The sequence below is a fragment of the Pseudomonas sp. GD03842 genome (assembly GCF_029841165.1).
Lineage (GTDB): Bacteria > Pseudomonadota > Gammaproteobacteria > Pseudomonadales > Pseudomonadaceae > Aquipseudomonas.
The window spans coordinates 395,020-452,690 of the sequence record NZ_JAOCEA010000003.1; the positions used below are offsets into that span (position 1 = coordinate 395,020).

General features: G+C 56.9%; 53 protein-coding genes and 4 pseudogenes (2 of these 57 only partly in view). 21 read left to right on the forward strand and 36 right to left on the reverse strand.

The annotated features are described in order from the left end of the window. From N5D61_RS06750 to N5D61_RS06765, 4 genes are all read right to left on the reverse strand, one after another. Positions 1-550, reverse strand: the 5' portion of a protein-coding gene (locus N5D61_RS06750) for a DMT family transporter (protein WP_279891554.1). It extends 455 nt beyond the left edge of the window; the window shows 550 of its 1,005 coding nt (coding positions 1-550); it begins with the start codon at positions 548-550; its stop codon lies off the left edge, out of view. A 12-nt stretch (positions 551-562) separates the two neighbouring features. Further along, positions 563-1,408, reverse strand: coding sequence for an oxidoreductase (locus N5D61_RS06755; RefSeq protein ID WP_279891556.1), 846 nt, complete (start codon positions 1,406-1,408; stop codon positions 563-565). Positions 1,409-1,912: 504 nt separating this feature from the next. Next, complete coding sequence (locus N5D61_RS06760; RefSeq protein WP_108236291.1) at positions 1,913-2,839, reverse strand: LysR family transcriptional regulator; 927 nt, start codon at positions 2,837-2,839, stop codon at positions 1,913-1,915. A 760-nt stretch (positions 2,840-3,599) separates the two neighbouring features. Continuing rightward, positions 3,600-3,800 (reverse strand): SDR family oxidoreductase, encoded by a 201-nt coding sequence (locus N5D61_RS06765; RefSeq protein ID WP_279891558.1) that lies wholly within the window; start codon positions 3,798-3,800, stop codon positions 3,600-3,602. A gap of 66 nt (positions 3,801-3,866) precedes the next feature. On the opposite strand from N5D61_RS06765, the pseudogene N5D61_RS06770 reads away from it, so the two are divergent. Then, a pseudogene (locus tag N5D61_RS06770) lies at positions 3,867-4,414 on the forward strand (aldo/keto reductase); the annotation flags it as partial. A 10-nt stretch (positions 4,415-4,424) separates the two neighbouring features. Here the strand turns inward: N5D61_RS06770 and N5D61_RS06775 are convergent. The 3 genes from N5D61_RS06775 to N5D61_RS06785 all read right to left on the reverse strand — a co-directional run bounded on the left by N5D61_RS06775 (position 4,425) and on the right by N5D61_RS06785 (position 6,606). Continuing rightward, the gene (locus N5D61_RS06775) at positions 4,425-5,378 is read right to left on the reverse strand and encodes a LysR family transcriptional regulator (RefSeq protein WP_279891560.1); all 954 of its coding nucleotides are present in this window, start codon (positions 5,376-5,378) and stop codon (positions 4,425-4,427) included. Positions 5,379-5,574: 196 nt separating this feature from the next. Beyond that, positions 5,575-5,991 (reverse strand): hypothetical protein, encoded by a 417-nt coding sequence (locus N5D61_RS06780; RefSeq protein WP_218565110.1) that lies wholly within the window; start codon positions 5,989-5,991, stop codon positions 5,575-5,577. 240 nt (positions 5,992-6,231) lie between these two features. After that, positions 6,232-6,606, reverse strand: a complete 375-nt coding sequence (locus tag N5D61_RS06785; protein ID WP_108236294.1) for a hypothetical protein — start codon at positions 6,604-6,606, stop codon at positions 6,232-6,234. Positions 6,607-6,959: 353 nt separating this feature from the next. Here N5D61_RS06785 and N5D61_RS06790 point away from each other — a divergent pair, with 353 nt between their 5' ends. Further along, complete coding sequence (locus tag N5D61_RS06790; RefSeq protein ID WP_279891562.1) at positions 6,960-7,406, forward strand: GNAT family N-acetyltransferase; 447 nt, start codon at positions 6,960-6,962, stop codon at positions 7,404-7,406. A gap of 575 nt (positions 7,407-7,981) precedes the next feature. On the opposite strand, the gene N5D61_RS06795 is transcribed toward N5D61_RS06790, so the two are convergent. The 3 genes from N5D61_RS06795 to N5D61_RS06805 form a co-directional block, all read right to left on the reverse strand. Continuing rightward, the gene (locus N5D61_RS06795; protein WP_108236297.1) at positions 7,982-11,146 is read right to left on the reverse strand and encodes a multidrug efflux RND transporter permease subunit; all 3,165 of its coding nucleotides are present in this window, start codon (positions 11,144-11,146) and stop codon (positions 7,982-7,984) included. A gap of 11 nt (positions 11,147-11,157) precedes the next feature. After that, positions 11,158-12,345: an efflux RND transporter periplasmic adaptor subunit gene (locus N5D61_RS06800; RefSeq protein WP_177410997.1), complete on the reverse strand. Its 1,188-nt coding sequence runs from the start codon at positions 12,343-12,345 to the stop codon at positions 11,158-11,160. Positions 12,346-12,547: 202 nt separating this feature from the next. Further along, positions 12,548-13,801, reverse strand: a complete 1,254-nt coding sequence (locus N5D61_RS06805) for an aromatic acid/H+ symport family MFS transporter (protein WP_279891563.1) — start codon at positions 13,799-13,801, stop codon at positions 12,548-12,550. A gap of 193 nt (positions 13,802-13,994) precedes the next feature. On the opposite strand from N5D61_RS06805, the gene N5D61_RS06810 reads away from it, so the two are divergent. Then, complete coding sequence (locus tag N5D61_RS06810; protein WP_279891564.1) at positions 13,995-14,912, forward strand: LysR family transcriptional regulator; 918 nt, start codon at positions 13,995-13,997, stop codon at positions 14,910-14,912. Here the strand turns inward: N5D61_RS06810 and N5D61_RS06815 are convergent. After that, positions 14,905-15,759, reverse strand: coding sequence for a hypothetical protein (locus N5D61_RS06815; protein WP_146749657.1), 855 nt, complete (start codon positions 15,757-15,759; stop codon positions 14,905-14,907). The genes N5D61_RS06810 and N5D61_RS06815 overlap by 8 nt on opposite strands. Positions 15,760-16,247: 488 nt before the next feature. Between N5D61_RS06815 and N5D61_RS06820 the strand changes: the two genes are divergently transcribed. After that, positions 16,248-17,165: an alpha/beta hydrolase gene (locus N5D61_RS06820; RefSeq protein ID WP_108236300.1), complete on the forward strand. Its 918-nt coding sequence runs from the start codon at positions 16,248-16,250 to the stop codon at positions 17,163-17,165. Between the two features lie 235 nt (positions 17,166-17,400). Beyond that, positions 17,401-17,997 (forward strand): NAD(P)H-dependent oxidoreductase, encoded by a 597-nt coding sequence (locus N5D61_RS06825; RefSeq protein ID WP_108236301.1) that lies wholly within the window; start codon positions 17,401-17,403, stop codon positions 17,995-17,997. Between the two features lie 77 nt (positions 17,998-18,074). Here the strand turns inward: N5D61_RS06825 and N5D61_RS06830 are convergent, their stop codons facing one another. Next, entirely contained in the window at positions 18,075-18,635 is a 561-nt protein-coding gene (locus tag N5D61_RS06830) for a hypothetical protein (RefSeq protein ID WP_279891565.1), read from the reverse strand. A 694-nt stretch (positions 18,636-19,329) separates the two neighbouring features. On the opposite strand from N5D61_RS06830, the gene N5D61_RS06835 reads away from it, so the two are divergent. The 10 genes from N5D61_RS06835 to N5D61_RS06880 all read left to right on the forward strand — a co-directional run bounded on the left by N5D61_RS06835 (position 19,330) and on the right by N5D61_RS06880 (position 29,656). After that, positions 19,330-20,856, forward strand: coding sequence for a sigma 54-interacting transcriptional regulator (locus N5D61_RS06835; RefSeq protein ID WP_279891566.1), 1,527 nt, complete (start codon positions 19,330-19,332; stop codon positions 20,854-20,856). A gap of 251 nt (positions 20,857-21,107) precedes the next feature. Continuing rightward, positions 21,108-21,656, forward strand: a complete 549-nt coding sequence (locus tag N5D61_RS06840; RefSeq protein WP_177410996.1) for an OsmC family protein — start codon at positions 21,108-21,110, stop codon at positions 21,654-21,656. A 57-nt stretch (positions 21,657-21,713) separates the two neighbouring features. Continuing rightward, positions 21,714-22,859, forward strand: a complete 1,146-nt coding sequence (locus N5D61_RS06845; RefSeq protein ID WP_108236305.1) for an acyl-CoA dehydrogenase family protein — start codon at positions 21,714-21,716, stop codon at positions 22,857-22,859. Then, entirely contained in the window at positions 22,856-24,187 is a 1,332-nt protein-coding gene (locus tag N5D61_RS06850; protein WP_108236306.1) for an FAD-dependent oxidoreductase, read from the forward strand. Before N5D61_RS06845 ends, N5D61_RS06850 begins: the two co-directional genes overlap by 4 nt. 27 nt (positions 24,188-24,214) lie before the next feature. Continuing rightward, positions 24,215-25,612: a CmpA/NrtA family ABC transporter substrate-binding protein gene (locus N5D61_RS06855; protein ID WP_279891567.1), complete on the forward strand. Its 1,398-nt coding sequence runs from the start codon at positions 24,215-24,217 to the stop codon at positions 25,610-25,612. A gap of 12 nt (positions 25,613-25,624) precedes the next feature. Then, a complete protein-coding gene (gene ntrB, locus N5D61_RS06860; RefSeq protein WP_108236436.1) occupies positions 25,625-26,476 on the forward strand; it encodes a nitrate ABC transporter permease in 852 nt (283 codons plus the stop codon). Then, complete coding sequence (locus tag N5D61_RS06865) at positions 26,466-27,389, forward strand: ABC transporter ATP-binding protein (RefSeq protein ID WP_108236308.1); 924 nt, start codon at positions 26,466-26,468, stop codon at positions 27,387-27,389. The genes ntrB and N5D61_RS06865 overlap by 11 nt, the downstream gene beginning before the upstream one ends. A gap of 44 nt (positions 27,390-27,433) precedes the next feature. Next, a complete protein-coding gene (gene cynS, locus N5D61_RS06870; protein ID WP_108236309.1) occupies positions 27,434-27,883 on the forward strand; it encodes a cyanase in 450 nt (149 codons plus the stop codon). 61 nt (positions 27,884-27,944) lie between these two features. After that, positions 27,945-28,829 (forward strand): MBL fold metallo-hydrolase, encoded by an 885-nt coding sequence (locus N5D61_RS06875; protein ID WP_279891568.1) that lies wholly within the window; start codon positions 27,945-27,947, stop codon positions 28,827-28,829. Positions 28,830-28,837: 8 nt separating this feature from the next. Then, on the forward strand, positions 28,838-29,656 hold the full coding sequence (locus tag N5D61_RS06880) for a sulfite exporter TauE/SafE family protein (RefSeq protein ID WP_279891569.1): 819 nt from the start codon (positions 28,838-28,840) through the stop codon (positions 29,654-29,656). Here N5D61_RS06880 and N5D61_RS06885 read toward each other — a convergent pair. Beyond that, positions 29,653-30,006 (reverse strand): annotated as a pseudogene (locus tag N5D61_RS06885) (2-oxo acid dehydrogenase subunit E2); the annotation flags it as partial. The gene N5D61_RS06880 and the pseudogene N5D61_RS06885 overlap by 4 nt on opposite strands. Before the next feature lie 279 nt (positions 30,007-30,285). On the opposite strand from N5D61_RS06885, the gene N5D61_RS06890 reads away from it, so the two are divergent. From N5D61_RS06890 to N5D61_RS06900, 3 genes are all read left to right on the forward strand, one after another. Next, positions 30,286-30,801: a TetR/AcrR family transcriptional regulator gene (locus N5D61_RS06890; RefSeq protein ID WP_279891570.1), complete on the forward strand. Its 516-nt coding sequence runs from the start codon at positions 30,286-30,288 to the stop codon at positions 30,799-30,801. Between the two features lie 219 nt (positions 30,802-31,020). Beyond that, positions 31,021-31,881 (forward strand): N-acyl homoserine lactonase family protein, encoded by an 861-nt coding sequence (locus N5D61_RS06895; RefSeq protein WP_279891571.1) that lies wholly within the window; start codon positions 31,021-31,023, stop codon positions 31,879-31,881. 126 nt (positions 31,882-32,007) lie between these two features. Continuing rightward, positions 32,008-33,228 (forward strand): MFS transporter, encoded by a 1,221-nt coding sequence (locus tag N5D61_RS06900; RefSeq protein WP_279891572.1) that lies wholly within the window; start codon positions 32,008-32,010, stop codon positions 33,226-33,228. On the opposite strand, the pseudogene N5D61_RS06905 reads toward N5D61_RS06900, so the two are convergent. The 23 genes and pseudogenes from N5D61_RS06905 to rpmH all read right to left on the reverse strand — a co-directional run. After that, positions 33,218-33,442: pseudogene (locus N5D61_RS06905) on the reverse strand (hypothetical protein); the annotation flags it as partial. The gene N5D61_RS06900 and the pseudogene N5D61_RS06905 sit on opposite strands and share 11 nt — an antisense overlap. 118 nt (positions 33,443-33,560) lie before the next feature. Further along, positions 33,561-33,698: pseudogene (locus tag N5D61_RS06910) on the reverse strand (IS3 family transposase); the annotation flags it as partial. Between the two features lie 83 nt (positions 33,699-33,781). Next, on the reverse strand, positions 33,782-35,617 hold the full coding sequence (gene glmS / locus N5D61_RS06915) for a glutamine--fructose-6-phosphate transaminase (isomerizing) (protein WP_108236316.1): 1,836 nt from the start codon (positions 35,615-35,617) through the stop codon (positions 33,782-33,784). A gap of 9 nt (positions 35,618-35,626) precedes the next feature. Then, positions 35,627-36,397, reverse strand: a complete 771-nt coding sequence (locus tag N5D61_RS06920) for a DeoR family transcriptional regulator (RefSeq protein ID WP_177411001.1) — start codon at positions 36,395-36,397, stop codon at positions 35,627-35,629. A 147-nt stretch (positions 36,398-36,544) separates the two neighbouring features. After that, entirely contained in the window at positions 36,545-37,909 is a 1,365-nt protein-coding gene (glmU, locus tag N5D61_RS06925; protein ID WP_279891573.1) for a bifunctional UDP-N-acetylglucosamine diphosphorylase/glucosamine-1-phosphate N-acetyltransferase GlmU, read from the reverse strand. 114 nt (positions 37,910-38,023) lie between these two features. Next, on the reverse strand, positions 38,024-38,449 hold the full coding sequence (locus tag N5D61_RS06930; RefSeq protein ID WP_108236319.1) for a F0F1 ATP synthase subunit epsilon: 426 nt from the start codon (positions 38,447-38,449) through the stop codon (positions 38,024-38,026). A gap of 44 nt (positions 38,450-38,493) precedes the next feature. Then, positions 38,494-39,870, reverse strand: a complete 1,377-nt coding sequence (gene atpD, locus N5D61_RS06935; protein ID WP_108236320.1) for a F0F1 ATP synthase subunit beta — start codon at positions 39,868-39,870, stop codon at positions 38,494-38,496. A gap of 28 nt (positions 39,871-39,898) precedes the next feature. Then, positions 39,899-40,759, reverse strand: coding sequence for a F0F1 ATP synthase subunit gamma (atpG, locus tag N5D61_RS06940; RefSeq protein WP_108236321.1), 861 nt, complete (start codon positions 40,757-40,759; stop codon positions 39,899-39,901). A gap of 50 nt (positions 40,760-40,809) precedes the next feature. After that, the gene (gene atpA, locus N5D61_RS06945; protein WP_279891574.1) at positions 40,810-42,354 is read right to left on the reverse strand and encodes a F0F1 ATP synthase subunit alpha; all 1,545 of its coding nucleotides are present in this window, start codon (positions 42,352-42,354) and stop codon (positions 40,810-40,812) included. 21 nt (positions 42,355-42,375) lie between these two features. After that, the gene (locus tag N5D61_RS06950) at positions 42,376-42,912 is read right to left on the reverse strand and encodes a F0F1 ATP synthase subunit delta (RefSeq protein WP_279891576.1); all 537 of its coding nucleotides are present in this window, start codon (positions 42,910-42,912) and stop codon (positions 42,376-42,378) included. Positions 42,913-42,924: 12 nt separating this feature from the next. Next, positions 42,925-43,395 (reverse strand): F0F1 ATP synthase subunit B, encoded by a 471-nt coding sequence (locus N5D61_RS06955; protein ID WP_108236324.1) that lies wholly within the window; start codon positions 43,393-43,395, stop codon positions 42,925-42,927. A 57-nt stretch (positions 43,396-43,452) separates the two neighbouring features. Further along, on the reverse strand, positions 43,453-43,710 hold the full coding sequence (atpE, locus tag N5D61_RS06960) for a F0F1 ATP synthase subunit C (protein WP_002555987.1): 258 nt from the start codon (positions 43,708-43,710) through the stop codon (positions 43,453-43,455). A gap of 135 nt (positions 43,711-43,845) precedes the next feature. Further along, positions 43,846-44,715 carry a F0F1 ATP synthase subunit A gene (gene atpB, locus N5D61_RS06965; RefSeq protein WP_108236325.1) on the reverse strand — a complete coding sequence of 290 codons (870 nt, stop codon included), beginning with the start codon at positions 44,713-44,715 and terminating at the stop codon, positions 43,846-43,848. Positions 44,716-44,731: 16 nt separating this feature from the next. After that, a complete protein-coding gene (locus N5D61_RS06970) occupies positions 44,732-45,139 on the reverse strand; it encodes a F0F1 ATP synthase subunit I (RefSeq protein ID WP_279891579.1) in 408 nt (135 codons plus the stop codon). Positions 45,140-45,285: 146 nt separating this feature from the next. Beyond that, a complete protein-coding gene (locus N5D61_RS06975; protein WP_108236327.1) occupies positions 45,286-46,158 on the reverse strand; it encodes a ParB/RepB/Spo0J family partition protein in 873 nt (290 codons plus the stop codon). Positions 46,159-46,167: 9 nt separating this feature from the next. Continuing rightward, positions 46,168-46,962 carry a ParA family protein gene (locus N5D61_RS06980; RefSeq protein ID WP_108236328.1) on the reverse strand — a complete coding sequence of 265 codons (795 nt, stop codon included), beginning with the start codon at positions 46,960-46,962 and terminating at the stop codon, positions 46,168-46,170. 18 nt (positions 46,963-46,980) lie between these two features. Continuing rightward, entirely contained in the window at positions 46,981-47,625 is a 645-nt protein-coding gene (gene rsmG, locus N5D61_RS06985) for a 16S rRNA (guanine(527)-N(7))-methyltransferase RsmG (RefSeq protein ID WP_279891581.1), read from the reverse strand. Continuing rightward, the gene (gene mnmG, locus N5D61_RS06990) at positions 47,622-49,520 is read right to left on the reverse strand and encodes a tRNA uridine-5-carboxymethylaminomethyl(34) synthesis enzyme MnmG (RefSeq protein WP_279891583.1); all 1,899 of its coding nucleotides are present in this window, start codon (positions 49,518-49,520) and stop codon (positions 47,622-47,624) included. The genes rsmG and mnmG overlap by 4 nt, the downstream gene beginning before the upstream one ends. A gap of 519 nt (positions 49,521-50,039) precedes the next feature. Next, positions 50,040-51,410: a tRNA uridine-5-carboxymethylaminomethyl(34) synthesis GTPase MnmE gene (gene mnmE, locus N5D61_RS06995; protein ID WP_279891584.1), complete on the reverse strand. Its 1,371-nt coding sequence runs from the start codon at positions 51,408-51,410 to the stop codon at positions 50,040-50,042. An 80-nt stretch (positions 51,411-51,490) separates the two neighbouring features. After that, entirely contained in the window at positions 51,491-53,167 is a 1,677-nt protein-coding gene (gene yidC, locus N5D61_RS07000; protein ID WP_279891586.1) for a membrane protein insertase YidC, read from the reverse strand. Between the two features lie 2 nt (positions 53,168-53,169). Then, the gene (yidD, locus tag N5D61_RS07005; protein WP_108236333.1) at positions 53,170-53,415 is read right to left on the reverse strand and encodes a membrane protein insertion efficiency factor YidD; all 246 of its coding nucleotides are present in this window, start codon (positions 53,413-53,415) and stop codon (positions 53,170-53,172) included. Further along, positions 53,408-53,809, reverse strand: a complete 402-nt coding sequence (rnpA, locus tag N5D61_RS07010) for a ribonuclease P protein component (RefSeq protein ID WP_108236437.1) — start codon at positions 53,807-53,809, stop codon at positions 53,408-53,410. Before rnpA ends, yidD begins: the two co-directional genes overlap by 8 nt. 16 nt (positions 53,810-53,825) lie before the next feature. Next, the gene (gene rpmH, locus N5D61_RS07015) at positions 53,826-53,960 is read right to left on the reverse strand and encodes a 50S ribosomal protein L34 (RefSeq protein ID WP_003290924.1); all 135 of its coding nucleotides are present in this window, start codon (positions 53,958-53,960) and stop codon (positions 53,826-53,828) included. A gap of 587 nt (positions 53,961-54,547) precedes the next feature. Here rpmH and dnaA point away from each other — a divergent pair. The 3 genes in view from dnaA to recF are tightly spaced (at most 35 nt apart) and all read left to right on the forward strand, a layout consistent with a single transcriptional unit that may run on beyond the window. Next, on the forward strand, positions 54,548-56,089 hold the full coding sequence (gene dnaA, locus N5D61_RS07020; RefSeq protein WP_108236334.1) for a chromosomal replication initiator protein DnaA: 1,542 nt from the start codon (positions 54,548-54,550) through the stop codon (positions 56,087-56,089). Positions 56,090-56,124: 35 nt separating this feature from the next. Next, positions 56,125-57,228, forward strand: coding sequence for a DNA polymerase III subunit beta (gene dnaN / locus N5D61_RS07025; protein ID WP_108236335.1), 1,104 nt, complete (start codon positions 56,125-56,127; stop codon positions 57,226-57,228). 14 nt (positions 57,229-57,242) lie between these two features. Further along, a protein-coding gene (gene recF / locus N5D61_RS07030) for a DNA replication/repair protein RecF (RefSeq protein ID WP_279891589.1) crosses the window boundary here: on the forward strand, positions 57,243-57,671 show its start. Its footprint extends 675 nt past the window's final position; 429 of the gene's 1,104 nt are visible here — the first part of the coding sequence; it begins with the start codon at positions 57,243-57,245; its stop codon lies off the right edge, out of view.

The following is a 57,671-nucleotide window of genomic DNA, read 5'->3' on the forward strand; positions in this document are numbered from 1 at the left end:
CGAACATGGCGCCTGCTGTGGCGAACATCAGGTCACCGATCCATGCGAGCGAACCCCCGGAAAAAATTGCTGGTCCAGCGATCGTTGCCAACCCTGCGACCAGCACCACCAGCCCCACCAATCGCGACGCTCGCAGACGCTCGCCTAGAAAACAGGCTGACAGCGCGATACTAGCCAGCGTCAGCACGCCGAGCTGGATCACCGCGCCATGGGCGAGAGGGGCGTACAGGTAACCGCTGGCACCGATGAGGACGAATAAAGGCCCCGCTAATAGCGTCAGCACCAGGCTGCGGCACCATCCGATACCGCAGAGCGTCAATGGGGATCGTCGCAGCAACACTGGCAACAGCAGCAGGCCGGCAGTCCCATAGCGCAGGAACGCCATGTCGCTGCCACGAAGCCCTTCGCCGATACCGTGACGTGAAACGGTCAGGAAACCGCCCCAGATGACAGCGGCAACTACGCCGAAGAGTAAACCGACACGACTATGCCGCGTCAGCTTGGCTGGGTTGGGGGGTGGTCCAACCGGGTCCAAAACGGCGTCGGACATACTAACGGCCCATTACTCGAAGTCGGTGGACAAGGTGACAGGCTTCCACGCCTCAATTTCCGCGCGCAGGACAGCCAGTTTCTCCTCCACTAGGCGCAACGCGTCTGAGCCGAGCAACAGATGCGCCGGGGGGTTGGGTGACTCGACCAACGTCAGGATGGCCGCAGCCGCCTTCGCGGGGTCCCCAAGCTGGTTGCCGCTGTCTCTAATTCGCCTCGCACGCAGTGGATCCATCACCTCGTCGTATTCAGCAATGGAGCGCGGAGCACGAACCATCGAGCGTCCCGCCCAGTCCGTGCGAAACGCTCCCGGCTCTACGGCGGTTACATGGATGCCGAGGTGTTTCACTTCCTTGCCCAGCGACTCGGACAAACCCTCCAAGGCAAACTTGCTGCTGTGGTAGTAGCCCAGCCCTGGGAAGGTGACGATCCCGCCCATAGAAGTGATGTTGATGATGTGACCGCGGCGGCGACCTCGCATGTACGGAAGCACCGCCCTGGCGACGGCGACAGCACCGAATACGTTGACATCGAACTGCCTGATCAGGTCATCCAGAGTGGACTCTTCGATCAGGCCCTCATGACCGTAGCCGGCATTGTTCACGAGAACGTCGATCGCCCCTATTTCCCGCTCAATACGATCCACCGTTGACTGCACCGCTTTGTGATCGGTGACGTCGAGCAATACCCCCCGGGATTTTCCGGGCGACAACGCCTCAAAAGCGGCGCGCTCGTCCTCTTTGCGTAAGGTACCGACGACGCGATGCCCGGCGGCTAGCGCTGCCTCGGCGGTAGTGCGACCGAAGCCGGATGATACGCCAGTAATGAAGAACAGTAGGGAAGGTTCGGAAGTGTTCATAGCAGGCTCCTTTCCAACGATGGCCTCTACCTTATTTCCCTGCCGACGTTGCGATAAGCCGATAATTGGGCGAAACCCTGTGAAGATAAACTTGGTAATCGCCATCGGTAAGCTTCGCTTCAGGCGCAGTGCGCCGCTGCGGTCTTGCTGGACCATGCCCGCGAGTCGAACACATGTCCCTGCGCGGTCCGCTGTTCAAACCACTCTGCCGCTCGGCACACGAACTTGGTTTGCGTGGTCATCGAACGAAGGAAAACACGCTATGGCACTGTGCAGTACCTTGAGCCCATGGGGCGGGTCGCCACTCGGCCAGTGTTTTGATTTGCACCAATTGGAGAATTTCATGGCTCAAGATCCAGGCGAACTTTCAGCTTCCTGTCCCAAGCACAAAAATGCCTGAACCGGCACGCCTTCAATCGCCAGAGCAATGCTCAGGTCGGCTGGCTCGATCTCCTGGCGCCGAGGGCACTGGATGGTCGCTAACGCCTCGCAGGCCAGCGCATGCTAGAGAACCAGGTCGCCGGTCCGAGCGGGCATGTCGCGCTCCGCGCGTAGGAAGTCGATCAATGCACGCAGTTTGGCCGGCACGCGGCGCCGATTGGGGTAATACAGATGCAGCGAGGGAATCTGCGGGCTCCAGTCGGTCAGCAATCGCACCAGGCGGCCGTCTTCGAGGAACGGCTCGATGTAGCCGTTAATCATATTCGCGATCCCCAGTCCATCGAGTGCCGAGCGCACGAGGATTTCGGAGTCGTTGACGGTAAGACGGCCGTTCACCATAAGATCGATCTTCTCGTCGCCACGGACGAACTCCCAGCGTTCGAGCATTCCAGTGGTAGTGTGACGAAAGTTGATACAGTCGTGCTCGCGCAGATCATAGGGATGCTCAGGCACGCCGTGCCGCTCAAGGTAACCCGGCGAACATATGATATGTGTGCTCATTACCGGCCCGACGCGCACAGCCACCATGTCCTTTTCGACCAGTTCGCCGAAGCGGATGCCTGCGTCATATCCTTGAGAGACGATATCGACCAACAGATTCTCGACCCGCACCTCGACACTTATTTCTGGGTGCTTATCCATGAAGCGGCGCAGCATCGGCTGCAACACGATCAGATGTCCGGCGCGCGACACGTTTATGCGCAGTTGTCCGGATGGATACACTGATTCGCGACCAACTTCAGCGGAGGCGGCAATCAGTTGTTCAACCGCAGGCTGTACCAGCTCCAGATAACGCTCACCATCCTCGGTCAGGCTGGTACTACGGGTAGTGCGGTTGAAGAGCGCCCGTCCAAGCCGCTTCTCCAGCGTACGAACCGCCTGGCTGACCGCCGAAGTCGAGATACCCAGCTTCACACCAGCTGATGTAAAGCCCTTCGTCTCGGCGACCGTGATAAAGGCAATCAGCCCGTCCAGTGGGTCTTGGCGCATATTTTCTCTCCATAGAGGGAGGCTGCGCACGAATTGTTCAGCCCAGGTTCATAAGTGATCACGATGGGCCGCTTCCGGATTGTCAGGAACGGCGTGACTGTGCTTCCTCTGTTGGTGAAATATGAAGGCACAGCTGCTGATGCCAGCCATTTTGCCGGTGAGCGTTATGGATAATCAATCCGCCTTCCGCGATGACCAGAGTGTAGGCCAGGGACATGCCACCCCCTATGCCCAAGGCGCCGTAGCCATGGCATAGCGGCATTGAACAGCAGCCGGCGCCGTAATCGTCTCGCTGCCTGTACCGTTCAAGCAAACGCAGTCGGCGCGCACGTTTATCGCTGACATTAAATTCCGGCACAGGTAATGACCCTACGACGTGTGGTACGACGCACTATGCCCCGCGCGACAGCGACCGCACGCAGAGGCTGTTTCTCCCCCTCCGCCCCACTGGCTGATCGGCGCGCTGTACCACACTCCGGCACCATGGCCGCCGAGTGATCCGCAGAATGTCCACTTCTGGAATTCGCAGGTGGCTACGTCGAAATCGTCGCCCGCCGGCAGGTGGCCGAATTTCAGATCCAGCGTCTTGCCGAGAAAGGTTTGGCGATAGAACAGCTTGGTCAGGTGCAAGGTCTGGTCGGCACTTTAGATGTCCATGGTCGATGCGGACACGAAACCGGCTCTGAGGTCGGACACTTGGTCGAGGTATCGCGACCACTGCGCTCGGTGACCAACACCTGGAACTCGGCATCGGGAATGCCTACCAGTTTCTGTAGATCGAAGCGATGGTCTCGGCGATTTCCTGCGCCGAGCCGAGTCGATGCAAGGGTATTTGCGGCAGGTAGCGCTGCATCGCCTCCTCCCAACTTTCACTGGGTTGCAGGAACTTGGCGAACATCGGCGTTACCAGCGACCCAGGGGCCACCGCATTCACCGTTACACCGCATTCGGCAAGTTCCACTGACGACTCCAGTCGGCATCGGTTAGTCGATCGAACGGATGTTTCTCCTGCGGCAGACCGGCATTCGGAATCAGCTTCTTCGATACCGCCAATAGCTATTCAGACGGTACCTCGGAGGAAATCGTCGGTCGCGCTTTGCGTGACTTCGCCCGACGCAGCGAAGCTGTAATCGCCACCAAGGTCTTCAATCGGATGGGCCAAGGGCCCAACCGAGCCGGGCTGTCACGCCAGGCTATTTTCAACGAGATCGACAACAGCTTGCGTCGACTGGACACCGACTATGTTGACCTCTACCAAATACACCAGTGGGACGAGCGAACGCCCATCGAGGAAACGCTCGAGGCGCTGCACGACGTGGTAAAGGCTGGGAAGCTCGTTACATCGGCGCGTCGTCCATGTCGGCCTGGCAATTCAACAAGGCCCTGTACAACTCCAAGCTGCACGGTTGGACCCAGTTCGTCAGCATGCAGAGTCACCTCAATCTGCTGTACCGCGAGGAAGAGCGGGAAATGCTGCCGCTGTGCGCGGACCAAGGCATCGCGGTGATGCCATGGAGCCCACTGGCCCGTGGTCGGCTGGCACGCCCCTGGAACGAAAACACTGAGCTGACTCGCTATCCAGCGATCAATGCGCTTGATTGGTCGTCTGTCTCAGCGGTACAGAGTATTTCCTTGAAGCTTCAGACGAATTGAAGCAGCTCATGAGGTAATCGATGAACAACCGAGTACGCACGGGGATATTGTGGCGGCTTCTGTAGCACAGATAATGGGCCCGGCCCTCAGCCACAGTGTCTGTCAGTAGCGGAACCAGTTGACCGCTTTCCAACAGATCATCGATTTGATAATTCGCCAGTTGAGCGATGCCAATCCCAGCGACGGCCGACATGGTAATCAGCCCAACATCGTCAAAGACCACGTGTTCCGGGATGGGAAGTCGAACGAGCTCACCGTCCACGGCTAATTCCCACGAGTATGTCTTGCCAGAATAAGCGCGGCGGAACCCAATGATTTTGTGGTTACGCAAATCTTGAATTGTCTCAGGTGTGCCCGCTCGTTCCAGATAGCTTGGTGCTGCACAAATGATCATTCGCATGGGGGCAAGCGTTCGGGCGATGATTCCCGAGTCCACCAAGCGGCCATTACGAATCGAAAGATCATATTGCCCATCCGCAAAATCAACCAAGCGATCAGTGAGTTCGAATTCTATTTTGATATCCGGGTATCTTTTACAAAACGTCGGGAGCAGCGGCGCTACGCATTTACGACCGAAGCCAACCGTGGAGCTGATTCGAACAGTGCCCGCCTCGGTGCACGCAAACGCCTTTAGCTCATGCGCTGACTTTACGACGTGATCCACACTGCTGAAACAGTTTTCAAAAAAATGACGTCCCTCACGCGTCAAATTAACCTGGTGAGTCGTTCGCTCCAGCAACCGAACGTCCAACTGCGCTTCCAATCGACTAATGCTTTTGCTGACCGCCGGAACGGATATACGAAGCTCTCGTGCTGCCGCACTGAAGCTCTGCGTCGACGCCACCTTCATAAACGCAATGACGCCTGCGAAGTTCTTGCCTACCAACTTTTTATCCTTTCCTGGAAAGCTGTGGGTTGGACCCGTAAATAACGATCCGTGTGGAGAAACCCTACCGCGAACAACCGAAGCGTCGGGCGATTGATCTTGGGTCTCAAAACGAACTGCGCGTCAGCTCAGCGACACCAGATAAAATGATGGTCCGCTCACACAACGGAGAGCAATGGAAACAGGCATAGAGGATTTATTTATTATGCTGGGCCAAGTTTCGGCGGTGGCTGCCGAGGGCGTATAGTGTCGCGATCACGCCGATCACAGCAGGTAAAGTGACAGCTGGAAACTCGGTGATTAGGTATGAGGGCGAACAGATCCCAGTCATGACCTCAAGATAATGAAAAATAGCATGACAGGTGAGCCACAGCGTCGCAGAGGTCCAGAGGAACAGGCGGTAAGCGGGGTTCAAAGCGCCGTAAACAAAACCGCCACCAATGAAGATATAGAGAATCCCGATATCTCGGATGAAGTGCTGATTGAACAGCCCGGTCCTACCTACGCCAGGCACCACCGAGAACCAAATCTCGGGTGAGGACAGCATGAAAATGCCGTTTGCGGCCATCGCCGCGCCTAAAATTGTCGTCAGAATGATGATGACTCGAGCCACAAGAGTTCCTCCTCGATACAAGCACTTTTTATAGACGGGTCGGTGTATTACGTAAATGACCAATTCCCGAGATTTCGGGTGCTCCAATTATCTTGGGGTCGGGTGGACGTTTAGTGGAGTACAGCGAGCGTAGCCTTCCCCCCGTTCGTTGATCGTGGCCGGGGCCGTGATAACGGCTAGTATCGTTTTGCTGTTAACAGTAAGCGGTCGGATGAATAAAAATTCGCCTCCCGGCGATGGTCACTCAGCCGCTATCGATTCAGGTGACTTTTCAAGCCTCAGATGGTCAGGGCCCGACTGATGAGTACGTGAGTGGACGAGGCTAGAAGGCCTGCCCAGCGCGGTTGCAACGAACGCATCGTCCGCTGCAGTGTACTCCCCGGAAAGTTTATACCCTCCTGGCTGGCGTTCCACCTCAGTGATCACACCTGAAGGAAGTTTGACGAACACTACAGGCCGCTCTGGTTGCGTAGGCCGACACTTTGCGTAGTTGTACTGTTGCGTTAAAGCCTCCATCGCAGCTTTCGTGCAATCATCGAGTGTCAGGCTACCCTGAACCGGCAGTTCTTTGTTGACGTTCACAACCGTGGCAAGTAGCAGTGTGTACAGTGACATGAATATTCCTTAGGCCCTGGCCGATGCCGCTCGAATTAACTCCGTAAGCGAAGTCGTTTGAACGAACAGACGAAGAGCACCCATGACGTTTTAATTAAAAGCTCCCAACGCGCGGATGGACTTTACACGCAGGGACGGGCGCCGTGAGGGTTTCAATGGTTAAAACTGATTTATCTGCAGCAGGGTGGATCGAAGGCAACACTATTAGTTAAATGAAATAGGCTGGTGCCGATACTATCTGACGTGAGAAGAGCGTTCACGTTGAAGTGTAGATCCCCTTGCCTGCTGAAGCCCGCTGACCTGTGAACCTGCAGCGCACTTGCAATACCGCCGCCACTGCTTAGGAGTCATTGATGGACGAAGTTTTCTCGAACGTCACGCTGCAGCTTATGGAATCTGATTCGGATATCAAGCGTTGCTTTGAAGTCATGAGACAACTTCGGCCTCAGCTGAAGTCTGCCGATGACTTGCTTGTTTGCGCCCGACGCCAACGGCCAGAGGGCTATAGGATACTTGCGGTGCTGCAAGCCGGCTCCCCTGTGGGGCTAGCCGGTTATCGAATGATGACAAATATGATACACGGCCATTTCCTGTACGTAGACGACCTGATCACTACCGAGTCCATCAGGGGAACTGGTATAGGTGCTCTGCTGATAAGGGACTTGAAAGCTATCGCGGGCCGCGCTGGTTGCAACCGTTTAGTACTAGATACGGCCTTGGGCAATGCTTTAGGTCAGCGTTTTTATTTTCGACAAGGACTGTTGGCTGGGGGCATGCAATTTGCCGTGGATCTGTCATGACGCCGACGCTCTCGGCATGGCCGCTTTCGTCTGAGGGCTTGGCTACAACCCAATCAGCCGTCACATTCGGCAGCGAGGAAGCCCTCACTAAGCCGGTGCAGGTGCAAATGTCTACCACTACAAATCTAGCGGTCATAGATGACGACCGTATGGTACGCGACTCGTTAGCGAGTCTGCTCAGGTCCTATGGCTACTCTTGCCACTGCTTCGAAAGCGCAGAAATCTTTTTGAAATCCGTTCAATTTCCTCGTATCCAATGCGTCTTGACCGACATCCAGATGCCGGGCCTTAGCGGTTGGCAACTCGCCGAAATTTTAAACGCTAGCTGCGCGTCCACTCCAATCATTCTCATGACGGCGTCTCTGGCTTTTGGACATGGGGTACAGGCCAGACCATCGAACGTCTTGGGTGTATTAGCTAAACCCTTCGACAGCGTTGAACTCATTGATTTGCTCGAGCAGGCCCTGAGCTTGGTTTGCCAGAGATACAGATCCTGAGGTGACGAAAAAAGCTGCGTACGAGGGGCTGCGCCGACCGATCTGAGCGTTCGGTACAGGCGCGCCCTCCGACCTTGCTCAAGCGCTGAGATCTACCGCCTTCTCCACGCGCACTGCCGCGTGTCGCAGCGCTAGTTTTCTCAACGCCACATAAAACACCGGTGTCAGGAAAAGACCGAAAAGCGTGACGCCTAGCATGCCGCCGAAAACGGTTACCCCTGTGGCCAGCCTCACCTCGCTTCCTGCGCCGTGTCCTATCAGTAACGGGACTGAGCCGGCAATGAAAGCTACCGAGGTCATGATGATTGGACGTAATCTCAGATGACATGCCTCCAGCGCTGCCGCCACGACTGACTTGCCCTTCATTTCCAACTCCCGAGCAAATTCCACGATCAAAATGGCGTTTTTACAAGCCAGCCCCATCAGCACCACTAGCCCCACTTGAACGAAGACATTGTTGTCGCCGCCGGTGGCCCAGACCCCCAGTAAAGCGGAACACATACAGACTGGCACAATGAGGATGACTGAAAAGGGCAGGGTCCAGCTCTCATAAAGCGACGCCAAGACCAGAAATACCAGCATGACGGCCAGGGGAAATACGATCAGCGCAGCGTTATTCTGGCTCACTTGTTGGTAACTTAAGTCCGTCCACTCCAGCTCAATGCCGTGAGGCAGGACCTTCCCTGCTATCTCGGTGAGTTTTTCAATCACCTGGGCTGATGAAAGGATAGCGGGGTCGGAGTCTCCGATAACGTCGGCAGCTGGGAAACCGTTGTAGCGCACCACCGGGTCAGGCCCGAATGTAGGCACCACACTGATCATCGACCCTATGGGCACCATGTCCCCGCGGTCGTTTCGGGTGCGCAGATTTCCAATGTCTTGCGCAGTTTGGCGGTGCGCTGTTTCAGCCTGCGCGAGCACCCGATACACCCTGCCAAACTGATTGAAGTCATTGACATACGCCGATCCTAAATATGTCTGGAGTGTTTCAAATAGACTGGTCAGAGAAACGCCTTGCGCTTTTGCCTTGACTCGATCAACACGTACCTCAAGCTGTGGAATGTTCGCCTGATAAGAGCTTACTGGGTACGTCATGCCCGGCGTCTTGGCCACTTCGGCGATAAAAGCGTTCAGCGCACTCTGCAGGGCGCCATAACCAAGCCCGCCACGATCTTTCAAATAAAGCGAATATCCCGACCCGTTTCCTAACCCCTGTATCGGCGGAGGCAGGAGCGCATAGGCGAATCCATCCTTGATCGCCGCAAATCTCGTATTCAGTTCGGCATTAATTTCAGCGGCACTGCGAGTGCGCTCGGAGAATGGTTTGAGGATGATGTAGGAAGCGGTCACATTTGGGGTATTCACGGACTGCAGAGCGTTGAACCCTGCGTAGGCTGGGACGATGTCTACGCCCTCGACGTGATGAGCAATCTCTCCCAATTGCCGTGTGACGGCATCCGTCCGGGATAATGACGCTCCTTCTGGCAGCTTAGCGCCCGCAAACAAGTAGAGCTTGTCTTGGGTGGGGATGAATCCGCCGGGGATTGAGTTGAACAGGCAGACCGTAGCGCCGAGCAGGAGTATGTACACAACGAATACTGCCCCACTACGACCGAGCAACCTTGAGACCGTGCCTTCGTAGCGCTTCGAGCTGCGGAGGAAAAATCGATTGAACGGTCGGAAGATCCACCCTAGACCGGAATCCATACGGCGTGATAGCCAGTCCTTCGGCCCATGGTGATCGCGCAGCAATTTGGCCGCTAGCGCAGGCGACAGTGTCAGGGAGTTGATTGCTGAAATGATCGTCGAGACGGCAATGGTGACGGCAAACTGTTTATAGAACTGACCGGTGACCCCGCTCAGGAAGGCCATTGGTACAAACACGGCGCACAACACCAAGGCGATGGCGATAATGGGACCGGAGACCTCCCGCATTGCAGCGTGCGCAGCCGCTCGAGGAGGCATGCCTTGCTCAATGTACCGCTCGACGTTTTCCACCACGACGATGGCGTCATCCACGACGATGCCGATTGCCAGCACCAAACCGAACAGCGTCAGCGTGTTGATTGAGTATCCGAGCAAATATAGGAAGGCGAATGTCCCTATCACCGACACAGGCACTGCTAAAAGCGGAATGATCGAAGCACGCCAGTTCTGCAAAAAAAGAATGACGACCAAGACCACCAATATTACTGCTTCGAAAAGCGTGTGCTTCACGGAGCTGATTGAATCACGCACGAACACCGTTGGGTCCCACACCGCTCGGTACGTCATATCCTGAGGGAAGTCCGCGGCGAGCTGATCTAACTTTTTATAGACTTGCTCGGCAACACCCAAAGCGTTTGCGCCGGGTGACAAAAAGATGCCGGCGGTGGCCGAGTTTTTGTTGTCCTGGAAAGTGCGCATCGTGTAATCGCCTGCGCCTAGCTCGACGCGTGCGACATCACCCAACCGTACGACTTGGCCATTGTTACCGCTTTTCAAGATGATCTCGGAGAATTCCTTTTCGGAGCGAAGCCGGCCTTGAACGTTGATCGATATCAAGAAATCGGTTGCTTTTGGAGAGGGCTCGGCGCCCAGCTGCCCAGCGGAGACCTGTACGTTTTGTTCTCGTACCGCGTTCAACGCATCCGTTGCGGTGAGACCGCGTGAGGCTAGCTTGTCGGGATCCAGCCAGATTCGCATCGCGTAATCGCCCGAGCCGTAAAGGCCCACGTCTCCAATGCCCTTCAACCTCGATAGCTCATCCTTGACATGCAAAGTGAGGTAGTTGCGAAGATAAAGCGCGTCGTAAGTGTTTTTGGGCGAGAGAAGCGACACATACATCAAGGGTGTAGGGGATTGCTTTTGCGTGGTCACACCGAACTGCCGGACCTGCTCCGGTAGCCTGGATAGGGCTTGGCTCACTCGGTTTTGAACGCGCACAGCCGCAGTGTCCGGATCGATGTCTGGGAGAAAAGTGACCACCACCTGCAACGTGCCATCCGAACCGGCCACAGATTTCATGTACATGATGCCTTCGACGCCATTGATCGCCTCCTCAAGGGGAGTGGCAACGGATTCGGCGATTTCCTTGGGGTTCGCACCGGGATAACTGGCACGGACGACAACGCTGGGCGGTACGACTTCAGGATATTCACTTACGGGCATTAGCGGAATCGCTATCAGCCCGACGACCGTAATAATGATTGACAAAACGATGGCGAAGATGGGGCGTTCAATGAAGAATTTTGAAAAGTCCACAGCTTAAGCCCTCAGTTCTGCGAAGTTTTCATGGCAACTTCCGACGGCCTCACCGGTGCGCCGGAGAAATAGATTCGCTGCTGTCCATTCACAATGACTTTGTCCCCTGGCTCGAGTCCCGACTCGACCACACGAAGCCCTCCATTAATTCGGCCAACTGTAATGTCCCGACGCTCCGCTTTGTCCCCTTCGACCAATACATAGACGAATTTGCGATCCTGATCGGTGAGCACGGCCTTGTCGTCAATGAGTATCGTGCCGTTCTCTTCGTTATTAGAGAGCGATACGCGAGCGAACAGCCCTGGCGTGAAGAGGTGAGTTGAATTGGAAAGGCGAGCACGCAACCGGATGGTCCCCGTCGACGCGTCCATCTGGTTATCTGTGAAATCCACTTCGCCGGTGTGTGGAAAACCCCGGTCGTTGGCGAGGCCAACCCGGACGGTCAGCGTGGCGTGGCCGTCTTTCGAAGCGCGCGCTTGCTCACGGTAACGAAGATAGCTGTGCTCATCGGGGTCGAAGTAAACGTACATGGGGTCTTGGGATACCACGGAAGTCAAAACGGTTTGATCGGCCACAGCCAGGTTCCCCAGCGTCAACTGGGCGCGGCTGGCCCGGCCATTGATGGGGGAGCGTACTTGAGTGAATTCCAGATCAAGTTTTGCGAGGGCGACCGCGGCAACCGCGTCTCTCACATCGGCTTGGCTCTGCAGGTAATTTGCACGGCGGGTGTCGGCATTTTCCTTTGACATAGCGTTGTTTTGCACCAGCGTTTGGGCGCGACGGTCTTGCAACTGTGTCATCGAAAGTGATGCCTTCGCCCGCTCTAACCTCGCCTGTGCGCTGTCCAGCGCAGCTTGATATCTGCGGGGGTCAATCGCTATCAGCAAGTCACCTTTGCGAACCTCGTCGCCCTCCTTGAACGCAACGCGCTCCACATATCCCGTTACTCGGGGACGAATCTGGACCGTGTCGATAGCGCTTATCCGGCCATTGAACTCGTCCCATTGCTTGACAGGCTTGCGTTCAACGGTGACGACATCAACGTCAGCGACCGGAGCGTCTGCGCTTGAGGCTTTGGGTTCTTTGCAACCGGCCAGCATCAATACTGAGACGAACGCTGCGGCTGTCAGCCCGTGGCGATAATTGAGATTGGGCCAGCCGGGGGCGTGAGCATTTTGTTTCGATTTGAGGTCGAGCATGTGGCTGCGGTTCTCGCGGGTCGTGGGCCCTTGGTCAGTTGGAACAAGGGCAGGAGGCGGGCACAGCGGTCGATTTACAGGGCAGAAGACTTGGACGGCTTCGGCGTGCATCAGGAAACGGAATAAATCTGACACGCGGCATCGGAGGCCATGTTGCCGTCGCGAGCGGTCTCGAGTAACGACCCAATTCGGGCTAAAAAACTTAGTCCATTGGTTGCCCGGTACGAGTGGCGGCCAGCAGTGCTGTGCTCAAACCGCATAATAGGGTAAGTGCGGCCGCGGCTATGAAGACGCTTTCCCAGCCAGAACTTGAGGAAACTGCCAGCCCCCCAAGGTAAGGGCTGGCAATAGCGCCACTGCGGCCTATTCCGAGCGCCCAGCCAATGCCGGATGCGCGTAAGGTTTCCGGGTAGAGTCTGGCGCACAAGGCATTGATGCATAGCTGTGAACCGATGACGCCAGCGCCTGCGAGCACCACGACGGCTGAAAGGTAGACGGAAGCTTGATTCATCCAGGCGATCAGCATTGACATACAACCGCCAATTACAAAGCTCATCGGCAGGGAGCGAATCCAACCACGGTCAACTAGGTGGCCGAGCAACAAGCCCCCGAGCACTCCCCCGAATTGAAACAGAGACATCATGTGAATCGCGTCCGGAAGCGTCCTGCCCGCGGCTTTGAAGAGAGTAGGAAGCCAGCTGGACAGCAGATAGGTGGAAGCCATGCTGCAGAAAAAAGTCATCCACAGCAGCGTCGAGACACGTCGCAATCGAGGTTGGAACAAAGCGCGGACTTGCCGCGTCAGTTGAGGTCGTCCCAGTAACAGTCGAGAGTCGACTCTGTGAGAGTCAGCCACCGTTGAAGACTCCGGAAGCCAGCGCAGGAGCGCTAACAATGTGACGAGCGGGAGCACGCCCCCAATGATGAACACGGCTTGCCAGTCAAACCGTTCGATGAGTTGGCTGCCCGCCACACCACCGAGCATGCCGCCGAGAGGAACAAAGCAGTACATTGCCGTCACGGCTCGCCCCGTGAAACGAGCCGGCAATGCCTCAGCGGTCAGCGCTGTGACGTTGGGCAGGCACCCCCCGATGGCGAAACCTGTGACGAAGCGCAGCACCATCATGATTTCGACACGGGTGGCGAGAGCGGTTGCTATGGAGGCCAGGCCCACTACGGTAAATGCGAACAAGATGACCTTACGACGGCCCAGCCGATCTCCAGCCTGACCGAGCAGAATCGTTCCAAGCATGATGCCGGCGAATGAGGCTGATAATACTGGGGCGAACTCACCCGCCTTCATATGCCAAATATCGAGCAACTGGGGGGTGACTACGGCCATTGCCTGAATGTCGAAGCCGTCCATCAATGCTATGAACGCACATAGCAGCACCGTGCGAATCTGAGCAAATTGCAGGCGTTCGGGGGATGGGGCAGATAAAACTCGCGGGTTCATTCTTCCTTCCGGTGTACAGTAAAGGCAACGCTCGTCCAGACAACGTTTATCTCTGGATTCGCGGCTTGCCGGTAAATGGCGTTCAACACTAAAGTTCGTTCGCAGTAGGCACCAATGAGTTGCCGACATATAGGTTATGCCTCAACGTTTCGGGTCGGCGCGCGCCGGCCTCCTCACCTGCGGAAGAGCATCTTTGGATCTGGTTTCAGCCATCAAAACCTTTGTGAAAGTCGCGCAATGCGGATCGTTTTCCGCAGCGGCCCAGGCACTCAATCGAACCCAACCTGCAGTGTCCCGCCAAGTCAGTGCATTGGAGTCGCATTTGGACATGCGCTTGTTGAACCGATCGACCAGCCAGGTAGCGCTCACCGAGGAAGGATTGATGTTGCTCCCTTTGGCGACCGAACTGCTGAGTTGTGCCGAATCCTTGCTCGAAGCTACCAGGCATCGCAATCAGGAAGCTGTTGGCCATGTTCGATTGGCCGCTCCTGCGCCTTTCGGCCTTCACTTGAGCACCCACTTGGGTCGTCTTTTGTCCCAACATCCGGGTCTGTCGGTTGAGTTGCTGATTCAGGAACAGTCGCCGGATCTGATTGGTGACGGGATAGATATAGAAGTACGGGCAGGTGTCGTATCGGACAGCGACCTGATCGCGAGGTGCGTCGGTTCGACATCTGGCTTGCTGGTGGCTGCCCCTGCGTATCTGGCCCGGATGGGCGCGCCTACAAGCCTTGAAGAATTGGGAAGGCATGAATGCATAACGCATCGTCGGGGCGGCTATGACAGCACATGGTGGTTCATGACAAAGCAGGGACCCCTTGCAGTCCCCATTCACGCCAGGCTGCAAGCCAATAATGCTGAAGCTGTGCATCGCGCTGTGCTGAATGGGTTCGGCATTGCGATGCTGTCCCATCTAACGGCAGGGCCCGATATCGGCTCGGGCAGGCTTGTGCAATTGCTGCCGGAGTACCCAGCGAGGCGCTTCCCAATCCATGTTGTCTACCATGCTCGCCAACATGTGCCTAAACGCATCAGAACCGTGGTGGACTTTGTCATTGGCCTTCTTGGCGACGATCCCGCCATGGCCGTCGACGATTGGTTGCTCAGTTAAGGTGTAAACCTGACATCCCACACATGATCACTACGCAGATCCCGCCGCTCAGCGCGCCTCCGGTCCACCACAAGCGATTGGCGGTATGAGTGGGCGTGCCGTGTGCGATCAGTACCACCCGAAGCCCGCTTAACAGGTGGGTTAGGGTAAAGAACACACCCATAGCGTAGTGCGGCAGAAGTCTGATGTTCCAGGAATCATGGATCAGCCCAGCCGGCTCTCCTGTGGCGAAAGACCAGTCCGTGGGAATTCCCAGCCATATGCGGGCGAAGACAAACACTGAGTTCATATGGCCGAGGATGAAAAGGGCCATGAACGCACCAGAGGCGACCTGAAAGGTGCGGTACCGGTCGGCGGCCGCTTCGCTCCAGCACCAGATCAGCCGTATGCCACTCAGGACTTGGAAGAGCATCACCGCCACAAGCAGAGGCTCTCCTAGCGTACTCCGATACACTGCCCGACCGAATTCCATGATCTCGCTATGAAGCTGCACGCTGAAAATGCCTGCCGCGTGATTCCCGATGTGAAACAACGCATATAGCGAAGCCAATGATCCACATACACCATGGGCAAACCTCAGTTTTGAAGACGCCGTGACGTGGCGACGTTGCCCCTCATTGCCATTCATGGCGCAGATTACCGAGCCAATCAGTAGCCAAGCGGGTGACCAGCTCCAGACATCCGGGATTTGACTGCCCGCCATATAGGTCAGTACACCAAAAAACACATAGCTTGCTGGCGTAGCTATGGCAATGAGGGCGAACCTGCGCGCCACTGCACTCTGCAACTCTGGCGCACCGGCGATCCACAGATTTATCAAAGGAATAAAGAACGCGAGCATCAGCATCAATGTGGCGCAGACGACACGAAGAGCTGTCAGCCCATGCGTAGGACCCGAGGCGTCTGGAAGCGTAACGAACCAGTGGAAGCCCGTGAGAAGCCAAGGGTAGATTGCGGCGGAGACTGCCGATATCCAGATTGCCCTACTCCCCTTTGCGACCGGGTAGCGTAAAGCTGAGTGTATTGAAAACACTGTACGAACCTCTTGTAGATACAGCTTATAGGTAAGTGCGTTGAAAAAAACGCAATAATCCAAATCTTCACAATGGGCGTCATGTCCCAATCATCAGAAAAGCCGGTAGACCAATTCTCATCAGCACTGTTTTGAGTCAAGTCATTCAAGAGACTGTTAGCCGTTGGTTAAATTTATTTTGCGAAAATGTACGTGTCGGTATCCGGTTTTGAATGTGCTTGCAAAGATATAGTGTTTTCGCAAACTACTCTCAGTCACCCGATGCAATTGCATCGAGTGAAAAGAATAAGGAAAAAATTGATATGCCCGCTGTATGTTCGTCAAAAACGATTGCACTTCTCAAATCATTGCTGGGCTTCTCGATCCTTGTCAGCGCGACAATTCAGCTTCCCGCATACGCTGCCGCAAACCCGTGGGAGAAGCTCCCAGAGACGCCGCTTGATTCAGCGGTCTATCATCGGGCCGAGATCAATGGCATTCAGTTGGCTTATGCAGACTCTGGAAAAGGCCCTACCGTTATCTTGCTGCACGGCGGCCCCGCTAATTCGAGCTATCTGAGCTCACAGGTCAAAGCCTTGAAGAGCCGCTTCCGTGTCGTCTCCATCGACACGCGGGGCCACGGGCGAAGCGGTGTCGATCAAGCGCCTTTAGGCTACGACCTGTTTGCAGACGATGCTGTGGCATTGATGAATCTATTGCATATCGATAAGGCTCACATCATTGGATGGAGCGATGGTGGAATCACCGGACTGGATATGGCGATGCGGTATCCGGACCGGGTAGGCAAGGTTGTCGCATTCGGTGCGAACGTGGATACGAAGGGTACGTATAGCGATGCCGACAAGAAGCCTGCGTTCGCGCAGTTTCTGCAACGTGCTTCCGGTGAATATGAACAGCTGTCCCCTACCCCGAAGGGCTTTGAGCACCTGAATGCGGAGCTCGGGCGCATGTACGCCACGCAGCCCGATTGGACGCCTGCGCAACTCAAAACTATTCAGGCTCCGGTCTTAGTAGTGGATGGCGAACATGACGAAGTCATAAAGCCTGAGCATACCCGCTATATCGCAGCGTCTATCCCCACCGCCTCGGTCGTGTTCATTCCGAACACCAGCCACTTCGCCTTCATACAGGCGCCGGAAGACTTCAACAAAATTGTGCTCGATTTCCTTGACGCTCCGACCAGGTTGGCGGGCGTTCGTAAGGAAAAATCCCGCAATTGAACTCTGCACGAACACCGCGCATTGTCCAAACGATGGGGTAAACAATGCCTTTATCAGCTGCACGTTGCGATCGAGTCGACCAGTCGATGCTGAGCATAAGTCATATACCCGTTTTTCACTGGAATAGCTCACAAGCTAGGAATAACGTCTAACCATCGCGACGATTCGACGCGGTAAAGCTGGATGGCCTTACCGCGTCGAGGTGACTTCACTCAAACTTCAACGGACTCCATAAATGCCTAACTACCCAAAAATTCTCGCGTTCGCAGGAAGTGCAAGAGAGGGCTCCCTGAACCAAAAACTATTGAGCTTCTCTATTGGGAAAGTACGCCAACACGGCGCCGATGTAACGGTCGTCGATTTGAGAGCGCTCGAACTGCCAATCTTCGATGAGGATTTGGAGGCGCATCGTGTACCCCAAGGTGCGATAGAACTGCGCGAGTTGCTTCGCTCCCATCAAGGCGTATTGATTGCAACGCCAGAATATAACGGGTCAGTGCCGCCGCTGCTCAAGAATGCAATCGACTGGAGCTCGCGCCAGGTCGATGGAGCACTGGGGTCGGAACCTTGGACAGGAAAAATCGGAGCAGTCATGAGTGCTTCTCAGGGGCCATTCGGAGGTGTGCGAGGGATCAGCCACCTGCGCGACATCTTGACAAAGCTGGGCGTGATGCTGACGCCTAATGAAGTGACACTTCCCTTTGCGCAGAGAGCTTTCGCTGGCGAGCTCCCTCACGATGAGTTCACGCGCCAGTTGATCAGCACTCAAGCCCATCAGTTGGTTTCTGTTCTGAACAAACTTCTACAGGGCAGCCCTGCCGAGAAGAGATAGCCTTCCATAGAGGAAGGGTCGCTAGCCCGCTCGGTCAGTATTGATCGTCGGGCGTTGCTGCTATCCAGCGATACAGCTTATATCTTAATGCTGAAGCCGCCCGTTTGGTGGGCTGCAGCAACTTGTCCACTGATAGATGAAGCTGAGCGGCTCAAGGATCTTTGGTTCTTAGCGAAATCGTCCAAGTTCAACAGGGCATGGACCGTTTTTATGTAGTCTGGAACCACATGAAAACCATATTGATTGTTACCGACACTCGCTTTATTAAGGTTATCTATTCGTGCAGCGAAATAATCGAGAGCATTGAATTTTCCGTCGGGTACCGTTTGATTACCCACAGAGTTCAAATTCGTGCCTGCCGAAATCATCAGGTTCGCGGTGGTTTTATCGATCAACCCTAATGCGTATAGGTTTTTACTCACTAGCCCTAGCTCGTTTGGTGTGATGGCAGTTACATCAAACGATGCGAAACTTGGGCCTAACCCTGCTTTTTTCAAAGCTTCGGTATCAAGTACTCCTTCTTTTTTTCCAATTTGCTGAAGAACTTGATTAGTCAGATATGAACTAGAACCTTTTGCCGAAACAGGAGTTGCGCGTATTGAAACGCTCGACAGAGATGTACCAACGATAGAGGCCATATGAAATCCATTTATTCATTTCTAATCTTACATAACAGTATGTCAGAAAGGTTCCATCGCACATACGGCCAATCAAGCCGAGTGGCGTTAAAACAGATTTAGCCACTGAGTTCGACGTTGCCTGCGCACGTCGATTTGAATTGTTCCTGGCTTCCTAAACACCCTCCAAGTTTAGAAAATAGCGTTTCTCATACTCGACTGGCGATAGCATTGCAGTTTCCTCACTTTTTAGCCTTAAAGAAACGTTGCCAACCTGATCTATTTGATTGACTGCCTCGGCGCGGACGAATCATCAGGGACGATGTAACAAGAATACTCAAAGGTTCTCCCGCCGAATCAACGGTCTGACACTGAAGTCACACTAAAGAATTATGGAGTGTCTCCGAGCGGTCATTGACGTGGATGGGTAGCCTTGATCGAGCATGAGACTTGCGGCCTCGCGTTTGAATTCAGCGGAAAAGGAAGGACGTTGCTTGGTCATCCGGCACCTCTATCTGACGAGCATTCTCGCCTGAATGGGTGTCCGCTCCCATCAGACCACTACGCTGGGTTGCGGAAGAGTTCTTGCATGGCTGTCAGTGAAGCGTTGTGTAGCTCTTCACTCATCGCGGCACGGAACTGGAGAAAGCGATTGGGAAACGTAACGACTGATCAGGATATCGAAGCGTCACCGGCGTTCTGGCGATCTCAAGAGATGCTTTTGCTCCAACAGGTCACCGGCTTGATGGGCAAAGACCTCACTTCAGATACGGTGCTCAACGAGATGCTGCATCTGCTGTCCGAACTGTTGGGCTTGAATCGTGGGCGTATCGTGCTGTTCGATGAGGCGTCAGAGCACGCCCGCATCCGCTACGCCTACGGGCTGACTCGAGAGGAAATCAAACGCGGCGTGTACGCGCCTGATGAGGGCATTACAGGCCGGGTGCTGGCCCGTGGGCAATTGATCATTGTTCAGGACATCGACAAGGAGCCATCCTTTCTGGGGCGCGTGGTCGAACGGGCCAAGCTGCCACCGGGCCCCGTGTCGTATATCGCCTTGCCGATCATGATCGGGCAGAAAGTCATCGGGGTGCTCGCTACGCACCGAATCCGCATGCGGGTGCGGCCGTTGACTGACGACATCAGCATCCTGCGGATTCTGGCGACCATGGTCGGCCAGATCCTGCACCTGCGCGCCTACATCAGAGAGAAGACCGAGGCGCTGGAAATTCGCAATCAGCAGCTGGTGCGAGCGCTGGAAACCCGCACCAATCGCTATGGCATCGTCGGCAGCTCGCCGCAATTGCTCCAGGCCATTTCGGAGTTGGAAAGGGTCTCCAATTCCACCGCCAGTGTGCTGCTACTGGGCGAGTCAGGCACCGGCAAGGAGCTGTTTGCACGGGCACTGCACCTGGCCAGTCCCAGGCAAGACAAACCGTTCATCAAGATCAACTGCGCCGCGATTCCCGACACGCTGTTTGAGTCTGAATTGTTCGGCTATGAACGTGGCGCATTCACGGGCGCTAACACAGCCCGCGAAGGTTGGTTCGAGCAGGCCGATGGCGGAACGATCTTCCTTGATGAAATCGGTGAGCTGCCACTGTCAATGCAGACCAAGCTGCTGCGCACGTTGCAGGAGGGCACCATTACCCGGCTGGGTGGCAAGCGCGAGATCAAGGTGGATGTCAGGCTGGTGGCGGCTACCAACCGTGATCTGGCCGGGGAGGTCAGCCAAGGCGTGTTCCGCCAGGATCTGTATTACCGACTCAACGTAATTCCGATTCACCTGCCGACCCTGGCCAGTCGCCGTGAGGACATTCCCGCACTGGCGTTGCAGTTTCTCAACCGGATCAATCAGGCCAATCAGCGTAACGTCAGCTTTGATGCGAGTGCGATTGAGCGTCTGCAAGGGCACAGTTGGCCTGGCAACATCCGGGAAATGTCCAACTTGATCGAGCGGCTGGTGCTGCTGGCCGAAAAGCCGGTATTGAGTGCGCGGGACATCGAGCATTTTCTTCCGGCACGCGGGGCGAAAAACTCACCCGTTGCTGCTGTGCGGAGTGCCTCCGCGACCGAGTTCAATCACGAGCTTGTGCGTCCCTACGTGGCGGTCAGCTCTCATTCCGCGGATGAGCTGGTACACGCTGTCGAGCGCTGCGGGGGCAACAAGTCGCGTGCTGCGCAGATGCTAGGAATGACGGCTAGGCAATTCAACTACCGCTGGAAAAAGCTGCAAACCTAGCAGGCGGGTGAGGCTTACAAATTGTCGACATTGTTTACATTGTCGACAATTTGAAGGTCGTTCAGGCGAGGCGCTTGTAAGGGGTGAAACTTGGTAAAAGTCCAGCCTTCGATTTCAACCTATTGATTTCTATAGCGAATAAAAATTTCCTATCCGGCTCATAGAATCTGGCACAGCCGTTGCGATAGCCCATTGGCGAACGGGCGCTGCACATGCAGCCAGCCCATTGCTCAGCCCAATGGAGAACAAACATGTCCGCTACAACTGCTCAAGTCGCCACTACTTACCTGAAGCCAATCGACCAGGCCGGCCTGGAGGCGTTCGCCGAGAAGGGCCGCAACAACCCACATACCCGTGGGACGAACAAGGTCCATACCGTAGGTCAAGGCGTGTTCCGTACCCTGAGCTACGTGGGCGATCACACGCCGGTGGTGGTTGACGAGCCGCTGCACCTGTTCGGTGAAAACACCGCGCCGGCGCCCGGCGAAGTCATTCTGTCAGGCCTGGGCGGCTGCATCGCCGTGGGCGTCACCGCCGTGGCCACCTGGATGAACGTCAAGCTCAGCAAGCTGGAAGTCTTTCTCGAAGGCGATATCGGTAACCCATCTGCCTGGGGCGCGGGTGGTGCCGAGAAACAGCCGCTGGAAATGGGCTTTCAGGACATCCGCGTCAAGGTGCTGGTGGAAGGCGATGCCTCCCGTGAAACCCTGGACGAAATCGTTCGTCTGGCCAACTACGCCTCACCAATGGCCAACACCCTGCGCAACCCGATCCCGTTCAGCATCAGCCTGGCCGATTGAACCGGCAGCGCTGAACCCAGCGCGCCGCTTACGCAAACACTGACGGGAGGGATTGCCATGAATAACATCGCACGTGCACTCGAACCGGCGGAACGCACCGCAGACTGGGGTGATGACTCCCAGGTGCTCGCAGAGGTCCGCCGCATTGCCATGGGGCCTTTGGCCGAATCGGTTCAGCGGATCGATGAAGGGCATTATCCGCTGGACATCATGGCTTCCCTCGCGCAGGCCGGTGCCTTTGCCGCGCACCTGACGCCGCAGGGCCAGCGTTTCGATGTGGCAGTGGGCAGCATGCATGAAGCCAGTCGCAGTTGTGGTTCCACCGGCTTTTTGATGTGGTGCCACGACGTCTGCGGCCTATACATGGACCAGTCCGACAACACCGCATTGCTGTCGCGATTGGCGCTGCACACCCAAGGCCAGACGTTCGGCGGTACGGCCTTGTCCAACCCGATGAAGGCGCTGGCCGGTATCGAAACACTGATCCTGCGCGCGCGCACGGTGCCCGGTGGCTATCGGGTCAATGGCGCGTTGCCATGGGTCAGCCACATCAACCGGGGTCAGTATTGCGGCGCTATCGCCGGCGTGGAACGTAACGACGGCTCCATCTCCCACGAAATCATGTTCATGCTCGATCTCGATGAACGTGTCGAACTTAAGACTTGCCCGGAATTTTCCGGCATGGAAGGCACCAGTACCTGGGGTGTGCGTCTGGTCGATTATTTTGTCCCACAGGATGCCCTGATCGCCGATCCGGCACGGCCATTTGTTCAGCGCATTCGCGGTGCCTTCATTCTGTTGCAGTCGGGGATGGCCAGCGGTGTTGCCCAGGGCAGTATCGATTCGATCCGTGAGGTCGAGCCGACGCTGGGCCATGTCAACCAGTTCCTGCACAACGGCGCCGACGAGTTGCAATTTGAACTCGATGATCTCAATTCGCGGGTGCTCAGGCTGTGCCGTACCCCGTATGAAACCAGCAAGGATTTCCTGCTGGATGTCCTCGACGCCCGGGTTCAGGGTGCCGAGCTTGCCCTCAAGGCGTCGCAGTCGGCCTTGCTGCATCAAGGCGCGCGGGGCTATCGCATGAGTGCTGCGCCACAGCGGCGCATCCGTGAGGCGCACTTCGTCGCCATCGTGACCCCGGCGATCAAGCACCTGCGCTGGGAAATGGCCCGCCTGATGAAAGAGGAGATGCCGGCATGAGCGCCCTGACCAAACCCTGGCTGCAATTCATCTGCCGCGCCTGCGGCGTAATCTACGACGAAGCACTGGGCGACCCGGACAGCGGTCTGCCGCCGGGGACGCGCTTCGAAGACATTCCGGACGACTGGGAATGCCCTTTGTGTGGCGTGACCAAAAGCGACTTTGAGCTGTTCGTCAAACGTGAAGTGGCAGCGGTCAGCCAGATACCAATGTTTCAGCAGGGCACCGGTATTGTCGTGGTCGGTGCCGGTCTGGCCGGCTGGGCGGCTGTCGAGGCCATTCGCGAACTGGACCGTAGCGTGCCGATCACTCTGGTCAGCGCCTGTAACGGCAACCGCTATCACAAGCCCGAATTGTCGTTGGCGGTGAGCCGCGGTCAGACCGCGCAATCGCTGATTCGCGAAACCGCGCAGGATGCTGCGCAGCGTTTGGGGGTACGGCTGTACTGCGAAACCTCCGTGGTAGGGCTGACGCCAGCACTGCATCAACTGCGAACTACCCGCGGCACCCTGAACTATACCAAGCTGGTGCTGGCACAAGGCGCACGCCCGGCGCTGCCCGCGGCCTTGCCGCCGACCTTGTGCTGGCGCGTCAACAACCTGAACGAATGGTCCGGCTTGCAGGAGCGTCTGAGCGAAAGCGCGCAGCGCATTGCAATCATTGGCGCGGGCATGGTGGGTTGCGAGCTGGCCGAAGACTTCGCCCGGGCAGGGCACAGCGTCACGCTGATCGATCGTAATCCGTTGCCGTTGGCAGGGCTGCTGCCCGATCTGGCGGCCGAATTGCTGCTAAGCAATCAATCCCGACAGGGTATCGAGTTCATCGGCTCGGTACAGGTCGCGCAGATCAGCGGTTTGGCAGATGGCAGCAAAACCGTTAGCACCGAATGCGATCGCCATTTCGAGTTCGACCAAGTGGTGGCCGCCACCGGCCTGATGACTGAGAGCCGTTTGGCGCGCAACGCTGGCCTGGCGTTCGATCGGGGCATTCAAGTTGATCCCCAGACGTTGGTCACCAGTGACGCCGATATCTACGCACTAGGTGATTGCATCAGCCTGGCCGGCATGCCATGCCGTTTCGTAGAACCAATTGCCTTGCAGGCTCAGGTCGTCGCCCACGGCTTGCTGGGCCGTGAACACGCGGGTTACGCCCACGTGCAACCGGTGATCCGCCTGAAAACCCGATCGTTGCCCATCGTGCTCCGCGGCCTGCCATCAATGGCCGGCACCTGGCGGATCGTCGAACAGGGCGAAGGGCACCTGCGCATGGAACAGGATCTGGACGGCCACATGGCGTCCAGCTTGCAAGTTGGCCAGGCAGCCGCCTGAACATCATTTACCAGAAGGACTGCGGGCATGAGCGACGAGAACTTTTACCGACCGTACAGCGATGACGCGCCTTTGTCAGGTTGCAGCTGCGGCCAGCATGCCAGCCAGTCAGTCCACGACAGCGAGGCGGAGCGCGCACGAATGGCTCGAGGGCAAAATCCCGAAAGCCTGTCCCGTGATTTTGTCGAGGCAGCGGCGATCCGTGCTCTGTTTCCCCATGACGCCACTCGCCGGCGCTTCCTCAAGGCGGTGGGGGTAGGCGCAGCCATGGCGGCGATCAACAGCCTGTTACCGATTCAAGCCATGCAAGCGATGGCCGAAGACAAGAACGGTGCGTTGGAGAAGAAAAACCTCAAGATTGGCTTCATTCCCATCAACTGCGCTACGCCGCTGATCATGGCCGACCCGCTGGGCCTGTATAAAGCTCAGGGGCTGAACGTGACCTTGCAGAAGACCGCCGGCTGGGCGCTGGTGCGCGACAACATGCTCAACGGTGAGCTGGACGCCTCGCACTTTCTTGCGCCCATGCCGCTGACCATCTCGCTAGGCCTGGGCTCCAACGCTCAACCCATGCGTGTCGCCAGCATTCAGAACACCAACGGCCAAGCCATCACTCTGGCGCTCAAGCACAAGGACAATCGCGACCCTCGCAACTGGAAGGGCTTCAAGTTCGCCATTCCATTCGAGTTCTCGATGCACAACTTCCTGCTGCGCTACTACTTGGCCGAGCACGGTCTGGACCCCGACCGCGATGTGCAACTGCGGGTCACGCCGCCCGCCGAGATGATCGCCAACCTGCGCGCCGGTAACATCGACGGTTTTCTTGGCCCAGACCCGTTCAACCAGCGTGCGGTGTATGACGAAATCGGTTTTATCCATGTCCTCTCCAAGGACATCTGGGACGGCCATCCCTGCTGTTCGTTCGGCACTTCTCAGAAATTCATCGAAGAGAATCCCAACACATTCGCGGCGCTGTACCGGGCGATTCTCAACGCCGCTGCGTTGGCCCGTGATCCGGCCAACCGGAAGATGATTGCGCAGACCATCTCCACACCGAACTACCTCAACCAACCAGAAATCGTCATTCGCCAAGGGCTGACCGGCCGTTTCGCCGATGGCCTGGGTGTGGTGCAGGACCACCCAGAACGCTCGGACTTCGATCCGATGCCTTGGTATTCCATGGCGACCTGGATGCTCACTCAGCTCAAGCGCTGGGGCTACATCAAGGGTGATGTGGATTTCAACGGCATCGCCGAACAGGTGTTTTTGATGACCGATGCCCGCAAACAAATGCGTGAATTGGCGATGAGTGAAGCCAGCGTCGAACCGCTGTCTGGCTACAAGGCGTTTTCGGTCATGGGCCGGCCATTCGATCCGACCCAACCCAAGGCCTATCTGGATGGCTTTGCCATCAAGCGCACGTAAGAGGAGCAGGGGATGAACACACTGAGATTCAGGGCGGCGCTACTGTCGCTGGCCATGCTCGCGGCGTTGCTGCTGGTATGGCAGCTGGCGACTTTGCCGACAGCAAAAACCGCGAAGGCGGCGATGGATGAAGAGTACGCCATGCTGATGGGCAAAAGCCTCAGCAGCGAGCAACGCAAGGCCAATGGTTTTCCGACGCCCGCCGAGTTCTCGGCCCTGGCGCTCAAACAACTGAGCGACCCGTTCTATGACCGTGGCCCCAATGAGAAAGGCATCGGCATTCAACTGGCGCATTCGCTGGGGCGGGTCGCCATCGGTTACCTGATCGCCTTGCTGGTGGCGATTCCGCTGGGCTTTGCCATCGGCATGTCGCCGCTGCTGTACCGCGCCCTCGATCCGTTCATTCAGGTGCTCAAGCCGATCTCGCCGCTGGCCTGGATGCCGATCGCGCTCTACACGATCAAGGATTCGTCGGTGTCGGCCATTTTCGTGATCTTCATCTGTTCGGTATGGCCGATGCTGATCAACACCGCTTTCGGCGTTGCCGCGGTGCGCAAGGACTGGCTCAACGTCGCCCGCACTCTGGAGGTCAGCCCGTTGCGCAAGGCGTTCATGGTGGTGTTGCCGGCCGCGGCGCCGACGATCATCACCGGCATGCGCATTTCCATGGGCATCGCCTGGCTGGTCATCGTCGCCGCCGAGATGCTGATTGGCGGCACCGGCATCGGCTACTTCGTCTGGAACGAATGGAACAACCTGTCGCTGTCCAACGTGATCTTCGCCGTGCTCATGATCGGCGTGATGGGCATGTTGCTGGATCTGCTCTTCGCCACCCTGCAAAAAAAGGTGACTTATGCTGAATGAAAACGCCAGCCGCACGCCCGCGTTCATCAAGGTCGAAGGGCTGACCAAGCGCTACGGTGCCGCTTCTGCGCCGGTTTTCGAAGAGATCAGTTTTTCCATCCAGCGCGGCGAGTTCGTGTGCGTGATCGGCCACTCCGGTTGCGGCAAAAGCACCATCCTCAACATTCTCGCCGGGCTGGACGAGGCCAGCAGCGGGACGGTGGTGATGGGCGGCCGTGAGGTGTCCGGCCCGAGCCTGGATCGCGGTGTGGTGTTTCAGAACCACGCGCTGCTGCCGTGGATGACGGTGGATCAAAACATTGCCTTCGCCGTGCGCTCGCGCCACCCGGAGTGGTCGAAGGCGCAGGTGGCGGAACACGGTACGCGCTTTCTAGAGATGGTCGGCCTGAAAGGGGCCGGGCAGAAGAAGCCCAGCCAATTGTCTGGCGGCATGAAGCAGCGTGTCGGCATTGCCCGCGCGTTTTCGGTGGAGCCGCAGATGCTGTTGCTCGACGAGCCGTTCGGCGCACTGGATGCCCTGACCCGTGGGGTGATTCAGGACGAGCTGCTGAGCATTTGCGCCGCCACCCAGCAGACTGTGTACATGATCACCCACGATGTCGACGAGGCGATTTTGCTGGCCGACAAGATCATGTTGATGAGCAACGGCCCCCATGCGCGCATCGCCGAAATCGTCATCAACACGCTGCCTCGCGACCGCTCGCGGGAAACCATTCACCATGACCCGCAGTTCTACCGTATCCGCAACCACTTGGTGGACTTTCTGGTGCGCCGCTCCAAAACCATTCAGGAGCAGAACGCGCAAGCCGCCACGCCCGCCGAGCCGCTGATCGTCTATCCCGGCCTCACCGATGACGGTCCACCTTCGGGGCCCGATGGCCCGTCCAGTTCCAAGCTGCGCATCGTCGCCTGAACCCTGTTTGACAATCCCCTGCATGACTGATGAGAGAGGTTTCCATGATTTCCAATCGCGACCAAGTGACCCAGATGATTCTCGCCGCCAAAGTCAGCAAAGGCTTGAAATGGCGTGACGTGGCGGAGCGTATCGGCCTGTCCAAGGAGTGGACCACCGCCGGCTGCCTGGGCCAGATGACCTTCGACAAATCTCAAGCCGAGACCCTGGGCAAGCTGTTCGAGCTATCGGATGAGGCCGTGGCCTGGCTGCAAGTGACACCGTACAAGGGCTCGCTGCCGACGTCGGTGCCAACTGACCCCCTGATCTATCGCTGGTACGAACTGGTGAACGTCTACGGCACCACCATCAAGGAGCTGATCCATGAAGAATTCGGCGACGGCATCATGAGCGCGATCGATTTCTCCATGGACATTCAGCGCCAGCCGGACCCCAAGGGCGACCGGGTCAATGTCGTGCTGTCCGGCAAGTTCCTGCCCTACAAAAGCTACTGATCCCGACGCGCACCGGCCGCACGTGTGTGCGGCCGTTCCACCATGGCAACAGGAGGGCGGCATGCTCATCGACGACAATATTCTGGTCGAGGCTTTTCTGGATGATGCCAGCTCTACTTTCAGTTACCTGGTGGTAGACCGCTTGACCCTGAGCGGCGCGATCATTGATAGCGTGCTGAACTTCGATTCCAAATCAGGCCGTACCCATACGCAGTCGGCTAACGCTCTGGTTTCGCGCGTGCAGCAACTGGGTGTGCGGGTGAGGTGGATTCTGGAAACCCATGTGCATGCCGACCACCTGTCCGCCGCCCCTTATCTGAAGGACAGGCTAGGGGGCCAAATCGCGATAGGCAGCCATATCACCGATGTTCAGCGGGCATTTGGCGCGCTGTTCAATGAGGGCGATCAGTTCAAGCGTGACGGCAGCCAGTTCGATGCCTTGTTCGAGGATGGCGACCATTTTCTCATCGGCAGCCTCAACGCGCAGGCGTTGCACACGCCCGGCCACACGCCGGCCTGCATGACCTATGTGATCAGCGCGGGCGACCACACGCTGGCGTTCGTCGGCGATACCCTGTTCATGCCGGATTACGGCACCGCCCGCTGCGATTTCCCCGGCGGTGACGCCAGAACGCTGTATCGCTCCATCAAAAAAATCCTGGCGTTACCCACCGACACGCTGATTTACATGTGCCACGACTACCGCCCGAACGGCCGACCGATCGAATACCTGACGACAGTCGACGCCCAACGCAAGCACAACATCCATGTGCATGACGGCCTTGGTGAAGATGACTTCGTGGCCATGCGTGAAGCCCGCGATGCCACCCTCGCCATGCCCGCGCTGATCCTGCCGTCGGTGCAGGTGAACATGCGCAGCGGACACTTGCCGGAAGCCGAGGCCAATGGCGTGCGGTATCTGAAAATTCCGATTAATGCCCTGTGAGTTCAATCATGTTCGACCATGCGATGCTGAGCGTGCTGTTGGGCGGTGGTATCGGTGCGATCCTCGCCCTGACCGGCGCCGGAGGAGGGATTCTCGCCGTGCCGGTTCTAGTGTTCGGTCTGGGCTTGTCACTGCCCCAGGCGGCACCGGTTGGATTGCTGGCCGTAGGACTCTCGGCAGGCGTGGGCGCGGTACTCGGTCTGCGGCAAGGGATCGTTCGCTATCGTGCCGCAGGCCTGGTCTCGATGATTGGAATCGTCGTGGCTCCGCTAGGGCTCTACATCGCTCATCGCGTGCCTAATCTACCGCTGGCGCTGATGTTTTCGATGGTCCTGATTTATGCGTGCCTGCGGATGCTGCACAACGCCAATCGGGACCTGCGGCATGGAGCACCACCACCTCGCCTGGACTCCATGCCCTGCATGCTCAATCCAGTCTGCGGGCGCTTGCGCTGGACACTGCCCTGCGCACGCGCGCTGGCACTGACCGGAATGCTTTCAGGAGTGTTGTCCGGACTCCTTGGGGTGGGCGGTGGCTTTGTCGTCGTTCCGGCGCTGGCCCGTTGCACCAACCTGGAGATGAAGAGCATCACTGCGACCTCGTTGGCTGCCATTGCCATTGTGTCGATGGGAAGCGTGACCACTGCAGCTGTGACGGGATCGCTGTATTGGCCAGCGGCGCTGCCCTTCGCAGTGGGGGCTGTGCTCGGGTTGCTGGCTGGCCGTTTGTTCGCGGGGCAGTTGGCCGGACCTCGCTTGCAGCAGGCATTTTCGGTGACGGGGATCGCTGCGGCCATCATGCTCGCTGGGCATGCTCTGCTGCCTTAGTACTGACGACAGCTTTTTGGAGGCTTTAGCTTTCCTTCACGCGCCAGCGCGGATAGCGTCGACATCTCGCTGGCTATTTCCAATACACCTTTTTGGTCAACGTCTTGTACCACCGGTACCACCAACCCGTTAGGCGTGTCCGCTGCGAACCCGATAGAAATGATTCTTAAGCAGAATTTGCTGACCTTCGGTCAGTGATGCATTGAAGTACGGGAAGCGTTTAATGCCACCGTACAGGCCTTGGCAATAAACGCCAGCAGCGTGATCTTGATGCCTCTGCTTGCGGGATCGTGGTTGAGCATCTGGCGCAGCTCTTCCAGCTTCGTCACGCCCACGTCATCGTGATTGGCGACATAGGGAACGCATACTCAGTTGCGATGTAATTGGCACCTGAGATTTTATGAGGACCGGATGTAAAAGCGAAGATCCTGACCGTTGCATCCGAGGTATCGCTTTGTCGAGCGACGGCGAGACGCTGTATCTCTGCCCGATCTCCAGTCGTCAACTTCACTCGATACCAACTGGCTGACGGGCTACAGAACCTATAAGATAGAAAACCGAACGGTTCTTTAAGCTTTGCAGTGGAGATATTTGCCATGGGGAGACCCCGAAAATTCAATCGAGAATCTGTGCTCGAAAAAGCGCTCCCGGTGTTTTGGAAGCACGGATTTGCTGGAACGTCTCTCCAGCATCTGGAGCAGGCCACGGGGGTCAACAAATCAGGTCTGTACTCAGAGTTTCAAGACAAGGAAGACCTGTTTTTCAATGCTCTGGCTTACTACTACCAGCACAGAGGGGCACTTGAAATACTGAGCGCGCAGCCGTTGGGGTGGACCAATATCGAGCGTTTTCTGCGGCTTGGAGAACGGCAGGAGAATGGCTGCACAGGGTGCTTCTCAGTGAACGCATTACGTGAAATCTCGACCCTGTCCGACGGCATACGCCAACTCTTGAACGACAGCCATCGTCGTTTGATGCCTGAGGTCGTGGCAAACGTACATGCCGAGAACACCAAATTGCCAGCCGAGGTGGTCGCTGACCTGGTCATGGTGTTCTTTTCAGGCGTATGTGTGGAAAGCAGCTTGCGAGTCAAGGATTCTGACGATCCTGTCGGCCACTTCATGCAGGCGTTAAAGCTGCTTTAATTTTTTCAAACCGATCGTTTTTTTATCTTGCCGATGACCTCCTGCTGATCTATATTGAACCAGTCGGTTCTAAATCAATTCGGAACCTTAAGTAGACCGGGTCTGCTCACGGGCTCCCGGTTTTTCAATACTCCGGTCCATTTCTGCCCCCGCTGAGTGCTCGATGCTCGGCGTTAGGGAAGCCTTGCCTCGATAAAGGCAATCTGTAGGAGAATTACCATGGCGTTGAAAATTCATCCCATCAATCTCGGCAACATGCAGCTCGACTCCAGTGGCTTGGTTCTGTTTCGCAATCCAGGCGAAACAGTGACGATTCCTGTACTTGGGTTTCTCATAACCGGCGGTGAAGAACCCATTCTGGTCGACACCGGGTCGCGAAGCATCGAGCAGTACGCCGCTTTCGGCTTGCCGTACGAAGTGACTCAAGAGATGACACTCGAGTATCACCTTGCGCAACACGGCATGCGCATGAAGGACATTCGTCACATCCTGCATACCCATGCCCATATTGATCACGTCGGAATGACGGATCTGTTCCCTATGGCAACTACGGTCGGTATCTCCCGCCGAGAGCTGGAGTTTGCGGCTTCCGGGATCATGGGCCCGTTGATGTACACCGCAGCGGACACTAAACATCTGATCGATCGTCTGCATACGCGAGGCGCTATTCGACTGTTCGACGTCGACGGGACTTTCGAAGAGGAGGTTATTCCGGGCGTCGCTGTTCGTCTTTCGGGTGGCCACACACCAGGCTCGCTGTCGATTCTCGTCGAGACAGATGAAGGGATGGCCAATATCTGCGGTGACATCGCTTACAACCTTCAAGATCAGTTGATCGATCCCATCCTTGATCAGGCGGCGCACGAGCCAACCATTACCGCCAACCGTGCAATGTCGACGCTTGAGGAAAAGAAAGCGCTCAAGCGCGCCCTTGCGGACAGCAAGTTCTTGCTGCCTAGCCATGACGTCCCTGCGCTTATCCGTAATGGAAAAGTAGTGGGGGTGATGAACGATGCCATCTCCAATCCCAAGGCCGATGTAACTCACGTTGCCAATTACACCCCCATTGAGGGTAAGTAAGGCATGACGGCAGTCGTTCCTGCATCCGCTCGCCATTGGCGAGCGGTACGTTTCGCGTTGGGCATGGCGATTTTTGTTTTCGGCGCATGCCTGTTGATCAGCGGACTTTGATGAGTTGAATTCGGCATGACTGAGATTTCGCTTTCCAGCGCATCTGGCGGTGCAGAGCCGCATCAGAGGCTGTCCCCCCAAGTACGGTTTTGGCTACTGGCGTCGATCACGCTTTCATTTCTCGCAGGTTCCAGCGTGCCGACACCGATCTATCCGATTTATCAAAGCACTTGGCATTTTTCAGCGGTCATCATCACGATCATTTTCAGTGTCTATGCGCTCTCGGTTCTAGCGGCGTTGCTAGTATTCGGCAGAGTGTCGGATTACATCGGTCGCCGACCTGTCTTGCTTGTGACGACGGTCATGCAAGTTGTGGCCATGTATTGGTTAGGAACCGCCTCGGGGCTGTGGGACTTGATCGCCGGACGGGTGCTTCAGGGACTTTCCACAGGCGCCGCCGTGTCAGCTGTCGGCGCCGGGCTGATTCAGCTTCACGCACAGCGTGGCGCCATCGCAAATGCAATCGCGCCTGTGAGCGGCAGCGCTATTGGCGCGCTTTTGGGAAGTCTGATGGTGCAATTCATTCCTTTCCCCACCCATACGGTATTTGCCTTCCTTGCCGTGGTACTGACGATTCAGTTCATTGGGCTGGTGTTACTGAGAGACACTCAACCCGTCCGACCCGGAGCGTTGCGTTCGCTGATTCCTCAATTCGGCGTGCCTCCTCAAGTACGCTCTGCAATGCTGATTGCGGCATCAGTCTTTATTGCCGGGTGGGCAGTCGCCGGCTTCTACGCCTCACTGGGGCCTGCGCTGATCAAGCATGTTTTTGAAGTCTCTTCGTCCTCGATAGGCGGCTTGGCACTGGCGACGTTTTCAGGCAGCGGGGTGGCAGCGATTCTTGTATTGCGCTCGCGTTCTGCGCGCACGTTTGCCTGGGTTGGAAGCCTGGCACTCATGCTCGGGATGATGACTGTACTCGTCTCATTGCAATTGAAATCGTTCGTGTTTTTCTTCTACGGCATTGGTATGGCTGGGATTGGGTTCGGAGCGGGGTTTCAAGGCGGTATCCGTATGGTCGTTGCTGCCGCACGCCCTGCTGAACTGGCGGGTGTGCTGTCTGTTTCGTTCCTGTGCTGCTACCTGGGCATGGGCGTTCCCGCGATTGCAGCGGGATATGAGGTGGCTAAAGGTGCCGACATCATGTTTACCGCGCAGATGTTCGGTGCGGTAATCGTAGTGCTGGCCGCTTTAGCAACGTTTGGACTTATCTGGACACGAACCGTTAAAGATTGAGTGATGCAGTGGTCAACTCATTCCGGACACAGTTTTGAGTTTCTTCAGCTTTCGCCGGAGCCAGCCCATCGTTGAATTGATGCAGGCGGATCCAGTTGTAATAGGTCATCAAATTCTGGCTGATGTCCCGCTGTGCTTGCTGCCCGATCAGGTAGCCTGTGGCCGGTTTCCACTCCGATTTCAAGCTGCGGAAGACTCGTTCCATTCGCGCATTGACGCTCCTATGTCAACCAGCGCCTCGACTCGCTCAAGTCGGCCAGAATCAGTGGATACACGCCTCGGATGATGTAGCGCTTCAGACCTCTTTGTATTTTCTTTGCACGATAGCCTCTCGGCCGCTCCGCTGCGGCCTTTTTGTATGCCTGCGACCCTGGCTGTTCGGTGACTAACGCCAGCTCACGCATCAGGCTGCGCACCTTGAACCGCGTTCGCTCACCTTCTTTCATCATTGCCTTGATGCTTCTGCGTCCCCTCCCGGCCAACCCCTGTATTTACTGAATCCCATGCGTCAATTTTTTACTTCGTAGGATCATATCCCCCGCCTGTGACAGGCTTATTCCACTGTCACCGACTTCGCAAGGTTCCGCGGCTGGTCGACATCCGTCCCTTTGAGCACAGCAACGTAATACGACAGCAGTTGCAGCGGGATGGTGTACAGGACTGGCGCCAGGGCGTCGACGATGTGTGGCATGGCGACGACATGGGTCCCCTCACCGTTAACAAGGCCTGCTTGCTCATCGGCGAAGACAATCAGCTCACCGCCGCGTGCGCGGACTTCCTGCAGGTTGGACTTCAGCTTTTCCAGCAGTTCGTTGTTCGGTGCGACGGTCACGACGGGCATGTCGCTGTCGACCAACGCCAACGGACCGTGTTTGAGTTCGCCTGCGGGATAGGCTTCGGCGTGGATGTACGAGATCTCTTTGAGTTTCAGCGCGCCCTCCATGGCCACGGGGAACTGCGCTCCCCGGCCAAGAAACAGGGTGTGGTTTTTCTCGGCGAACAGTTCCGCGATCTTTTCCACGGTGCTGTCCATGGCCAACGCTTCGCCAAGGCGGGTGGGCAGGCGACGCAGCTCTTCGACCAACTCGGCTTCAACACCGGGTTCGAGCGTGCCTTTGACTTGGCCCAACGACAAGGTCAGCAACATCAGAGCGACCAGTTGAGTCGTGAAGGCTTTGGTCGACGCAACCCCAATTTCCGGCCCCGCCTGGGTCAGCAGGGTCAGGTCCGATTCACGCACCAGTGAGCTGATGCCGACGTTGCAGATCGCTAGGCTGGCGAGGAATCCCAGCTCCTTGGCGTTGCGCAATGCTGCCAGCGTGTCCGCCGTTTCGCCGGATTGTGAGATCGAAACGAACAGGGTGTCGGGCTGAACCACGACCTTGCGGTAGCGGAACTCGCTGGCCACTTCGACCTGGCACGGAATACCCGCCAGGCCCTCCAGCCAGTAACGGGCAACCATACCGGCATGGTAGCTGGTGCCGCAGGCGACGATCTGAACGTTGCGCACTTGGGCGAACAGCTCTGCCGCTTGCGGGCCAAACGCTTGGGTCATGACCTGCTCGTGGCCCAGGCGGCCTTCGAGAGTGCGCTGAACGACCTTGGGCTGCTCATGGATTTCTTTGAGCATGAAGTGGCGGAACTCGCCTTTGTCCGCGGCTTCCGCACCTTCGCGGTATTGCACGACCTCGCGCTCGATCGGCAATCCGGCGGCGGTCCAGATCTGCACGCTGTCGCGGCGGATTTCAGCGATGTCGCCTTCTTCCAGGTACATGAAACGGTCAGTGACTTGGCGCAACGCCAACTGATCGGATGCCAGGAAGTTTTCGCCCAGCCCCAGGCCGACAACGAGCGGGCTACCGCTGCGGGCGGCGACCAGCCGATCCGGCTGCTTGGCGCTGATCACGGCAAGACCGTATGCACCGTGCAATTCCTTGACGGTGGCTTTCAATGCGGCGGTCAGATCAGCCGTGTCTTGGAGCTTGTGGTGAAGAAGGTGGACGATGACTTCAGTGTCAGTGTCCGAAGTGAAGAGATAGCCAAGGTCCTTGAGGCGATTACGCAGTGGTTCGTGGTTTTCGATGATGCCGTTGTGGACGACGGCCAGTTCCCCACCCGAAAAGTGTGGGTGCGCGTTGTGTTCCAGCGGCGCACCGTGGGTGGCCCAGCGGGTATGGGCAATACCTAGACGGCCCACCAGAGGCTCGCCTGCGAGCGATTGCTCCAGTTCATTGACCTTGCCGACGCGACGACGCCGCTCCAGCACCCCGGCGTTGCTGAACAGCGCCACACCGGCGCTGTCGTACCCGCGGTACTCCAGGCGCTTGAGGCCTTCCAGCAAAATAGCAGTGACATTACGTTCAGCGACAGCGCCGACAATTCCACACATGGTCTTCTCCTAGGAAACAGCGGCGCAGATCACTGTCACGCCGCGGGCCTGAATCTGGTCGCGTGCCGATTGCGGCAGGCGATCATCGGTAATGAGGGTATGGACACTGCTCCAGGGCAGCTCCAGGTTGGGAATCTTTCGGCCGACTTTGTCTGCCTCGACCATCACGATGACTTCCCGGGCAACTTCCGCCATGACGCGGCTCAGGCCCAGCAGCTCATTGAAGGTCGTGGTGCCTCGCTGCAAATCGATGCCATCGGCTCCGATGAAAAGCTGGTCGAAGTCGTAGGAGCGCAAGACCTGCTCGGCTACCTGGCCTTGAAAAGACTCTGAATGAGGGTCCCAGGTCCCGCCGGTCATCAGCAGCACAGGCTCATGTTCCAACTCACCAAGGGCATTCGCGACATGGAGGGAATTGGTCATGACCACCAAGCCCGGTTGTAGACCGAGTTCAGGAATCATCGCGGCAGTGGTGCTGCCACTGTCGATGATGATGCGTGCATGTTCGCGAATCCGCTTCACGGCTGCGCGGGCGATCGCCCGTTTATAGGGCGAAATGGGCTGGCCGGGTTCACCGATCAGTTCCTGAGGCATTGGCACCGCGCCACCGTAGCGACGCAGCAGAAGGCCGTTGCTTTCCAACGCTGCTAGGTCCTTACGGATCGTAACTTCGGAGGTTTCGAAACGTTTGGCCAAGGCCTCAACGCTGACCTCGCCCTGGTCATTGAGCAGGGCGAGGATGTTGTGACGACGCTGGGGGGTGTTGCGTTTCGACATGATTGCTTTAAGTTTCGTTTCGAAAGATAACGAAGCGAATGAAAGCGCATCGAAACGCATCCGTCAAGGTGTAAGGCACTGACATGCGGAAGCCAACGACAAATAGCTTATTCCACGATGCTCTTCCATGCCCCACAACCTGTGGATAATTTACTTCTTGATCTTCACTGGGCGTTTCCAGCCATCGATATTGCGTTGACGCGCGCGGGCCACAGCAAGCTGCTCAGCCGCGACGTTCTGAGTGATCGTCGAACCGGCTGCAGTGCTGGCCCCGTCCAAGATATCCACAGGTGCTACCAGCGAGTTATTGGAGCCGATGAACACATCCTCGCCCAAGATCGTTTTGTGTTTATTGGCGCCATCGTAGTTGCAGGTAATCGTGCCCGCCCCGATGTTGGTCCGTGCGCCGATCACAGCATCCCCCAAGTACGTCAAGTGACCCGCTTTGGCGCCCTCGCCCATTTCGGCGTTTTTCAATTCAACAAAGTTACCCACATGTGCATGTGCTCCGAGCACACTGCCAGGCCGCAAGCGCGCGAAGGGCCCCGCGTCAGCGGATTCGCCAACGATCGCGCCTTCTAGGTGGCTGCTGGCCTTGATGATCGCGCCCTTGCGCAAAGTACTGTCTTTGATCACACAGTGAGGGCCGATGGAGACGCCGTCTTCAATGACCACGCGCCCTTCAAGAATCACGTTGACGTCTATTGTGACGTCGCGGCCCACAATCACTTCCCCCCGGACGTCAAACCGGGCCGGGTCACGTAACGTTACGCCCTGAGCCATCAGCCGATGTGCTGTGCGCAACTGATAGTGCCGCTCCAACTCCGAAAGTTGCTTGCGGTCGTTTGCACCCTGCACTTCCATCGCGTCCAGCGGCTGGGCGGTTGCAACCGTCAACCCATCGTTGACGGCCATGGCAATGACGTCAGTAAGGTAATACTCGCCTTGAGCATTGTTGTTCGACAGACGCCCAAGCCACTCCGCCAGGCGCTTGCCCGGGACGGCCAAAATGCCGGTATTGCCTTCCTTGATGGCTTTCTGCGCGTGGGTCGCGTCTTTATGTTCGACGATCGCGCTGACACGGTGTTCGGCATCTCGCACGATTCGGCCGTAGCCCGTTGGATCGTCCAGATTGACCGTCAGGAGGCCCAATTGCTGATCGTTGACCAACGTCAGTAAACGCTCGAGCGTTTCTACTTCGATCAAGGGGACGTCGCCGTAAAGAATCAGCACGGTGTCTGCGCTCAGCATAGGAACTGCTTGAGCGACGGCATGGCCAGTGCCCAGCTGTTTGTCCTGAAGAACGAAATTCAGGTCATCCGCTGCCAGTTGCTCGCGGACCCGTTCGGCACCATGGCCAATCACCACTTGAATGCTTTGCGGAGAAAGTTGCCGAGCGCTGTGGATAACATGTCCGAGCATGGAATTGCCGGCGACCGGGTGCAAAACCTTTGGCAGGGCCGAACGCATACGAGTGCCCTGACCTGCAGCAAGAATGACGATATCGAGAGACATGAAGGGATTCCAAGCGGGCACAGCGTGTGCTGAGCGGTGATTCGGGAGACGCGAAAAAAGAAAAAGGGTAGCCGAGGCTACCCTTTTACTCAATTGCACATGAACGCCGTGGCCTTAGCCGCCGAACTTCTTGCGAATTTGCTGAACGGTGCGCAGCTGAGCTGCGGCCTCCGCCAGACGTGCAGCGGCAGATCCATAATCGAAATCTGCGCCTTTTTCATTCAGGGCGCGCTCAGCCGCCTTAACGGCTTCCTGAGCGGAGGCTTCGTCCAGATCGCTAGCACGTTGCACGGTATCGGCAAGCACTTTGACCATGTTCGGTTGAACCTCAAGGAAACCACCGGAGATGTAGAACACCTCGGTTTCTCCACCCTGCTTGGTCAGCGTGATCGGACCCGGATTCAAGCCGGTGATCAGCGGTGCGTGGCCCGGAGCGATACCCAGATCGCCCAGGCTACCGTGCGCAATCACCATTTCGACCAGACCGGAGAAAATTTCCCCTTCCGCGCTGACGATATCGCAATGGACTGTCATAGCCATTTGCCTGCCTCAACCTGATGAGCGCCCGTTTCCGGGCGCCATGATTACAGTTTCTTGGCTTTCTCGATCGCTTCTTCGATGCCGCCAACCATGTAGAACGCTTGTTCTGGCAGGTGGTCGTAGTCACCGTTGAGGATGCCTTTGAAGCCAGCAATGGTGTCTTTCAGGGAAACGTATTTACCCGAAGCACCGGTGAAGACTTCAGCCACGAAGAACGGCTGCGACAGGAAGCGCTGAATCTTACGAGCACGGGCAACCAGTTGCTTGTCGGTCTCGGACAATTCGTCCATACCCAGGATCGCGATGATGTCTTTCAGCTCTTTGTAACGCTGCAGCACGTACTGAACGCCACGAGCAGTTTCGTAGTGTTCGGTGCCGATCACGTTCGGGTCCAACTGACGCGACGTGGAGTCCAGAGGATCGACCGCCGGGTAGATACCCAGGGAAGCGATGTCACGGGACAGAACGACGGTGGCGTCCAAGTGGGCGAAGGTGGTCGCTGGCGACGGGTCGGTCAAGTCGTCCGCAGGCACGTAAACGGCCTGGATGGAAGTGATCGAACCTTGCTTGGTCGAAGTGATGCGCTCTTGCAGCACGCCCATCTCTTCCGCCAGAGTCGGTTGGTAACCTACTGCCGAAGGCATACGGCCCAGCAGTGCGGATACTTCAGTACCGGCCAGGGTGTAACGATAAATGTTGTCAACGAACAACAGAACGTCGTTACCTTCGTCACGGAACTTCTCGGCCATGGTCAGGCCGGTCAGAGCTACGCGCAGACGGTTTCCCGGCGGCTCGTTCATCTGGCCGTATACTAGGGCAACCTTGTCCAGAACGTTGGAATCCTTCATCTCGTGGTAGAAGTCGTTACCCTCACGAGTACGCTCACCTACACCGGCGAACACGGAATAACCGCTGTGCTCGATGGCGATGTTACGGATCAGTTCCATCATGTTTACGGTCTTGCCGACACCGGCGCCACCGAACAGACCGACTTTACCGCCTTTGGCGAACGGGCAGACCAGGTCGATAACCTTGATGCCGGTTTCCAGCAGGTCATTCCCACCCGCCTGTTCAGCGAACGAAGGCGCAGCGCGGTGAATGCCCCAACGCTCTTCGGCCTCGATCGGACCGGCTTCGTCGATCGGATTGCCCAGGACATCCATGATGCGACCCAGGGTGCCCTTGCCGACTGGCACGGAGATGGCTGCCTGGGTGTCGACGACGTCCAGACCACGTTTCAGGCCTTCGGTCGAACCCATCGCAATGGTACGAACCACGCCGTCACCCAGCTGCTGCTGGACTTCCAGAGTGGTTTCCGCGCCTTGCACTTTCAGCGCGTTGTAGATGCTCGGTACGCTGTCGCGTGGAAATTCCACGTCGATCACGGCGCCGATGATTTGAACGATACGTCCGCTACTCATTAGCTGGATCCTCTGAATATTTGAACCGTTAAACCGCGGCAGCGCCGCCGACGATTTCCGAGATCTCTTGGGTGATCGCTGCCTGACGCGCCTTGTTGTAGATCAGCTGCAAATCGCTGATCAGGTCACCGGCGTTGTCGGTGGCGTTCTTCATTGCGATCATCCGCGCCGCTTGTTCAGCAGCGTTGTTCTCGACCACCGCCTGGTAGACCTGCGACTCCACGTAACGCACCATCAAGCCGTCCAGCAGCTCTTTGGCGTCGGGTTCGTACAGGTAATCCCAGTGGTGCTTGAGTTCTTGATCCGGGGTCGCGACCAACGGAACCAGTTGCTCGACCGTGGGCTGCTGAGTCATGGTGTTGATGAACTTGTTGGATACCACGGACAGGCGGTCAATACGGCCCTCCAGGTAGGCATCCAGCATCACCTTGACGCTGCCGATCAGATCATTGATCGACGGCTCTTCGCCCAAGTGGCTGATCGCAGCGACGACGTTACCGCCGAAGTTGCGGAAAAACGCCGCACCTTTGCTGCCGATCACACACAGGTCGATCTCGACACCGTTGTCACGGTTCTTAGCCATGTCCTTGACCAAGGCCTTGAACAGGTTGGTATTCAAGCCACCGCACAGACCACGGTCACTGCTCACCACGATATAACCGGCGCGCTTCACGGCGCGATCGATCATGAACGGGTGACGGTATTCCGGGTTAGCGTTGGCAAGATGACCAATCACCTGGCGGATGCGCTCCGCGTAAGGGCGGCTAGCAGCCATGCGCATTTGAGCTTTGCGCATTTTGCTGACCGCCACTTTTTCCATGGCGCTGGTGATCTTTTGCGTGCTTTTGATGCTCGCAATCTTGCTGCGAATCTCTTTTGCGCCTGCCATGTAACACCTATCAGGTTAGCAAGCGGGAGCCTCGCGGCTCCCACTGCGGCTTACCAGGTTTGGGTGGCCTTGAACTTCTCGATACCGGCTTTCAGGCCAGAATCGATTTCGTCGTTGAAGTCACCCTTCACGTTGATCTTGGCCATCAAATCGGCGTGATCGCGGTTGAAGTAAGCAATCAGCGCTTGTTCGAAGCTACCGACCTTGGCGATTTCAACGTCAGTCAGGAACCCACGCTCAGCGGCATACAGCGACAGCGACATGTCGGCGATCGACATTGGCGCATATTGCTTCTGCTTCATCAGCTCGGTAACGCGCTGACCATGTTCAAGCTGCTTACGGGTCGCTTCGTCCAGATCAGAAGCGAACTGGGCGAATGCTGCCAGTTCACGGTACTGAGCCAGCGCGGTACGGATACCACCGGACAGCTTCTTGATGATCTTGGTCTGAGCGGCACCACCCACACGGGATACCGAAACACCGGCGTTAACTGCCGGACGGATGCCGGAGTTGAACATGGCCGATTCCAGGAAGATCTGACCGTCGGTGATGGAGATCACGTTGGTCGGAACGAACGCGGAAACGTCACCCGCCTGGGTTTCGATGATCGGCAGTGCGGTCAAGGAACCGGTCTTGCCGGTCACTGCGCCGTTGGTGAACTTCTCGACGTACTCTTCCGAAACGCGGGATGCGCGCTCCAGCAGACGGGAGTGGAGATAGAACACGTCACCTGGGTACGCTTCACGTCCTGGTGGACGACGCAGCAGCAGGGAGATCTGACGATAAGCCACAGCTTGTTTGGACAGATCGTCATAGACGATCAGCGCATCTTCACCGCGGTCACGGAAGAACTCGCCCATGGTGCAACCGGCATAAGGAGCCAGGAATTGCAGCGCAGGGGATTCGGAAGCACTGGCAGCCACGATGACGGTGTTCGCCAGAGCGCCGTTTTCTTCCAGCTTGCGCACCACGTTGGCAATGGTCGATTGCTTCTGACCCACTGCGACGTAGACGCAGAAAATGCCGCTGTCTTTCTGATTGATGATCGCGTCGATTGCCAGAGCGGTTTTACCGATCTGACGGTCTCCAATGATCAGCTCGCGCTGGCCACGGCCGACAGGGATCATGGCATCGACAGCCTTGTAGCCGGTTTGCACAGGCTGGTCTACCGACTTACGCCAAATAACGCCCGGAGCAACTTTCTCGACCGCGTCGGTCTCGGTGTTGTTCAGAGGGCCCTTGCCGTCAACCGGGTTACCGAGCGCGTCGACGACGCGACCCAGCAGTTCCTTACCAACCGGAACTTCAAGGATACGGCCGGTGCACTTGGCACTCATGCCTTCAGCCAAGGAGGTGTAAGCGCCCAGTACCACTGCACCCACGGAGTCTTGCTCCAGGTTCAGTGCCATACCGTAGACGCCGCCCGGGAACTCGATCATTTCGCCGTACATCGCATCGGCCAGACCGTGAATCCGCACGATACCGTCAGACACGCTGACAACGGTGCCTTCGTTACGGGCTTGGGAGGCCACATCGAGTTTCTCGATGCGGCCCTTGATGATTTCACTAATTTCGGAAGGATTGAGTTGCTGCATTGCTCTGCTGCCCCTTCAAACTCAAGATTTCAATGCTTCGGCTAGTTGCGCGAGTTTGCCGCGAACTGAGCCATCGATAACCAGGTCGCCGGCGCGGATGATGACACCGCCTATAAGGGCAGCATCCTCCGCAGCGTGCAGGCGCACTTCCCGGCCGAGCCGTGCACTGAGAACCTTGGCGAGTTTGTCTTGCTGTTCTTGGTTCAATGCAAAAGCACTGGTGACATCCACATCGACCGATTTTTCCTGCTCAGCCTTGTACAGCTCGAACAGGTCAGCGATCTCCGGCAGAAGCTGGAGACGGTCGTTTTCGGCAACGACGTGGATGAAATTCTGTGCCTGGGCATCGAACTTGTCGCCGCACACTTCAATAAAAGTGGCGGCCTTGTTTGCGCTCGTCAGTCGCGGGGCCTTGAGCAGGCGCTGCATCGTCTCGTCTTGAGACACTGCAGCAGCCAGGCCGAGCATGGCTGACCAATTGGCCAGTTGCTGGTGGGCCTGGGCATGCTCGAAGGCTGCCTTAGCGTAAGGTCGGGCCAACGTGGTCAGTTCTGCCATGATCGCCCTCGCTTAAATTTCTGCAGCCAGTTTATCAACCAGCTCCGCGTGCGCGTTTTGATCGATTGTGGCACCCAGGATCTTCTCGGCACCGTTGACAGCCAAGCTACCCAACTGGGCGCGCAGCGCGTCTTTAACGCCGTTCAGTTCCTGCTCGATCTCGGCCTGAGCCTGAGCCTTGATGCGGTCAGCATCGACACGAGCCTGTTCACGGGCTTCGTCGACAATCTGAGTACCGCGCTTCTTGGCCTGCTCAATGATCTCGGCTGCCTGAGCTTTCGCATCGCGAAGTTGCTGGGCCGCTTTATCTTGGGCCAGCTCCAGGTCGCGAGCTGCTCGGGTGGCAGCGTCCAGTCCATCCGCGATCTTCTTCTGACGTTCGTGCAAAGCCGCGATGACCGGAGGCCACACGAACTTCATGCAGAACAGCACAAAAATGAAGAACGCAACGGACTGGCCAATCAGGGTTGCATTAATGTTCACGCCAACACCTCGCTCGTTCGTTGTCCATCACACCAATCAACTCGAAAATTCGAGCGATTAGCCAGCGAGTTGACCAACGAAGGGATTCGCAAAAGTGAAGAACAGAGCGATACCAACACCGATCATGGTCACGGCGTCGAGCAGACCAGCGACGATGAACATTTTAACTTGCAGCATTGGAACCATTTCTGGTTGACGCGCAGCGCCTTCCAGGAATTTACCGCCCAGCAGGCCGAAACCGATTGCAGTACCCAGAGCGCCCAGGCCGATCAGCAGTGCAACAGCGATAGCAGTTAGACCAACTACAGTTTCCATCTTTCCTCCCGACTTTTACGTCGTATTGGTTAGGTTTTCTTAGATTAAAGCGGTAAAACAAAATCGTTTTTACATCAGCCCTTGCGGGCGGCCCCCCACCGCAATGAGGGGCTCATCAGACTCGCTGAGCGCGTCTTAATGGTTATCTTCGTGAGCCATCGACAGATAGACGATGGTCAGCATCATGAAGATGAACGCTTGCAGGGTGATGATCAGGATGTGGAAGACCGCCCACGCCCATTGCAGAACCACGCCCAGTCCGCTCAGCCAGAGCAACCCGCTGCCGAACATGACCGCAATCAGGATGAACACCAATTCACCGGCGTACATGTTGCCGAACAGTCGCAGGGCCAGGGAAATTGGCTTGGCGACCAGCGTCACGAATTCAAGCAGGAAGTTCACAGGAACCAACAGCGCCTGGACCAGCACGTTCTTGCTGCTGAACGGATGCAGGGTCAATTCACCGATGAAACCGCCAATGCCCTTGATCTTGATGCTGTAGAAGATGATCAGCGCAAACACAGACAGGGCCATGCCCAGCGTAGCGTTCGGATCGGTAGTCGATACGGCACGGAACGGGATGTGATGGTCACCGGAAATCATGATGGCCAGTTGCGGGATCCAGTCGACCGGAATCAGGTCGACGGCGTTCATCAGGAACACCCAGGCGAAGATCGTCAGCGCCAGCGGAGCAATCACGGCGCTGCGGCCATGGAAGCTGTCTTTAACACTGCCGTCGACAAATTCGACCAACACTTCGACGAAGTTCTGCAAGGCGCCCGGCTGACCCGAGGTCGCCTTTTTCGCGGCCATGCGGAAAAACAGAACGAAGATCAGGCCCAAGGCAACCGACCAGCCGAGCGTATCGAGGTGGAAAGCCCAAAAGCCCATTTCTTTTGCTTCTGCTGCGGAATGAGCGAAGCCCCAAGTGCCGTCAGGCAAATGACCGAAGGTCAAGTTCTGCAAGTGGTGCTGGATATAGCCCGAAGCTGTTTGCTCTGCCATGGTTGCCTCAAACGCCCTAAGGTCTCAAAAGTCTTGTTCTCATTAGCAGGGGTGCGAACCAGCTGACCAACTGGGTCAGCATGAATACGCCGAAAACCGCCTGTGGTACCAGCGGCTTTACGCCTGCAAAGGTCAGTGCGAACAGCACTGCCGTAAAAATCAGTTTGCCCGCCTCGCCGGCATAGAACGACCGAACGATGGCTTGTGCTGCCCTGGCCCCGGAAAACCGGAACGCCTTATGGGCGAAGTACAAATTGGGCAGCCACGCTATCAGGCCTCCGCAAAGCCCTGAGTATCCAGCTGCGACTCCATGCCACTGCCAAAGCGTCACCGCCGCCAGTAGCAGGACAATCAGCTGAGCCAGCAAGACCGGGAAAACAGCCAGGCGATGAAACGGCAGGCGGTTTGGCGTGCGTGTCTCCATCACATGGGCTCCTCGTATGCCAGCCGCCAAAATCAATAACTTGGCATAATTTGTGCCGACAAAATGCGCGCAGAGTATAGGGGCGGTTCAGCCCCTATTCAACTGCCGGGTCGTGATTTCCGACTACACGCTACGCACGATGTGTTTCAGCGGATGTGAGCGAGGACGCCTTGCAGCTCGTCCAGTGAGTTGTAACGAATCACCAGTTGGCCTTTTCCCTTCTGGCCGTGGCGAATCTGCACCGCAGAGCCCAGCCGCTCGGCCAGACGCTGTTCGAGGCGGGCGATATCCGGATCGGCTTTCACAGGCGCCGCGGCCTCCTGTTTACCACTCAACCATTGACGCACCAGTGCCTCAGTTTGGCGCACAGTGAGGCCGCGTGCGACAACGTGTCGCGCCCCATCGACCTGGCGCTCTTCCGGCAAACCCAACAGCGCGCGGGCATGGCCCATTTCAAGATCACCGTGAGAGAGCATCGTCTTGATCGCTTCAGGTAACGCAATCAGACGGAGCAGATTCGCCACACTCACACGTGACTTACCCACAGCCTCTGCCACTTGCAGTTGGGTCAGTTGAAATTCACTCTGTAGCCGCTGCAGCGCAATGGCTTCTTCGATGGGGTTGAGGTCTTCACGCTGAATGTTTTCGATCAGCGCCATGGCAATGGCTGCTTCGTCCGGCACATCGCGGACCATGGCAGGGATGGTGTCGACGCCGGCCTGCTGGCTGGCGCGCCAGCGGCGCTCCCCGGCGATGATCTCGTATCGATTTTCGCCAATCGGACGCACCACGATGGGCTGCATCACACCTTGAGCTCTGATCGAGTTCGCGAGTTCTTCAAGTGCCTGTGGGTCCATGTCCCGACGCGGCTGGTATTTGCCACGCTGTATAAGATCCAGCGGCAAATTCTGCAGATCGCGTTTGTCAGCCTTGACTGCCTGTTCCTCCAGCGTGCTGACGGTGGGACTGCTCAGAAGTGCGTCCAGCCCACGTCCGAGTCCTCGTTTCTTGACGGCCATGACGTTTCCTTAGGTGGGCTGGGCAACAGCGCGGGAAGTCCGGCGCTGACGACGAACCATTTCGCCAGCCAGTGCCAGGTAAGCCAGCGCGCCGCGCGAAGTCTTGTCGTAGGCCAATGCAGGCATGCCGAAACTCGGCGCCTCCGCGAGACGAATGTTCCGCGGGATGACCGTGTCATAAAGCTGATCGCCGAAATGTTCCTTGAGCTGTGCCGACACGTCGTTGATCAGGCTCAGACGCGGGTCATACATCGTGCGCAGAAGTCCTTCGATCTTCAGGGCCGGATTCAGCAGTTCGCCTATTCGCTTGATGTTATCCACAAGGTCGCTCAATCCCTCGAGCGCAAAGTACTCACACTGCATGGGAATGATGACACCGTCGGCAGCGACCAACGCATTAAGGGTCAGCATCGACAGCGAGGGCGGGCAATCGATCAGGATGTAGTCATAGTTCTCGCGGATCGGCGCCAGTGCAGTTCGCAGCCGCGACTCTTTCATCTGCATTTCCAGCAGCACGACCTCGGCGGCAGTCAGGTCCCGGTTGGCCGGCAACAACTGATAACCACCGTGTTCGGAAAAGTGCATGGCCTGGTTCAGATCGCACTCGCCGATCAGCAGATCGTAGACGGAATGCTCCAAGGCGTGCTTATCCACACCGCTGCCCATGGTGGCGTTGCCTTGTGGATCGAGATCGATCAACAGCACCCGTCGCTTGGTGGCCACCAGCGACGCCGCCAGGTTGATGCAGGTGGTGGTTTTGCCCACCCCTCCTTTTTGGTTCGCTATCGCGAATACCTTAGCCATTCTTGCGTGTGTTCCCTGTCATGCCGTGCGGCGCAGTATCAGCAGATGCCGTTGACCTTGGCAACCCGGTACGGCCAAGGCTTGCGCGCTTTCCAGATGAAAATCAGTCGGCAATGCTACCAGTTCGTCCGCTGGATGCAGACCTTTCATTGCCAGCCAGCGCGTTTTGACGTCGCCCATGTGACGCGTCCATTGCGTGAAATCTTCCAAGCTGCTGAATGCGCGGGAAACGATGCCGTTGAAAGGCAACTCCGGCTGGAAGGCCTCCGCTCGGCTGTGGATAACCGTGAGATTGTCCAGCTGCAACTCAAGTTTCACCTGAGTCAGAAAGCGGGTTTTCTTACCGTTGCTGTCCAGCAAGGTCACGTCCATGTCTGGAAACATGATGGCCAGCGGGATGCCAGGCATCCCGCCGCCACTGCCGACGTCCAACTGCCGTTCACCTTGGATGAACGGGACCACGCTCAGGCTGTCGAGCAGGTGGCGAGACACCATTTCATCCGGATCACGCACTGCGGTCAGGTTGTAGGCCTTGTTCCATTTGATGAGCAGTGCCAGATAGCCCAATAGACGTGAGTGTTGAACCTCGGTCAATTCGACGCCTAGCTCACGTGCGCCAAGGGTCAGTTCTTCTGCATGCTGCGGGGTGACCAACGAATTCAAGCGCTTTGCTCCAATTGACGGCCCGCGCCGCGTTTTTTCAGGTGAATCATGAGCAGTGAGATTGCCGCCGGGGTAACGCCAGGAATGCGTGAAGCTTGGCCAAGCGTCTCAGGCCGGGTTGTCCCCAATTTGCTCTGGATCTCTTTCGACAGGCCCGAAATGCCCGAGTAGTCGATATCCACAGGCAGCTTGATGTCTTCGCTAGCCCGCAGCCGAGCGATTTCGTCCTGTTGGCGGTCGATGTAACCGGCGTATTTGGTTTTGATCTCCACCTGCTCGGCAACTTGAGGATCAACCACCTGTTCGCCGGTCAGCGCGACGAGGCTGGCGTAGTCGATTTCAGGCCGGCTCAGCAGGTTGAGCAAATTGTATTCGTGGGTCAGCGGCGTACCGAAATGAGCGGATACAGCATCGCCTTGCTCTGTACCGGGACGAATCCACGTCGTCTTGAGGCGCTGCTCCTCCTGTTCGATGCCTTCGCGTTTTGCGCAGAAAGCGGCCCAGCGGGCATCGTCGACCAGCCCAAGCTCCCGGCCTTTTTCCGTCAGCCGCAAGTCCGCGTTGTCCTCACGCAGGATAAGCCGGTATTCCGCCCGAGAAGTGAACATGCGGTACGGCTCCTGAGTCCCGAGCGTGATCAGATCATCCACCAACACACCTATGTACGCTTCGTCACGGCGCGGGCACCAGCTCTCCATGCCTTGAGCGCGCAGCGCCGCGTTGGTGCCTGCGAGCAACCCTTGGGCCCCAGCCTCTTCGTACCCAGTGGTACCGTTGATTTGGCCGGCAAAAAACAGCCCACCAATGACCTTGGTTTCCAAACTGTATTTCAGGTCACGCGGATCGAAGTAATCGTACTCGATCGCATAGCCTGGGCGGACGATGTGTGCGTTTTCCATGCCGCGTATCGATCGAACGATCTGCAATTGCACGTCGAAGGGCAACGAAGTGGAAATGCCGTTCGGGTAGAGCTCGTGCGTCGTCAACCCTTCTGGCTCGATGAATACCTGATGGCTTTCCTTGTCCGCAAAGCGGTGGATCTTATCTTCGATCGACGGGCAATAACGCGGGCCGACGCCCTCGATTTCACCAGCAGCCGAGTACATCGGCGAACGATCGAGGTTCTTTGCAATGATTTCGTGGGTACGCGCGTTCGTGTGCGTGATCCAGCAACTGACCTGCCGAGGATGTTGCTGCTTGTTGCCAAGGAATGACATCACAGGGATCGGCGAATCGCCTGGCTGCTCGGTCATCACCGAAAAATCGACAGAGCGTCCGTCGATGCGGGGCGGAGTTCCAGTTTTCAACCGCCCAACACGCAGCGGCAACTCGCGCAGACGCCGCGCCAGCGCGATGGAAGGCGGATCCCCCGCGCGACCACCCGAATAGTTCTGCAACCCGATGTGGATAAGTCCACCGAGGAACGTGCCAGTGGTCAATACCACCGAATCCGCCATAAAACGCAGACCCATCTGGGTCACTACGCCTCGTACCTGATCCTGCTCAACGATCAGATCGTCGCAGGACTGCTGAAATATCCACAGGTTTGGCTGGTTCTCAATGATCTCGCGGATCGCGGCCTTATAAAGAATCCGGTCTGCTTGCGCACGGGTAGCCCTTACGGCTGGGCCTTTGCGACTGTTGAGTACACGAAACTGGATGCCGCCAAGATCGGTTGCCACCGCCATCGCTCCACCGAGCGCATCAATCTCTTTGACAAGATGACTTTTACCGATGCCGCCAATGGCGGGGTTGCAGCTCATTTGCCCGAGGGTTTCCACGTTGTGCGTCAGGAGCAGGGTTTTCACACCCATGCGAGCTGACGCAAGTGCTGCCTCGGTACCGGCATGACCGCCGCCGATGACGATCACTTCAAAACGGGAAGGGAAATCCACCACGCACCTCGTGCCTGTTAAATGGGGGGAATTGGAAATTGGCGGCAAGTATAGGGACTTCAACCTGTTGAAAGAAACCTTTTGCGCAAAATTTAACCAGCTGTGGACCGATGGGAATAAAAAAATAAAAAAGAAGAGAAATTTATAAAAGCTCTGTTTTTATGTTTATGTTTATACCTGCTGCTTTCTGTGGATAGATTCATGTATCCCTTGTAAAACGGGGTGTACAGAGAAACTGAACCCTGTGCCTAGGTGGATCGGAGCGCTCTGGATAACGACGTTAAGCCTGTGAATAAAATCACCCGTTATCCACAGAGGCACTTGTGCTCATCTTTCAGACGCACTTATCTACGGAGCTGACAGGAGGTTATGCACAGACCTTATCCCGGTCACGGGCAGTCCTTTCTTGAGATGCAAGCGTGCGGAAGCGACCGGCGGTGCTGTCGCACGGCCGGAGATCCAAGAGGCATGACGTGTTAGGGAAGATGGCCCCGGTAGGGGCCGAGAAGGGGAATTGAACTACTTACCGATGCAGAAGCTGGAGAAAATTCGGCCCAGTAAGTCGTCGGAACTGAACGCCCCTGTAATTTCTCCCAGATTCTGCTGGGCTAGACGCAGGTCCTCTGCCAGAAGCTCACCGGCTCCCGCCATCGTCAATTGAGCGTGGCCATGTTCAAGAAAGGCATCGGCCCTATGTAATGATTCCAAATGGCGTCGCCGTGCGCTGAAGCTGCTTTCAGCGGTCTGTTGATAACCCATGCAGGCCTTAAGGTGTTCACGCAACAGTTCAAGGCCTTTTCCGCCGGATTTCGCACTCAAGCTGACGATTGCATGACCATCCTCACCCTGCTTAAGGGTAATAGGATCGCCGCTTAGGTCAGCTTTGTTGCGAATGAGTGTGACATGGGCAGGATTGGGACGCTGTTGAAGAAATTCTGGCCACAGTGCGAAAGGGTCGCTCGCCTCGGGGGCCGTGGCATCGACGACCAGCAGAATTCGGTCAGCGTCGTTAATGGCTTTCAGTGCTCGCTCCACGCCAATTCGTTCCACCTGGTCCTGCGTATCGCGCAGCCCTGCCGTGTCCACGATATGCAGCGGCATGCCGTCTATGTGGATATGTTCGCGCAGAATGTCGCGGGTGGTGCCGGCGATTTCGGTAACGATCGCTGCCTCGCGCCCCGCGAGAGCGTTCAGCAGGCTGGATTTGCCTGCATTGGGCCTTCCCGCAATGACGACGGTCATACCGTCGCGCAGCAGTGCGCCTTGATTGGCTTCGCGTAGAACTGTGGATAATTCTTCGCGCACTTCATTCAGCTTGCTCAGCACATGCCCGTCAGCAAGGAAATCAATTTCTTCTTCGGGGAAATCGATGGCTGCTTCAACGTAGATCCGCAGCCCGATCAACTTCTCGGTAAGGCTATGGACGCGTTGGGAGAAGGCACCTTGCAACGAGCGCAGGGCATTTCGAGCTGCCTGTGCAGAACTGGCCTCGATCAGATCAGCGATCGCTTCAGCCTGTGCCAGATCGAGTTTGTCATTCAAGAATGCACGTTCGCTGAATTCGCCAGGCCTGGCCAGGCGACTGCCGAGTTGTACACAGCGTTGTAGCAGCATGTCCAATACGACCGGGCCGCCATGGCCCTGAAGCTCCAGCACATCTTCGCCAGTGAATGAGTTCGGCCCCGGGAAGTACAATGCGATTCCCTCGTCGATGACAGAGGTGTCGGCATCGTGGAAAGCTCCGTAATGGGCGTGACGAGGCTGCAGACTCCTGCCCGTGACGGCGGTTGCGATATGGCTCGCCAACGGACCGGAAATACGCACGATACCGACGCCTCCGCGGCCCTGAGCAGTGGCGATGGCAACGATGGTTTCACGAGGGACGCTCATGTCCGCCTCCTGGATAAAACTGACGGATAGCAAAACGCCCCACAGAGGGGGCGCTTCGCACTACTTATTCACAGGGTAGATCAAGCCGCCGCTTTGTTGGCTTTGGCCTCGATGCTCCGTGTGATGTACCACTGCTGAGCGATCGACAGGGTGTTGTTCACCACCCAGTACAGCACCAGACCCGCAGGGAACCACAGGAAGAAGAAGGTGAAGATGATCGGCATCAGCTTCATGACCTTCGCCTGCATCGGATCGGGCGGAGCGGGGTTGAGACGCTGCTGAATGAACATCGTAGCGCCCATGATGATTGGCAGAATGAAGAACGGATCCTTGATCGACAGGTCAGTTATCCACAGCAGCCAAGGTGCTTGACGCATTTCAACGCTTTCCAGCAGCACCCAGTACAACGAGAGGAAGACCGGCATTTGGACTAGGATCGGCAGGCAACCACCCAGGGGGTTGATTTTTTCCTTCTTGTACAACTCCATCATCGCTTGCGAGAGCTTCTGACGATCGTCGCCATGCTGCTCTTTTAGCGCCGCAAGGCGTGGTGCAACAGCGCGCATGCGTGCCATGGACTTGTAGCTGGCGGCCGACAGCGGGAAGAACAGCGCTTTGATGAGCATGGTCAGGAAAATGATCGACCAGCCCCAGTTGCCCACAATGCTGTGGATATGTTGCAACAACCAGAAGATTGGCTGCGCGATGAACCAGAGGATGCCGTAGTCCACAGTCAGTTCCAGACCTGGAGACAGTTCTTTCAGAACGGCCTGACTCTTCGGACCGGCGTACAGCGTCGCGGTGGTCTCGGCTTTGGCACCTGGAGCGACGGTCAGCCCTGGGCCGGTGAAGCCGATGATGTAGTTGCCCACACTGTCTTTACGGGTAGTGACAGTATTGCTATCTGTCTTGCTCGGGATCCAGGCGGTCACGAAATAGTGCTGCAGCCAGGCTACCCAACCACCTTGAACGGTGTCTTTGAGCGAGCCTTTGTCGATGTCCTTCATCGATACCTTTTTGTAAGGTTCCGAAGGTGTCCACATGGCCGCGCCCAGATAAGTGGCGGTACCGGTTGCGGTGGTCGACGAAGGGTCAGCGCTCGCATCGCGTTTCAATTGGGCAAACAGATTGCCATTCCAGGTTTGCCCACTCTGGTTGTCGATCAGATACGTGACAGTCAGGTCGTACAGGCCGCGCTTGAATGTGAAGCGCTTGATGTAGTTGACGCCTGCATCGGAGTATTTCAGGTCGACGACCAGATCATTCTGGCCTTCAGCCAGTTGGTAATTTTTCTGAGCGCTGATGTAAACAGGACGTCCACCGGCGCGGGCGTCCGGCCCGTTCATACCTGTCAGGCCGCTTTGCGCAAGAAAGGTACGCTCACCGCCGTTATCGAACAGTTGGAACGGGATCTCTGGATGGTCCTGCCGACGTGGATAGAGAGGCAGCCTCAGCTGGACCACATCACCACCCACTGGGTCAATCGCCAAGTTCAATACGTCAGTTTTGACCTGAATGAGGTCTTTGCTGACGGCCACCGGTGTTTCGGCAGGGGCTGTCACTTCTCCGGTCGCACTGGGCACGTCCGCATTTGCGGCTGTACCTTGTGGTGTGTCGGGCAGCGCGGCGGTATTGGTGCTGGCGGCAACATTCTGAGTCGGCAGGGCAGCCTGACCATAGTCCTGGTTCCATTTCAGGACACCGACGTAGGTCACGATTGCCAGGGCGACGATCAGGATTGTGCGTTTGATATCCATGATTACTCGGCCATCGAAGAGGAACGGGGTTTGGGAGCGGGTGGAACCGGGTCGAAACCACCGGGATTCCACGGATGACAGCGACCTAGGCGACGCAGAGTCAGCCAGCCGCCGCGTACCAGGCCATAGGTTTCAATGGCTTCGTACGCATAGCAGGAGCAACTGGGGTAGAAACGACAGTGACTGGCCATCAGGGGACTGATGGCATAACGGTAAAACTGGATCGGAACGAGTGCCAGTTTACGCATCAGGACTGTTTACCCCCGCAGTTTCGGTTTTCGCTTCTGGACTGGATCGGCTGCGCGCCAGACGTTTCCAGAGCTTGCCGAAATGCTGAATCAATTCGGGGTTATCAATGTCACCCAAGCCTTTGCGTGCGACGACCACGATATCTACGCCTGCCAGGTTGTCCTGGTGGAGACGGAAGGACTCGCGCATCAGACGCTTCAGGCGGTTACGCTCAACGGAGAGCTTTACGCTCTTTTTCCCAATCACCAAACCCAGCCGGGCGTGATCGAGTTCGTTGTCGCGTACAAGGAGCAGGAGATTTTTTCCCGGAACCTTGCCGGTTGGGGAGTCAAAGACTGCCTTGAAATGCCGGGGCGTCAACAGACGTTTTTCCCGACTGAAGTCTCGACTCACCACCTGTGCCGACTGATCAAACTGTCAGACGCTTACGGCCTTTGGCGCGACGACGCGACAGAACCTGACGTCCGTTTTTGGTTGCCATGCGAGCACGGAAACCGTGGGTGCGGGCGCGCTTGATGGTGCTCGGTTGGAAAGTACGTTTCATGGTGTGTTACCTGGTTCGTCCACAACGGGCCGGAATGACCCCGTTTTAAGAGAGCGGGGATTCTAGAGAAAGCAAGCCCTCAGGTCAATTTCCAGCCAACGATTCCTGCACGGTCTTCTTAATTAGAGGAAGGGCTGACAACCCGGCGCTCGGGCAAACGGATCACTGAGCCAAAGATAGAAATAAAGAAAGGACATATTTAAAGCTTTTTTGAAGAGCTTATAAGAGCTAGAGGCCCCATTCTCTGTGGATAACCTACCAAACGCCTTTTTCTACAAGGTGTACAGAGGATCACAACTCTGTCTGAAAACGGTGCTGCGACTGTGTCGACCCTGAGGAAAGGCTGTGCATGGAATGCTGTTTTATCCACAGGGACCTTATCCACAGATTTGCGGCGTGAGTTATGCAGAGTAGCCAGCGAGGTTTATCCACAGAGCTTATTCACACTCCATCGATGGTAATTTTGATCCATTAACGCTTGATTTTCAGTTCCTCACGGCTGTCCGTATGTGGATAAGTCCGCCCGGGGTGGGTACAATGGCCGCCTGTTTTTTTGCCTCATGGCTTTCGATACTTAGGGGATTTCCGTGTCAGTGGAACTTTGGCAGCAGTGCGTGGAGCTTTTGCGCGATGAGCTGCCGGCCCAGCAATTCAACACCTGGATCCGTCCGCTACAGGTCGAAGCCGAGGGCGACGAGTTGCGCGTGTATGCGCCTAATCGGTTCGTGCTCGACTGGGTGAATGAAAAGTACCTGGGGCGGCTGCTGGAGCTGCTAGGCGAGCAGGGTCAGGGGATCGCCCCGGCACTCTCCTTATTAATAGGCAGCAAGCGCAGTTCTGCTCCTCGAGCAGCGCCGACGGCTCCACTGGCGGCAGCTGCTGCGGCCTCGCAAGCTGCCCAACATGCAGGCAGCGTCCAACCTAATGGCGTGACGCCGCCTGCGGATGCACCTGCACAAGCGCCCGCACCTGCCCTGCAAACCTCGCTGCAGACCGACGACGAACCGTCGCGAGCCAGTTTCGATCCCATGACGGCCGCCAACGCGCAACCGGTAGCGGCTGCCAAAACGGAACAACGCAGCGTACAGGTCGAGGGTGCGCTCAAGCACACCAGCTACTTGAACCGTACCTTCACTTTCGAGAATTTCGTCGAAGGTAAATCCAACCAGCTTGCGCGAGCTGCCGCCTGGCAGGTAGCGGACAATCCCAAGCACGGTTACAACCCCCTCTTTCTTTATGGCGGCGTCGGCTTGGGTAAGACTCACTTGATGCATGCTGTGGGTAACCACCTGCTCAAGAAAAACCCGAACGCCAAAGTCGTGTACTTGCATTCCGAGCGCTTCGTCGCGGATATGGTCAAGGCGCTTCAGTTGAACGCCATCAATGAGTTCAAGCGTTTCTACCGGTCGGTGGACGCCTTGCTAATCGACGATATCCAGTTTTTTGCTCGCAAAGAGCGCTCTCAGGAAGAGTTTTTTCACACCTTCAACGCCTTGCTCGAAGGTGGTCAGCAGGTCATCCTCACCAGTGACCGCTATCCTAAAGAGATCGAAGGGCTTGAGGAGCGGCTCAAGTCTCGTTTTGGCTGGGGTCTGACCGTTGCAGTGGAGCCGCCCGAGCTTGAGACTCGAGTGGCGATCCTGATGAAAAAAGCGGACCAGGCGAAGGTCGAGCTTCCCCACGATGCCGCTTTCTTCATTGCCCAGCGCATTCGTTCGAACGTCCGTGAGCTCGAGGGCGCCCTCAAACGCGTCATTGCTCATTCTCACTTCATGGGACGAGACATCACCATCGAGCTGATTCGAGAATCCCTCAAGGATCTGCTAGCGCTTCAGGATAAGCTGGTCAGTGTGGATAACATTCAGCGCACCGTCGCTGAGTACTACAAAATCAAGATTTCCGACCTGCTGTCGAAACGTCGTTCGCGGTCAGTTGCCCGCCCACGACAGGTCGCGATGGCGCTCTCCAAGGAATTGACCAACCACAGCCTGCCGGAAATTGGCGACGTGTTTGGAGGCCGTGACCACACTACCGTGCTGCACGCGTGCCGGAAGATCAATGAACTGAAAGAATCCGATGCGGATATCCGCGAGGACTACAAGAACTTGCTGCGGACTCTGACAACTTGATGCCGACGCAGCTTATCAAGGCAAGGGACTAGACCATGCATTTCACCATTCAACGCGAAGCCCTGTTGAAACCCCTGCAACTGGTCGCCGGTGTCGTAGAACGCCGCCAGACCTTGCCGGTTCTGTCCAACGTACTGTTGGTCGTTGAAGGCCAGCAGTTGTCGTTGACCGGCACGGACCTTGAGGTCGAGCTCGTTGGTCGCGTTCAGTTGGAAGAGCCCGCTCAATCGGGCGAAATAACCGTCCCGGCGCGCAAGCTCATGGACATTTGTAAAAGCCTGCCGAACGATGCCTTGATCGACATCAGGCTCGACGAACAGAAACTGGTGGTCAAGGCCGGACGTAGCCGTTTCACGCTGTCTACGCTGCCTGCAAACGACTTCCCGACGGTGGAAGAAGGGCCAGGTTCGCTGACGTTCAATCTGGTCCAGAGCAAGCTGCGCCGACTGATCGAGCGGACCAGTTTTGCAATGGCGCAACAAGATGTGCGGTATTACCTCAACGGCATGCTGCTCGAAGTGCAGTCGGGTGTGCTGCGTGCGGTGTCGACAGACGGTCATCGTCTGGCCATGTGCTCCATGGCAGCGGAGATTGAGCACGCTGATCGCCACCAAGTGATTGTGCCTCGCAAGGGCATTCTTGAATTGGCACGTCTGCTCACCGAGCAAGACGGCTTGGTCAGCATTGTCCTCGGGCAGCACCACATCCGTGCGACAACCGGTGAATTCACGTTCACGTCAAAGCTGGTGGATGGCAAATTCCCTGACTACGAGCGCGTGTTGCCTAAAGGCGGTGACAAACTGGTGGTGGGTGACCGTCAGGCATTACGTGAAGCCTTCAGTCGCACGGCGATTCTGTCCAACGAAAAATACCGGGGCATTCGTCTTCAACTCGCTAGCGGTCAGTTGAAGATTCAAGCGAATAACCCCGAACAAGAGGAAGCGGAAGAAGAGATTGGCGTCGACTACAACGGTGGATCGTTGGAAATCGGCTTCAACGTCAGCTACCTGCTGGACGTTCTCGGCGTTATGACCACGGAACAAGTTCGTCTGATATTGTCCGATTCCAACAGCAGTGCGCTGGTTCAGGAGTCGGGCAACGATGATTCGGCCTACGTCGTCATGCCAATGCGCCTGTAACCAGCGGGCGCTCGATGTCTCTTAGCCGCATCTCGGTCACCGGGGTGCGCAATTTGCACCCGGTGACCTTTTCCCCTTCCCCCCGTATCAATATTCTTTACGGCGCTAACGGCAGCGGCAAGACCAGTCTGCTTGAGGCTATCCATCTTCTCGGCCTTGCTCGCTCTTTTCGCAGCACCCGGTTGCAGCCCGTTATCCAGTATGACCAGCCTGCCTGCACCGTGTTTGGGCAAGTTCTCTTGAATGAGGGCGGACAGAGCAATCTCGGTATTTCACGAGATCGACAAGGTGAATTTCAGATTCGCATAGACGGCCAGAATGCCAAAAGTGCGGCGCAGTTGGCAGAAACGCTGCCTCTTCAGCTCATTAACCCAGACAGCTTCCGCTTGTTGGAAGGGGCGCCGAAGATACGGCGACAGTTCCTGGATTGGGGAGTGTTCCAC

Excerpts from the sequence above, each read along its gene's own strand:
- N5D61_RS06850 (WP_108236306.1), top strand. The coding sequence starts at position 22,856 with ATGAGCGCCCTGACCAAACCCTGGCTGCAATTCATCTGCCGCGCCTGC.
- N5D61_RS06950 (WP_279891576.1), bottom strand. The coding sequence starts at position 42,912 with ATGGCAGAACTGACCACGTTGGCCCGACCTTACGCTAAGGCAGCCTTC.
- N5D61_RS06790 (WP_279891562.1), top strand. The coding sequence starts at position 6,960 with ATGGACGAAGTTTTCTCGAACGTCACGCTGCAGCTTATGGAATCTGAT.
- N5D61_RS06895 (WP_279891571.1), top strand. The coding sequence starts at position 31,021 with ATGGCGTTGAAAATTCATCCCATCAATCTCGGCAACATGCAGCTCGAC.
- N5D61_RS06900 (WP_279891572.1), top strand. The coding sequence starts at position 32,008 with ATGACTGAGATTTCGCTTTCCAGCGCATCTGGCGGTGCAGAGCCGCAT.
- atpG (WP_108236321.1), bottom strand. The coding sequence starts at position 40,759 with ATGGCAGGCGCAAAAGAGATTCGCAGCAAGATTGCGAGCATCAAAAGC.
- N5D61_RS06880 (WP_279891569.1), top strand. The coding sequence starts at position 28,838 with ATGTTCGACCATGCGATGCTGAGCGTGCTGTTGGGCGGTGGTATCGGT.
- N5D61_RS06865 (WP_108236308.1), top strand. The coding sequence starts at position 26,466 with ATGCTGAATGAAAACGCCAGCCGCACGCCCGCGTTCATCAAGGTCGAA.
- N5D61_RS06975 (WP_108236327.1), bottom strand. The coding sequence starts at position 46,158 with ATGGCCGTCAAGAAACGAGGACTCGGACGTGGGCTGGACGCACTTCTG.
- glmS (WP_108236316.1), bottom strand. The coding sequence starts at position 35,617 with ATGTGTGGAATTGTCGGCGCTGTCGCTGAACGTAATGTCACTGCTATT.
- N5D61_RS06760 (WP_108236291.1), bottom strand. The coding sequence starts at position 2,839 with ATGCGCCAAGACCCACTGGACGGGCTGATTGCCTTTATCACGGTCGCC.
- N5D61_RS06855 (WP_279891567.1), top strand. The coding sequence starts at position 24,215 with ATGAGCGACGAGAACTTTTACCGACCGTACAGCGATGACGCGCCTTTG.
- ntrB (WP_108236436.1), top strand. The coding sequence starts at position 25,625 with ATGAACACACTGAGATTCAGGGCGGCGCTACTGTCGCTGGCCATGCTC.
- N5D61_RS06825 (WP_108236301.1), top strand. The coding sequence starts at position 17,401 with ATGCCTAACTACCCAAAAATTCTCGCGTTCGCAGGAAGTGCAAGAGAG.
- N5D61_RS06875 (WP_279891568.1), top strand. The coding sequence starts at position 27,945 with ATGCTCATCGACGACAATATTCTGGTCGAGGCTTTTCTGGATGATGCC.
- atpB (WP_108236325.1), bottom strand. The coding sequence starts at position 44,715 with ATGGCAGAGCAAACAGCTTCGGGCTATATCCAGCACCACTTGCAGAAC.
- N5D61_RS06980 (WP_108236328.1), bottom strand. The coding sequence starts at position 46,962 with ATGGCTAAGGTATTCGCGATAGCGAACCAAAAAGGAGGGGTGGGCAAA.
- N5D61_RS06835 (WP_279891566.1), top strand. The coding sequence starts at position 19,330 with ATGCTTTTGCTCCAACAGGTCACCGGCTTGATGGGCAAAGACCTCACT.
- rpmH (WP_003290924.1), bottom strand. The coding sequence starts at position 53,960 with ATGAAACGTACTTTCCAACCGAGCACCATCAAGCGCGCCCGCACCCAC.
- atpA (WP_279891574.1), bottom strand. The coding sequence starts at position 42,354 with ATGCAGCAACTCAATCCTTCCGAAATTAGTGAAATCATCAAGGGCCGC.
- N5D61_RS06840 (WP_177410996.1), top strand. The coding sequence starts at position 21,108 with ATGTCCGCTACAACTGCTCAAGTCGCCACTACTTACCTGAAGCCAATC.
- N5D61_RS06785 (WP_108236294.1), bottom strand. The coding sequence starts at position 6,606 with ATGTCACTGTACACACTGCTACTTGCCACGGTTGTGAACGTCAACAAA.
- N5D61_RS06970 (WP_279891579.1), bottom strand. The coding sequence starts at position 45,139 with ATGGAGACACGCACGCCAAACCGCCTGCCGTTTCATCGCCTGGCTGTT.
- atpE (WP_002555987.1), bottom strand. The coding sequence starts at position 43,710 with ATGGAAACTGTAGTTGGTCTAACTGCTATCGCTGTTGCACTGCTGATC.
- mnmE (WP_279891584.1), bottom strand. The coding sequence starts at position 51,410 with ATGAGCGTCCCTCGTGAAACCATCGTTGCCATCGCCACTGCTCAGGGC.
- atpD (WP_108236320.1), bottom strand. The coding sequence starts at position 39,870 with ATGAGTAGCGGACGTATCGTTCAAATCATCGGCGCCGTGATCGACGTG.
- N5D61_RS06820 (WP_108236300.1), top strand. The coding sequence starts at position 16,248 with ATGCCCGCTGTATGTTCGTCAAAAACGATTGCACTTCTCAAATCATTG.
- cynS (WP_108236309.1), top strand. The coding sequence starts at position 27,434 with ATGATTTCCAATCGCGACCAAGTGACCCAGATGATTCTCGCCGCCAAA.
- N5D61_RS06930 (WP_108236319.1), bottom strand. The coding sequence starts at position 38,449 with ATGGCTATGACAGTCCATTGCGATATCGTCAGCGCGGAAGGGGAAATT.
- yidD (WP_108236333.1), bottom strand. The coding sequence starts at position 53,415 with ATGCGTAAACTGGCACTCGTTCCGATCCAGTTTTACCGTTATGCCATC.
- N5D61_RS06830 (WP_279891565.1), bottom strand. The coding sequence starts at position 18,635 with ATGGCCTCTATCGTTGGTACATCTCTGTCGAGCGTTTCAATACGCGCA.
- N5D61_RS06800 (WP_177410997.1), bottom strand. The coding sequence starts at position 12,345 with ATGCTCGACCTCAAATCGAAACAAAATGCTCACGCCCCCGGCTGGCCC.
- N5D61_RS06845 (WP_108236305.1), top strand. The coding sequence starts at position 21,714 with ATGAATAACATCGCACGTGCACTCGAACCGGCGGAACGCACCGCAGAC.
- N5D61_RS06755 (WP_279891556.1), bottom strand. The coding sequence starts at position 1,408 with ATGAACACTTCCGAACCTTCCCTACTGTTCTTCATTACTGGCGTATCA.
- glmU (WP_279891573.1), bottom strand. The coding sequence starts at position 37,909 with ATGTCTCTCGATATCGTCATTCTTGCTGCAGGTCAGGGCACTCGTATG.
- N5D61_RS06805 (WP_279891563.1), bottom strand. The coding sequence starts at position 13,801 with ATGAACCCGCGAGTTTTATCTGCCCCATCCCCCGAACGCCTGCAATTT.
- dnaN (WP_108236335.1), top strand. The coding sequence starts at position 56,125 with ATGCATTTCACCATTCAACGCGAAGCCCTGTTGAAACCCCTGCAACTG.
- yidC (WP_279891586.1), bottom strand. The coding sequence starts at position 53,167 with ATGGATATCAAACGCACAATCCTGATCGTCGCCCTGGCAATCGTGACC.
- N5D61_RS06815 (WP_146749657.1), bottom strand. The coding sequence starts at position 15,759 with ATGCTGATGCTCGCGTTCTTTATTCCTTTGATAAATCTGTGGATCGCC.